46 protein-coding genes and 1 tRNA gene (1 of these 47 cut by a window edge) are annotated in these 42,804 nt (G+C 65.8%); 23 read left to right on the top strand and 24 right to left on the bottom strand.

Going from position 1 to position 42,804, the window contains the following annotated elements; all coding sequences use genetic code 11:
- Positions 1-271: 271 nt before the first annotated feature.
- The 8 genes from I2487_RS07820 to I2487_RS07785 all read right to left on the bottom strand — a co-directional run bounded on the left by I2487_RS07820 (position 272) and on the right by I2487_RS07785 (position 8,827).
- Positions 272-448: a hypothetical protein gene (locus tag I2487_RS07820; RefSeq protein ID WP_207173027.1), complete on the bottom strand. Its 177-nt coding sequence runs from the start codon at positions 446-448 to the stop codon at positions 272-274.
- 150 nt (positions 449-598) lie between these two features.
- Complete coding sequence (locus I2487_RS07815) at positions 599-1,603, bottom strand: sugar phosphate isomerase/epimerase family protein (RefSeq protein ID WP_207171189.1); 1,005 nt, start codon at positions 1,601-1,603, stop codon at positions 599-601.
- 5 nt (positions 1,604-1,608) lie between these two features.
- The gene (locus tag I2487_RS07810) at positions 1,609-2,859 is read right to left on the bottom strand and encodes a Gfo/Idh/MocA family protein (RefSeq protein ID WP_207171498.1); all 1,251 of its coding nucleotides are present in this window, start codon (positions 2,857-2,859) and stop codon (positions 1,609-1,611) included.
- Positions 2,860-3,052: 193 nt separating this feature from the next.
- Positions 3,053-4,024 carry an ABC transporter permease gene (locus tag I2487_RS07805; protein WP_207171190.1) on the bottom strand — a complete coding sequence of 324 codons (972 nt, stop codon included), beginning with the start codon at positions 4,022-4,024 and terminating at the stop codon, positions 3,053-3,055.
- Positions 4,021-5,538 carry a sugar ABC transporter ATP-binding protein gene (locus I2487_RS07800; protein ID WP_255546027.1) on the bottom strand — a complete coding sequence of 506 codons (1,518 nt, stop codon included), beginning with the start codon at positions 5,536-5,538 and terminating at the stop codon, positions 4,021-4,023. The genes I2487_RS07805 and I2487_RS07800 overlap by 4 nt, the downstream gene beginning before the upstream one ends.
- A complete protein-coding gene (locus I2487_RS07795; protein WP_207171191.1) occupies positions 5,535-6,719 on the bottom strand; it encodes a levoglucosan dehydrogenase in 1,185 nt (394 codons plus the stop codon). Before I2487_RS07795 ends, I2487_RS07800 begins: the two co-directional genes overlap by 4 nt.
- A 79-nt stretch (positions 6,720-6,798) precedes the next feature.
- Positions 6,799-7,962 carry a substrate-binding domain-containing protein gene (locus I2487_RS07790; RefSeq protein ID WP_207171192.1) on the bottom strand — a complete coding sequence of 388 codons (1,164 nt, stop codon included), beginning with the start codon at positions 7,960-7,962 and terminating at the stop codon, positions 6,799-6,801.
- Positions 7,963-7,993: 31 nt separating this feature from the next.
- Positions 7,994-8,827 carry a sugar phosphate isomerase/epimerase family protein gene (locus tag I2487_RS07785; RefSeq protein WP_207171193.1) on the bottom strand — a complete coding sequence of 278 codons (834 nt, stop codon included), beginning with the start codon at positions 8,825-8,827 and terminating at the stop codon, positions 7,994-7,996.
- A 132-nt stretch (positions 8,828-8,959) separates the two neighbouring features.
- On the opposite strand from I2487_RS07785, the gene I2487_RS07780 reads away from it, so the two are divergent.
- Positions 8,960-10,168: an ROK family protein gene (locus I2487_RS07780; RefSeq protein WP_207171194.1), complete on the top strand. Its 1,209-nt coding sequence runs from the start codon at positions 8,960-8,962 to the stop codon at positions 10,166-10,168.
- 374 nt (positions 10,169-10,542) lie between these two features.
- On the opposite strand, the gene I2487_RS15850 is transcribed toward I2487_RS07780, so the two are convergent.
- The 10 genes from I2487_RS15850 to I2487_RS07730 all read right to left on the bottom strand — a co-directional run bounded on the left by I2487_RS15850 (position 10,543) and on the right by I2487_RS07730 (position 19,574).
- On the bottom strand, positions 10,543-11,325 hold the full coding sequence (locus tag I2487_RS15850) for an IS3 family transposase (protein WP_518523707.1): 783 nt from the start codon (positions 11,323-11,325) through the stop codon (positions 10,543-10,545).
- A 307-nt stretch (positions 11,326-11,632) separates the two neighbouring features.
- Positions 11,633-11,848: a hypothetical protein gene (locus tag I2487_RS07770; RefSeq protein WP_207171196.1), complete on the bottom strand. Its 216-nt coding sequence runs from the start codon at positions 11,846-11,848 to the stop codon at positions 11,633-11,635.
- A 149-nt stretch (positions 11,849-11,997) separates the two neighbouring features.
- Entirely contained in the window at positions 11,998-12,540 is a 543-nt protein-coding gene (locus tag I2487_RS07765; protein ID WP_207171197.1) for a Na+/H+ antiporter subunit E, read from the bottom strand.
- The gene (locus I2487_RS07760) at positions 12,537-14,348 is read right to left on the bottom strand and encodes a complex I subunit 5 family protein (RefSeq protein WP_207171198.1); all 1,812 of its coding nucleotides are present in this window, start codon (positions 14,346-14,348) and stop codon (positions 12,537-12,539) included. Before I2487_RS07760 ends, I2487_RS07765 begins: the two co-directional genes overlap by 4 nt.
- Positions 14,348-15,907, bottom strand: a complete 1,560-nt coding sequence (locus tag I2487_RS07755; RefSeq protein WP_345941360.1) for a complex I subunit 5 family protein — start codon at positions 15,905-15,907, stop codon at positions 14,348-14,350. Before I2487_RS07755 ends, I2487_RS07760 begins: the two co-directional genes overlap by 1 nt.
- Positions 15,901-17,556, bottom strand: coding sequence for a complex I subunit 5 family protein (locus I2487_RS07750; protein WP_207171199.1), 1,656 nt, complete (start codon positions 17,554-17,556; stop codon positions 15,901-15,903). The genes I2487_RS07755 and I2487_RS07750 overlap by 7 nt, the downstream gene beginning before the upstream one ends.
- An 8-nt stretch (positions 17,557-17,564) precedes the next feature.
- Positions 17,565-17,993: an NADH-quinone oxidoreductase subunit K gene (locus tag I2487_RS07745; RefSeq protein WP_255546026.1), complete on the bottom strand. Its 429-nt coding sequence runs from the start codon at positions 17,991-17,993 to the stop codon at positions 17,565-17,567.
- Positions 17,990-18,934, bottom strand: coding sequence for a hydrogenase subunit MbhD domain-containing protein (locus I2487_RS07740; RefSeq protein ID WP_207171200.1), 945 nt, complete (start codon positions 18,932-18,934; stop codon positions 17,990-17,992). The genes I2487_RS07745 and I2487_RS07740 overlap by 4 nt, the downstream gene beginning before the upstream one ends.
- A complete protein-coding gene (locus I2487_RS07735) occupies positions 18,931-19,287 on the bottom strand; it encodes a monovalent cation/H(+) antiporter subunit G (protein WP_207171201.1) in 357 nt (118 codons plus the stop codon). Before I2487_RS07735 ends, I2487_RS07740 begins: the two co-directional genes overlap by 4 nt.
- Positions 19,284-19,574 carry a hypothetical protein gene (locus tag I2487_RS07730; RefSeq protein ID WP_207173026.1) on the bottom strand — a complete coding sequence of 97 codons (291 nt, stop codon included), beginning with the start codon at positions 19,572-19,574 and terminating at the stop codon, positions 19,284-19,286. Before I2487_RS07730 ends, I2487_RS07735 begins: the two co-directional genes overlap by 4 nt.
- A 250-nt stretch (positions 19,575-19,824) precedes the next feature.
- Between I2487_RS07730 and I2487_RS07725 the strand changes: the two genes are divergently transcribed.
- The 4 genes from I2487_RS07725 to I2487_RS07710 all read left to right on the top strand — a co-directional run bounded on the left by I2487_RS07725 (position 19,825) and on the right by I2487_RS07710 (position 23,993).
- Positions 19,825-20,754: a carbohydrate ABC transporter permease gene (locus I2487_RS07725; RefSeq protein ID WP_207171203.1), complete on the top strand. Its 930-nt coding sequence runs from the start codon at positions 19,825-19,827 to the stop codon at positions 20,752-20,754.
- A gap of 107 nt (positions 20,755-20,861) precedes the next feature.
- Positions 20,862-21,722, top strand: coding sequence for a carbohydrate ABC transporter permease (locus I2487_RS07720; protein ID WP_207171507.1), 861 nt, complete (start codon positions 20,862-20,864; stop codon positions 21,720-21,722).
- 97 nt (positions 21,723-21,819) lie between these two features.
- The gene (locus I2487_RS07715) at positions 21,820-23,139 is read left to right on the top strand and encodes an ABC transporter substrate-binding protein (protein WP_207171204.1); all 1,320 of its coding nucleotides are present in this window, start codon (positions 21,820-21,822) and stop codon (positions 23,137-23,139) included.
- Between the two features lie 98 nt (positions 23,140-23,237).
- Positions 23,238-23,993, top strand: coding sequence for a dienelactone hydrolase family protein (locus tag I2487_RS07710; protein WP_207171205.1), 756 nt, complete (start codon positions 23,238-23,240; stop codon positions 23,991-23,993).
- Between the two features lies 1 nt (position 23,994).
- On the opposite strand, the gene I2487_RS07705 is transcribed toward I2487_RS07710, so the two are convergent.
- Positions 23,995-24,759: a GntR family transcriptional regulator gene (locus I2487_RS07705; protein ID WP_207171206.1), complete on the bottom strand. Its 765-nt coding sequence runs from the start codon at positions 24,757-24,759 to the stop codon at positions 23,995-23,997.
- Positions 24,760-24,767: 8 nt separating this feature from the next.
- On the bottom strand, positions 24,768-26,111 hold the full coding sequence (locus I2487_RS07700; protein ID WP_207171207.1) for an aspartate aminotransferase family protein: 1,344 nt from the start codon (positions 26,109-26,111) through the stop codon (positions 24,768-24,770).
- A gap of 281 nt (positions 26,112-26,392) precedes the next feature.
- Here I2487_RS07700 and I2487_RS07695 point away from each other — a divergent pair, with 281 nt between their 5' ends.
- Positions 26,393-27,532 carry a phosphotransferase enzyme family protein gene (locus tag I2487_RS07695; protein ID WP_207171208.1) on the top strand — a complete coding sequence of 380 codons (1,140 nt, stop codon included), beginning with the start codon at positions 26,393-26,395 and terminating at the stop codon, positions 27,530-27,532.
- Positions 27,533-27,548: 16 nt separating this feature from the next.
- On the opposite strand, the gene I2487_RS07690 is transcribed toward I2487_RS07695, so the two are convergent.
- Complete coding sequence (locus tag I2487_RS07690) at positions 27,549-28,181, bottom strand: GntR family transcriptional regulator (RefSeq protein WP_207171209.1); 633 nt, start codon at positions 28,179-28,181, stop codon at positions 27,549-27,551.
- A 164-nt stretch (positions 28,182-28,345) separates the two neighbouring features.
- On the opposite strand from I2487_RS07690, the gene I2487_RS07685 reads away from it, so the two are divergent.
- From I2487_RS07685 to I2487_RS07645, 9 genes are all read left to right on the top strand, one after another.
- A complete protein-coding gene (locus I2487_RS07685; RefSeq protein WP_207171210.1) occupies positions 28,346-29,107 on the top strand; it encodes an HpcH/HpaI aldolase family protein in 762 nt (253 codons plus the stop codon).
- Positions 29,108-29,112: 5 nt separating this feature from the next.
- Positions 29,113-29,910 (top strand): carbon-nitrogen hydrolase family protein, encoded by a 798-nt coding sequence (locus I2487_RS07680; RefSeq protein ID WP_207171211.1) that lies wholly within the window; start codon positions 29,113-29,115, stop codon positions 29,908-29,910.
- Positions 29,911-29,915: 5 nt separating this feature from the next.
- Positions 29,916-31,028 carry a TRAP transporter substrate-binding protein DctP gene (gene dctP / locus I2487_RS07675; RefSeq protein ID WP_207171212.1) on the top strand — a complete coding sequence of 371 codons (1,113 nt, stop codon included), beginning with the start codon at positions 29,916-29,918 and terminating at the stop codon, positions 31,026-31,028.
- Between the two features lie 8 nt (positions 31,029-31,036).
- Complete coding sequence (locus I2487_RS07670) at positions 31,037-31,555, top strand: TRAP transporter small permease subunit (RefSeq protein ID WP_207171213.1); 519 nt, start codon at positions 31,037-31,039, stop codon at positions 31,553-31,555.
- A complete protein-coding gene (locus I2487_RS07665; protein WP_207171214.1) occupies positions 31,552-32,970 on the top strand; it encodes a TRAP transporter large permease in 1,419 nt (472 codons plus the stop codon). The genes I2487_RS07670 and I2487_RS07665 overlap by 4 nt, the downstream gene beginning before the upstream one ends.
- A gap of 123 nt (positions 32,971-33,093) precedes the next feature.
- The gene (locus I2487_RS07660) at positions 33,094-33,675 is read left to right on the top strand and encodes a dimethylamine monooxygenase subunit DmmA family protein (protein WP_207173025.1); all 582 of its coding nucleotides are present in this window, start codon (positions 33,094-33,096) and stop codon (positions 33,673-33,675) included.
- A complete protein-coding gene (locus I2487_RS07655) occupies positions 33,672-34,607 on the top strand; it encodes a PDR/VanB family oxidoreductase (RefSeq protein ID WP_207171216.1) in 936 nt (311 codons plus the stop codon). Before I2487_RS07660 ends, I2487_RS07655 begins: the two co-directional genes overlap by 4 nt.
- Positions 34,604-35,605, top strand: a complete 1,002-nt coding sequence (locus I2487_RS07650; RefSeq protein ID WP_207171217.1) for a heme-dependent oxidative N-demethylase subunit alpha family protein — start codon at positions 34,604-34,606, stop codon at positions 35,603-35,605. The genes I2487_RS07655 and I2487_RS07650 overlap by 4 nt, the downstream gene beginning before the upstream one ends.
- Before the next feature lie 9 nt (positions 35,606-35,614).
- Entirely contained in the window at positions 35,615-36,427 is an 813-nt protein-coding gene (locus I2487_RS07645; RefSeq protein WP_207171218.1) for a LysR family substrate-binding domain-containing protein, read from the top strand.
- Here I2487_RS07645 and thiE read toward each other — a convergent pair.
- The 3 genes from thiE to I2487_RS07630 all read right to left on the bottom strand — a co-directional run bounded on the left by thiE (position 36,324) and on the right by I2487_RS07630 (position 38,561).
- Positions 36,324-37,052 carry a thiamine phosphate synthase gene (gene thiE / locus I2487_RS07640; protein WP_207171219.1) on the bottom strand — a complete coding sequence of 243 codons (729 nt, stop codon included), beginning with the start codon at positions 37,050-37,052 and terminating at the stop codon, positions 36,324-36,326. The two genes, I2487_RS07645 and thiE, sit on opposite strands and share 104 nt — an antisense overlap.
- 169 nt (positions 37,053-37,221) lie before the next feature.
- On the bottom strand, positions 37,222-37,776 hold the full coding sequence (locus tag I2487_RS07635; RefSeq protein ID WP_207171220.1) for a type 1 glutamine amidotransferase domain-containing protein: 555 nt from the start codon (positions 37,774-37,776) through the stop codon (positions 37,222-37,224).
- Between the two features lie 173 nt (positions 37,777-37,949).
- The gene (locus I2487_RS07630) at positions 37,950-38,561 is read right to left on the bottom strand and encodes a malonic semialdehyde reductase (protein ID WP_207171221.1); all 612 of its coding nucleotides are present in this window, start codon (positions 38,559-38,561) and stop codon (positions 37,950-37,952) included.
- 106 nt (positions 38,562-38,667) lie between these two features.
- Between I2487_RS07630 and I2487_RS07625 the strand changes: the two genes are divergently transcribed.
- The 8 genes from I2487_RS07625 to I2487_RS07590 all read left to right on the top strand — a co-directional run.
- Positions 38,668-39,252: an RNA polymerase sigma factor gene (locus tag I2487_RS07625; protein WP_207171222.1), complete on the top strand. Its 585-nt coding sequence runs from the start codon at positions 38,668-38,670 to the stop codon at positions 39,250-39,252.
- Positions 39,249-39,758, top strand: coding sequence for a hypothetical protein (locus tag I2487_RS07620; RefSeq protein WP_207171223.1), 510 nt, complete (start codon positions 39,249-39,251; stop codon positions 39,756-39,758). The genes I2487_RS07625 and I2487_RS07620 overlap by 4 nt, the downstream gene beginning before the upstream one ends.
- Positions 39,759-39,780: 22 nt before the next feature.
- Positions 39,781-40,155 carry a hypothetical protein gene (locus I2487_RS07615; protein WP_207171224.1) on the top strand — a complete coding sequence of 125 codons (375 nt, stop codon included), beginning with the start codon at positions 39,781-39,783 and terminating at the stop codon, positions 40,153-40,155.
- Complete coding sequence (locus I2487_RS07610) at positions 40,145-40,600, top strand: Asp23/Gls24 family envelope stress response protein (protein WP_207171225.1); 456 nt, start codon at positions 40,145-40,147, stop codon at positions 40,598-40,600. Before I2487_RS07615 ends, I2487_RS07610 begins: the two co-directional genes overlap by 11 nt.
- A gap of 156 nt (positions 40,601-40,756) precedes the next feature.
- Positions 40,757-40,827: transfer RNA gene (locus I2487_RS07605), tRNA-Gly, on the top strand.
- Positions 40,828-40,829: 2 nt separating this feature from the next.
- Complete coding sequence (locus I2487_RS07600) at positions 40,830-42,062, top strand: FAD-dependent oxidoreductase (RefSeq protein ID WP_207171226.1); 1,233 nt, start codon at positions 40,830-40,832, stop codon at positions 42,060-42,062.
- Positions 42,063-42,166: 104 nt separating this feature from the next.
- A complete protein-coding gene (gene thiS / locus I2487_RS07595) occupies positions 42,167-42,421 on the top strand; it encodes a sulfur carrier protein ThiS (protein ID WP_255546024.1) in 255 nt (84 codons plus the stop codon).
- Between the two features lie 12 nt (positions 42,422-42,433).
- Positions 42,434-42,804, top strand: partial view of a thiazole synthase gene (locus tag I2487_RS07590; RefSeq protein WP_207171228.1) — the start only. Its footprint extends 439 nt past the window's final position; 371 of the gene's 810 nt are visible here — the first part of the coding sequence; the start codon lies at positions 42,434-42,436; the stop codon falls past the right edge of the window.

Below are 42,804 nucleotides of genomic sequence, written 5' to 3'. Positions count from 1 at the left end.
CCCGACTGCTCCTCCGGCGGATACTGAGTCCCCGACTGCTCCTCCGGCGGATACTGAGTCGGAGTCGCCTTCGCCGACCACGACTCCAACGCCAACCGAGTCTGAATCGCCCTCGCCGACCACGACTCCAACGCCGCCCGAGTCTGAATCACCCTCCCCGACCACGACTCCAACGCCGAACGAATCAGACTCACCCTCGGCAACGCCCACCGAGTCTCCCGGCGGGCCAGATTCCGTCACAGATTCTGATTCCCCCACGGGACCTGACGCCTCAGACGAGGATTCCACCGAGTCTGCGGCCCCGACCGGAGCAGATGCCGACGATGCCGAATCGGCCGCCGGCCGCTCGGATCTCCCCGCCACCGGACCGAGCGGACTGACCGGCGTGCTGGTCGGGCTCAGTGCGCTCCTGCTCCTGGGCGGTGCTGCGCTGCTGATCATCAGGCACCAGCGCTCTGAATCCAGCGAGTAGGCGGTCCCCGGACCTGAACCAGGCCCAGAACGCGAGCGGGCCCGATCCTGAAACCTGACGGATGCAAGGCGCCAGGTGTCAGGATCGGGCCCCGCTGCGTGTCCTGCTCCACGCCTCAGGCCAGTTTCAGGACGGGGAGGAGAACGCCGCATCGAAGGCGGCGTCCGAGGGTTCAAACGCATTGGCCCGAACAAACTCCAGGGCCTGGGGCGCCCCGATCAGCCGGTCCATGCCGGCGTCCTCCCACTCCACCGAGAGCGGACCGGTATAACCGATCGCGTTGAGCATCCGGAAGGCATCCTCCCAGGGCACGTCCCCGCGGCCGGTGGAGATGAAGTCCCAGCCGCGCCGCGGATCAGCCCAGGCCAGATGCGAGGACAGTCGGCCGTTGCGCCCATTGAGCCGCTTCTTCGTATCCTTGCAGTGCACGTGATAGATCCGGTCCTGGTAGTCCCAGAGGAACGCCACCGAATCCAGGTCCTGCCAGACCATATGGGAGGGATCCCAGTTCAGGCCGAACGCCTGCCGGTGCCCGATGGCCTCCAGCGCCCGCTGGGTCGTCCAGTAGTCATAGGCGATCTCCGAAGGGTGGACCTCGTGGGCGAACCGGACCCCCACCTCATCGAAGACGTCGAGGATCGGGTTCCATCGGTCGGCGAAATCCCGGTAGCCCGCCTCGACCAGCTCCTCGGAGACCGGAGGGAACATCGCCACGTACTTCCAGATGGCGGACCCGGTGAACCCGGTCACCGTCTTGACCCCCAGCCGGGCCGCGGCCCGCGCGGTGAACTTCATCTCCTCGGCCGCCCGCTGACGCACCCCCTCGGGATCCCCGTCGCCCCAGATGTGATCGGGCAGGATGTCGCGATGCCGCGCGTCGATCGGGTCGTCGCAGACAGCCTGGCCGCGAAGGTGATTGGCGATGGTGAAGACCTGCAGCCCGTTCTTCTCCAAGATGTCCAAGCGATTCTTCACATAGGCATCGTCCTCGGCCGCTCGTCGCGGGTCGAGATGATCCCCCCAGCAGGCGATCTCCAGGCCGTCATAGCCCCATTCCCCCGCAAGCCGGGCGACCTCCTCGAAGGGCAGGTCCGCCCATTGCCCGGTGAACAGCGTGACTGGTCGTGCCATGGTCTTCATCTCCGTTCCTGATCGTGGATCTCGGTCCATTGATGCGCGGCGCCGCTGGAGCGCTCGATCGCCTCCAGCACCCGCTGCACGTGGAGGCCGTCCTCGAACGAGGGCCGCGGATCCTCCCCGGCGGCGATCCCGCGCACCAGATCCACCACCTGGTGGGTGAATCCATGCTCGTAGCCCAGCCCGTGGCCGGGTGGCCACCAGGCCTCGAGATAGGGGTGCTCCGGTTCCGTGGCGAGGATCCGGGTGAACCCGGCGGTCCTCGCTGGCTGGGTCGCATCGTAGTAGTGCAGGACATTCATGTCCTCGAAGTCGAAGCTGACCGCGCCCCGAGATCCGGAAACCTCGATCCGCAGCGCGTTCTTGCGACCCCAGGCGAACCGAGATGCTTCCAGGATCACCGGGGCCCCCGAGCTGAGCCGGGCGGTGACCAGGGCGGCATCGTCCACTGTGACCGGGCCCCGCCCGACGGTTCCGGAGGCCTCCGCCGGGCTGCCCAACCCACCGCCGAGTTCACCCTCGCTGCCGCCGATCCCACCTGCGGCGACACCCACTGCAGCAGCCAACGGGCGTTCCGCGACGATGGTGTCGAGCATCCCGGAGACCCCGGCGAAGCGCTCACCGGTGAGGAAACAGGTCAGGTCCACGATATGGGCCCCGATGTCTCCCAACGCCCCTGAGCCGGCGCGGGTCTTGTCCAACCGCCAGGACAGCGGGGCGGACTCATCACCGAGCCAGTCCTGCAGGTACTGGGCCCGCACCTGGCGCACTTCGCCGATCCGGCCTTCAGCGATCAGCTCCCTGGCCAGCTTCAGCGCTGGCACTCGCCGGTAGGTGAAGCCGACCATGGCGTGGATACCGTGGGCTCTTGCTCGATGGGCGGCGTCGTTCATCCGCTGCGCCTCGGGCACCGAGTTGGCCATCGGCTTCTCCACCAGCACGTGCTTGCCCGCCGCCAGCGCCGCTTCGGCGATCTCCGCGTGGGTATCACCCGGGGTGCAGATGTCGATCAGATCCACATCCTTGCGCTCGAGCACCCGACGCCAGTCGGTGGCGGATTCGACCCAGCCCAGCCGCTGAGCGGCCTGTTTGCTCCGTTGCGCGTCGCGACCGACCAGGACACGCATCCGCGGTTCCATCGGAAGGTCGAAGTACCGTGCGGCGGACCGCCAGGCCTGCGAGTGGACCCGGCCCATGAAGGCGTGTCCGATCATGGCCACGCCCAGACGTGGCTTCTCTCCTTCAGCCATCATGGTGTGCTCAGGATTAGCTCGGACGAGTCCATGACTTGGCGGGGTTGGAGTTCCCCGGCTACCGAACGCCTGTGTCGGGAGGCGCGCCCGGCAATAGCCTGGACACGCCCTCCCAAGACTCGATCGCCATGGGTATGGAACTGCCTCATGTATCCAATGCCGGTGGTCCCACTACCTAGAGTGTTCATCCTCACTTCTTTCTGGACAGTGCTACTGCCGCAATAATGATGGCACCGCGGACCACTTGCTGCTGGGAGCTCTCGAGACCGGCCAGGATCAGACCGTTGTTGATGAGCCCCATAAAGAGTGATCCGAAGAGGGTTCCGATTATTGCGCCACGACCCCCGAAGAGACTCGTTCCTCCAAGAATGACGGCGGCAATCACAGTCAGTTCATCTCCCTGACCCCATTGGAAGCGCCCCGACTGAAGCCGCCCGGCGTACAACATTCCGGCCAGGCCCGCCGCGATGCCGGAGATGAGGAGAACGGAGAAGGTAGTCCTCGCTGTTCGGATACCGGTGTACTCGGCTGCCGTTCTGTTTCCGCCAGTGGCCTGGACTTGTCGTCCATACCGAGTCCGATTCATCACGATCCAGCCGATCCCGACCGCCATGCAGGTCCATATGAAAAGCCCGGGTATCGGCCCAAAGTCGCCGCCACCGAAGAGCAGCACGTAAGTCTGGTTGGTGATCGGTTGCGGTGCGGAGTTCGTTATCCACTGTGCCAACCCTGCTGCTAGTCCGAGCATGCCCAGTGTCACGAGAAAGGATGGGATTCTCAGCACGGCGACTAGGCCGCCGTTGATAGCACCGATGATCGCACCGGCCAGTAGACCCGCGAGAATGCCGGGAATGAGACCGTAGTTCATTATTGTCATGGCGGTGACTACGGAAGATAGTCCGGCCACAGAACCGACGCTGAGGTCGATTTGAGCGTTGGCGATCACGAAGGTCATCGCCACTGCCATCACTGAAATGGTGGCAGTCTGACGGATGATATTGAGGGTGTTTCCCACGCTGAGGAAACCGTTGTCGCCTAGCGTGACAGCGAACAGAATGAAGACGATGATGAACGCGATATAGATGATGTTGCTCCGCCAGTCGAGGCGGGAAAGAAACTTGTGGAGAGCGGATGATTCCCTCTCTGCGCTCTGGGTACTCATGCTGCTTCTCCTTGGATAATGAGCTGGAGCTGCTCTTCGCCCTCGATCTCGGACCGCTCGAGGGTTCGGAAGGTCTGACCGTCCCGCAGGATGACAACTCTGTCCGAAACCGCCAGCAGTTCGGGCAGCTCGGAAGATATAAATATGACGGCGTTGCCTTCGCCGGCATATGTTCGGACCATCTCTAGAATCTCCGTCTTGGTCCCGATGTCGACTCCGGAGGTCGGTTCGTCCATGACGAGAACCCGCGGCTTTGTGTTCATCCACTTGGCGATGACAACCTTCTGCTGGTTCCCGCCGGAGAGCTGACTGATCGGTGCGTCGACGTCGCTGACTTTGATTTCGTAGTCGTGCACTAGCTGGTCTGTCATTCGGCGAGTCTTTCGCGGGCTGAGGAGCGGGCCGCTCATGAGTTCGTGCATCATCGGCAGCGTCAGATTATCTGTCACCGAATGCTGCAGCACTAATCCTTGTTCTCTCCGGTCTTCAGGTATCAACGCAACCCCCTCTTTATGAGCCTGGCTAGGATTGCTGAAACCCACCTCGCGGCCGGAGATGCGTACCGTTCCGCTAGTGCTTCGGTCGATTCCCCCGAGTACACGGGCTAGTTCGGTTCGCCCGCTTCCCATAAGGCCCGCTAACCCCACGATCTCGCCAGCGCGGGTTTCTAGGCTCACGTCACTGAGGCCACTCCCACTGGAGAGGTGGTCCACCTGCAATAGAATGGGCGCATCGTAGTCGCGTTCCCGATCTTGGTAGACGAGCTGACTTCCTAGACCACGTCCGATGATGGCTTCGATAATTTGTGCGGAATCCACTTCCGACACCTTCTCAACCATTGCGACCCGTCCATCTCGCAATACCGTGATGCGGTCCGCTACTCGGCGGATTTCATCCATTCGATGGGAGATGTACACGATTGCGATACCCTGAGCAGTCAAGGTTTCGATTAAAGCAAATAGGTGATCGACCTCGTGCTTGGCCAGGCTGGCAGTGGGTTCGTCCATCACTAGAACCTTGGCGTTCTTGGCCAGCGCTTTGGCGATCTCGACTAATTGCCAGTACCCGGTTCCCAGGTTCCTGACCTCAGCACTCGGGTCCACGCTGACGCCCATGCGTTGAAAGATCCGTTCAGCTTCCTTCTCAGCAAGACGATCACTGACAAACCCGAACTTTCCGCGGAGCTCCCGATTCAGGAAGATATTCTGCGCCACGGTCATTGACGGCACCAGGCTAAATTCTTGAAACACCATGCCGATTCCGTAATTCTCGGCATCTTGGGTATCCCGGATCATCGCCAACTCCCCGCCGACCTCTATCTCACCGTCGGTGATTTGGTGGACACCTTGGAGTACCTTCATCAGGGTGGATTTACCGGCGCCGTTCTCTCCTGCTAGCGCATGTACCTCGCCATGACGAATCTCGAAATTTACTGACTTGAGTACCTCTACCGGACCGAATTTCTTGACGATGCTGCGCATCCGCACGGCAGGAGGAGTCATAATGTCACTCATGTGAGATTCTGACGTTCGTAGAGAGGAACGTTCTGCCACTGGCCGCTCGCGCCCGAGGCAAGAATCGCCTCATCCACGAGAGCAGTCTGGTATCCATCCGAGAAGTCAGGACGGATCGGTGCTTCACCTGTGATGGCCCTCATCAGCTCGTAAGCTTCGATAATTTTTGTCTCCCCGTACCCGATACCAAGGGCTGGGATGGGCCAAAGGGCCTCGCCGTAAGGCGTGTTGGGACCTGTATAGACAGTCCGAAACCCCCGGCGGTCAGCTGGTTCGTTCTTGAAGGCAACCTGTAGCTCGTCGCGCTTCTCGTAGTTGAAATACAAGGATCCTTCGGTGCCGTGAATTTCAAAAGTAATGAAGTTGTTTCGACCCCAGGCGTTCCGGGTTGCTTCCATGGAACCGACAGCTCCGTCTCTGAAGCGAAGTAAAGTCATAGCCTCGTCATCGACGTCCACGGCGCCACGCGGACCCCTTCCCGCTTCGCCAGCGCCCAAGGCGTCGAACCCGGACGTCTGAAGAGGTCGATCTTTGATGAAGTTCGAGACAACGGAGGTAACTTCTTCAATCTCCCCCACCAAGTACCGCGCCAGGTCCACCACGTGGGATCCGATGTCTCCAACCGCACCGGACCCGGCGATCTTCTTTTGAAAGCGCCAGCTTAGAGGGGAGTCTGGATCAGCGCTCCAGTCCTGGAGGTAGGTTCCGCGAAAGTTGAGAATCTCTCCGATAGCACCTTCATCGATGTATCGCTTGGCGAGTGCGACGGCGGGAGTGCGTCGGTAGTTGAAGGCTACCGCATTGACCACCCCTGCCTTCTCGACCGCTTCCAACATCTCTCTGGCCTCTTTGGCCGTCGGTGCGAGAGGTTTCTCGCAGATCACATGCTTGCCCGCTTCAGCCGCGGCGATGGCGATCTCAGCGTGCATGTTGTTCGGAGTGGCAATGTCGATCAGGTCGATCTCCGGATCGTTTATGGCCGCTTCCCAGTTGGTGGTGTGACTCTCCCAGGCGTAGCGCTCCGCTGCTGTGTGCGCCAGCTCGTCGGTCACGTCTACGATGAGTTTTTTAACCGGGCGCGCGGGTGCAGGCCAGAAGAACATCGGCATGGTTGCGTAGGCCATGGAGTGGGCCTTGCCCATGAACCCTCCACCGATTAGGGCAATATTGATATCTCGCATGAAGCGTCTCCAGAATCTTGTCAGTTGCACCACAACTGGGACTCCAATTGCGGTTGCGTGTGTGTCTCGAGTTAGACGATCAGTCCGCGTAGGCGTCTTCGACTGAAGCCGGGGGAGTTTCGTTGTATACCTGCTCCCAGGCTTCGAGGACATTGTCGTGGTCGACCGGGAGTGCACTCACGGCAACATAGGGCGGGACTTCTTCACCCAGCAGGCTCAGTGCACCGAGCCGTGCCTCAGCCACACCTTGATCGAAGGGAAGCTGCGCCCCCAGCCCGACCACCATCTCGTCACTGGCTAGTGCGATCGCGACATTGGTCCCAAGGTCCTGGGTGGCGATCTTAATATCGGTACGGCCCGTCTCCCGAGCAGCCGCCATGACGCCTTCGGCAGGGACGTCCCAGACTGCCCATATGCCCGCGAGGTCTGCGTTCTGGGTGAGCATTGCATTGGCGACAGCCTGAGCGTCACCGGCGAAGTCTGGTCCCGCAATGCCCTGTTCCTGAACCACTTCGATGTCCGGGAATTCATTTTCAAGGGTCGTCATAAAACCGTCATAGCGTTGCTGGGTTACGAAGAAGTCGGCTTCGTGGTAGATGACACCGATTTCACCTGAACCTCCGAGCTCCCGGGCCAGCAAGTACGCCGAGGTGACACCGTTGCCGTAGTTGTCTGAGGACACCACAGAAGCGTACTCATCACCGGCGGTGAATCCCTCAGGAACGTTGTCCATGAAAACCAGGGTGACGCCCTGCTCAGCAGCCTGGCGATATGCACCTGCGGTGGCAACTTCATCTGTTGGGATTGAAACGATGATGTCCGGTTCCTGTTGTAGGACCGTTTCGATGTCTGAGACCTGAGTCGAGGGGCTGAAGTCGGCGTCAGTCGTAGCAATCACGTCGATGCCGAGCCGTTCGAACTCCGCGGTGAGGCCCGCGATCTGGGCATTGCCCCAATCGTTGCCTCCGTAGTGCATGACGATGGCAGCAGTTAGTCCCATGTCCGCAACTTCCGCCTCCTGATCTGACGTCAGCTCCACTTCGGAGGCAGGAGAGGCCTCCTCACCGTTTGGGCCTTCGCTGAGGACCTCTCCAGTAATTTCCTCCAGCGCAGCATCGATCTCCGCGACCAGGTCGGAATCGAGTTCGACATCTTCGCGCTCGTTGGCGGGGGAGCATGCTGATGTGCCGAGGATGCCCACAACTGCGGTCAGCCCGAGGATTTTCTTCGTGTGTTCTAGCATGACTGTCTCTTTTCTGGTTGGAGAGATGGCCCTAATTAGGTGTCGCCATGAGAAGACTCTTATTCAGATAGTCGAGGTTCCGTCGAGCTGCAGCATTTGGGTCTCCTGAGTACCCGTCGAGTTCTACGGTGATCCAGTCTGAGTAATTCGCGTCGACTACGGCCTGGAGGACGGTCGCCAGATCGAGGTCTCCCTCTCCCAGGGGTTGGAACTCTTTGGTCTCGAAGTCAATGTCTTTCAGGTGCACGTAGGTCAGTCGGTCTTGGTATCGCTGGATCATTTCGCTGGGGTTACTTCCTCCCCCGGCCAGGTGTGCAATATCGGCGCAGAGACCGATCTTGGATTCGCTGAACAGCGCATCGATGTGCTCTGTGCTCTCGGCGAGGCTGCCCAGATGGGGATGATAGCTCGGGATCAAGCCGGCAACGCTGGCCTCCTCAGCCGACTTGTCGAGGAGGTCGGCCATCACGCGGTAGTCCTCATCCCTACGCCCTTGAGCGCGAATCGCGCCGCCACCGAATACGTAATGCCTGGCGCCTAGCTCAGCAGCCAGCGCTATGGAGCGCCGGAAACGGTGGGATTCGTCCTCGTGGGCATCCGGATAGATGAAGTGACCTCCGGAATACACCGCTACTAGTTCGAGTCCAGTGTTGCTCAAGGATGTATGCAACTGGGCAGGCTTGCCTGCGTAAGACATGAGATTCCCGTCAAAGACTTCTATTCCTTCGAAGCCGGCCTCGGCCACACGCTCCAACGTTGGTTCGAGCTCACCGGGAGTGAGGTAGAAGCCTGATGACATATCGGTCACGGCGCCGGGGGTCCCTACAACCCCGCCCCAAGCGTTTGCTACATAGGCGAATCTCATGTTGTTCCTCCACGATGCGGTAAGTGATTCCAGTCACAGACTACTGTTGGTGAAACTTAGCACTTCCGTCGGATGATCGTCAAAAGCGTGTCGGTCCTCGACATTTGTGCTGAGTTTGGATAAAAAACTGACATGTCCCCAGAAAGTCGTGCACTTACGTCTCGATCTCGCTCGATCCCCGTGCACTACGGGCCAGGAGAGCTCTTCCAGATGTTGCGTGACGGACGGGCTCGTACTCGCGCTGAACTTATGCGGGAAACTGGATTGGCGAGAACTTCAGTCTCCGAACGCCTCAATTCCCTCTTGGAAGCTCGGCTTCTCGTTCCGACCAGCGACGGTGCGTCGTCGGGAGGGCGCCCTCCCTCCCGTGTTGCCTTCAACGCGGCTTCGCGGGTAGTTATAGGGGTGGATCTGGGGGCAACACACGGTGCAGTTGGTCTGACCGATCTCAATGGGGAAATTCTGGCTCATCGACGAAAGGCTCTGGAGATATCCCGTGGCCCGGAACCCGTTTTGACATGGGTGTTAGATACCGCGAACAGTCTTCTAGACGAGCACGGCCGAAGTAACGAGGAAGTGTTGGGAATTGGCGTTGGTGTACCTGGGCCGGTGCAACATTCGACCGGGATGCCTATAAGGCCGCCCATCATGCCGGGGTGGGACGGTTTCGACATTCCGAAGTTCATGACACAGGAATTCTCGCAACCGGTTTTGGTTGACAACGATGTCAACATACTGGCACTGGGGGAAAAAGCCGCTGTATGGCCCTCCGTGGACGATCTATTGTTCATCAAAGTGGCCACGGGCATCGGAGCCGGGGTGATTGCAGGGGGGGTCTTGCAACGTGGGGCTCAGGGCTCCGCCGGAGACATCGGCCACGTTCAGGTCCCTCATGGTGTGGGGGAAATAGATCTAGAAACCATGGCAAGTGGACCAGCTATTGGTGCCATGCTGTCTCCAGACGGGGTGACACCACTGACCACGCAGCAAGTTATCGACCGCATTCGAATCGGCGATGCTGAGGCGATTGAGGCCGCGCGAGCGGCCGGGCGTTCTATAGGCGAAATTGTGTCCATCTGCGTCAGTGTCCTTAACCCAACGACTGTGGTTATTGGGGGCGTGATGGGTATTTCGGTGGAGGAGCTCATTGCTGGCATACGGGAAGTCGTTTACAGACGTGCGATTCCATTGGCAACCCAGCATCTTAATATCGTTCCCGCTAGGGGTGGGCAAGACGCGGGAATCCGCGGAGCGGCGCTGATGGTGGGAGAAGACCGGTTGTCCGCTTCGGCCATTGACGAGCTCGTATCTGGGGCAGCCCAACCACGCTCCGACCTGTGAAGCGTTCGGGATTCGTTCCGAGTCTCACGAAAAGGAACTGGAACACGCATCAGGCGCGTCAGCTTGACCTCGTAGGCCACCGTCACCGAACCAGGCAGGTTGTTGAGCGAGATGGGCGTTTGTCTCATGCTGGGTGTAGTGGAGGCTCCATAATGCCGCTTCGGCGGGTGCCGGAGCGGTGTGTTGATGGTAATAATGCTCTTCGAACTCCACCGGAGGCGCCAGTCCGCCTCTCCGTGCAGACGTCGGTGGTTGAACCAGGCCACGTATTCAGCCGTCGCGATTTCCAGGGCCCTTTGTTGCGGACCAGTTCGGCATTGAACAGGGAGCTGACGCCTCTGCCAGAGCATCGTCGTAGGCATCCTCGGTCGAACCTACTCAGGACACCGCGCTGGTCTAGGCCAAACGCTGGGTGTAGCGCATGGCGACATATTGGATTCCCTTGTCGCTGTGATGGACCAGCCCGCTGGTCCATCGGTCCTCCTGGGCACGGGGCCACAGACCCATCTCCAGAGCGTCCAACCCAGGTCAGTGCGGCGAAGTCGAGAGCTGCCAGCCCACCACCCGGCGGGAGAACACTGCGATGATGAATGCGGCGAAGGCCCACCTGGAGAAGGTCCGACAGTAGGTGGTATCCGCAACCCGAGCTGATCAGGAGCAGCAGCGGGGAGGGACCTCGGCACCAGATCTGGACGGTACTCCGGGCCCATGCTTGGCACCGTCGTGTGAGAGGTGTCGGTCCGATTGCTCCCGCGTAGACTCGCGGCTCTCATGAGGCGGAGCACCGTGCATCGGGCCACCCGGTGGCCCTGTCGGTGCAGCTCGGCATGGACCTTGTTGATTCCGCAGACCCAATAGTTCTCCGTGTGGACCTGGGTGATGGCCTCGGTCAGCGCTGCGCCGCTGATCGATCGGACTGAGGGTGGGCGGGTCTTCGGCGCGTAATTGGTGCTCGGGGCGATCTTGATGCCGGGTCTGGTGAAGACCTGGCCGATCGGCTCGAATCCGAAGTCTCCCCGGTGGGCGTCGATGTAGGCCACTATCTGGTGTGTGCGTTCGAGCCCCGCCGCAAAAAGCTGACGCGGAGCGCAGAATTGAGTCGGCTCGGCGCAATTCCCGGACTTCTCGATCCAGCTCAGTCGCCCGCTCGGCTTCATCGGTGGTGGTCCCGGGCCAGTGACCCCCGTCGACTTCGGCCAGCCTGACCCAGTTCCGCGAAGTCCCAGGATTCAGTCCGAGCTGCTAGGCCACCCTCGCTACGGCTTTGGTTTCATGGAGGGGTCTCGGCGCGACTCGACGGCCATCCTGGTCACTCGTTCACGTAGTTCGTCGGGGTACTTCTTCGGCGCTGCCATGACTCTCATCTTTCCGTGGAATGAAGGCCGCCACCAGACCCGCCACGTGACAACCCAAGAATCTCGGGGAGTGTCCGCAAGCCCGCAACGCCTAGTAAGCCACAAGGATCTACTCCGCATCGATTAGGGTAACGTGTCTGGCGCCGCGGCCCCCGAGCGCTTTGGCGCGGAGCAGCGCCAGCACCAGGGCAGCGCCGATCTCCACTGAGGCAAGCACCCAGCGGATGGCTGCGGTGTAGTCCGGCGCCTGCGGGATGGCGGAGAGGACGATGCCGATGGGCGCGAGGAAGAGCAGCCCGCTGATGAGATTCCCGCGGCGTGCCATGCTCAGGCTTCCTCCACTGTCGCTGCCCTGATCCTTGATCCACTCGAGGCTGCCCGAGGTCCCGAGACGTCCAACAGCTGCAGATCAGAACGCCCTCGACGACTCTGAACCTGCGTCCTCTGTCCCGACGTTCTCTGCCACCGGACTCATCACACCCTGAACGCGGCACCGACCCGGCGCTGCAGCCGAGCCCACTGCTCCGCCGGGTCCAGCTGCACAGAGAGCGTGTGCAGCTGCACCGCGGCAGGTGGCCGCACCGGCCCCGCGGCGGTGTTGTCCGCCGGCTCACCCTCGGCGCTGACCACTTGCTGCACCATGGACCCGGGCATCAGATTCATCATCGCCAGCGCGAGCTGGCGGGCATGGCCGGGTTCCAGTTCGAACGGAGCCACCACCACCTCGGGGTCGATGTCCACCGGATTCGCGAGCACCCTGCGGGCCACGTCGAGGCCGCCGCGCACCGACTGGCCCAGAAACCAGCCCAGCAGCACGACCCAGGACCCCACCTGGCGTGGCCATCGCCGCGAGGAGGTCCGCGCGGCGGGCGGCAGCAGCGCAAGGCTCATCATCGTGGCCAGCGCCACCGAGGTCAGCCCGTAGATCAGGTAGTCCGCGCCGGCGCCGGAGAGCGCCCACCAGAGCAGTCCCAGCACCGTGGCGCGCAGCACCCCGGACAGAATCCAGCTGCTCATGAGTTCCCCCCGAGAAGAAGCATCGTGGCCAGGACGACCCCGGTCAGCAGCACCACAAGGACCAGGCCGGTGGACTCCCAGCCGCCCAGACGGGCCTCTGCCCAAGAGACTCCTCGGCGTCCCCGCTGCGCGGCGGCGGAGGAGAGATCGTTCCAACGTCCGGCGGCGGAGCCGGTGAATCCGTGCGCGGCATCCAGCGCCGCGCCTCCGCCCGATCCGACCCGGCGCAGCAGCGACTCCTCCGCCAACAACAGGTCACCGGGCGCCACCACGGGCGTCTCCTGGGTGGTCAGGCGCGTCGGAAGCAGTCCGCGGCGGGCCGCGACCCAGACCATCGCCGCGAGGATGATCCCGAGCAGGATCGGCCAGGTCGCATCCCACAGGGTGCCCGGATCCCAGCTGGGCACCGCGACGCCCTCGGCCTGCACCGGCTCGGTGATCCATCGGGCGCCGATCACCCAGGGCACCACGATCCCGGCGGCGCAGACCCCCAGCCAGGAGACGAGCTCGCCGTCGGCCCGCCGACGCGGGTCACGCTCGGTCGAGGAGATCACCGCGGCGAAGCGCAGCAGCAGCAGCGTGGAGCCGGTGGCCACCAGCGGCAGGAGCTGATCCAGTCCCACCCCGAGGACCTCGATCCCGCTCACGGCCTCTTTGGACACGTACTTGCCGAACGCCCCGGAGGTCAGCGGAGCTCCCGCCACCGCCAGGCCTGCGCCGAGCATCCCGAGCAGCACCAGGATCCCGGTCCGGCCCCGGGCGTAGTGCTTGACCACCGGGACGCCCAGGAACAGCGCCCCCTTGGCGAGGCCATGGTGGACCGCATAGATGACCGCCGCCGCCGAGGCCGCGCCGCGCAGCTCCGGAACCAGCAGCCCCACCGCGACCAGCGCGGTGATGAACCCCATCTGCGAGATGGTCGAGTAGGCCAGGATCACCTTGGGATCGTGCTGCACCACCCCGACCAGAACGGCGGCGAAGGCACCGATCAGCGCCAGGGTCAGCAGCACCGCTCCTGCGGTCTCCCCTTCGGGCAGGAAGCGCAGCCAGCCGACCAGTCCGGCCTTGACCATCGCCCCGGAGAGCACCGCCGAGGCTGCCGGCGGCGCGGCCGGATGGGCCAGCGGCAGCCAGACATGCAGCGGAACGGTCCCGGCCTTGACCCCGAACCCGAAGAACAACAGACCCTGGATCAGGCCGGTGTGCGCGGTGCCTGCCGCCTCCGCAGCATCGGTGAGCAGGAAGCCGCCGCCGGAGGCCACCAGGATCAGCGCGGCCAGGATCGCGGTCTCCGAGAGCACCGACATCACCAGGTAGACCCGGGTGGCGCGCCGAGCGGCCGGAGTCCGGTAATGGATCACCAGGCCGGCCGCGGAGAAGCTCATCAGCGCGAAGCCCAGATAGAAGCTCGCGGCGTCGGCGGCGAGATAGGTGCCGATGTTGCCGGTGAAGCTGAGCAGCAGGAAGGCCGAGAGCGCGCCCGAGCCACGCTCGGTGTCGCGCAGCTTGATCCAGCTGATCGCCAGCAGTGCGGCCCCGTAGAGCAGCGCGGCGATCAGCAACAGCGGTCTGGCATAGAGGTCCACGGCGAAGTGCGCGCCGAACAGCATCCACGGCACCTCCAGCGCTGCCGTGGCGGAGCCGGGATTCCCCAGCAGCGCCAGCAGCACCGCCGGAACCACGGCCACGGGGGCGAACAGGGTCAGCCGGCGTCGAACCGTGAACTTCCTGAGCGGACGCAGCAGCCCGGCCAGGCCGAGCGCGAACACGAGCGCCAGCGGGGTCAGCAGCGAGAGCGCGATCAGCATCAGCCCAGCACCCCCTCGGCGATGAACCGGGCCACCTGCAGCGGAGCGAAGGCCAGGGATGCGGCGATCCCGACGAGCAAGGTGAGCCCGGCGGTGATCAGCGCCGGGACCAACAGGCTCTTGGGCTCTCGCACCCGCAGCGGATCAGCGGCCTCGGAGCCGGCCTCGCCGCCGACCAGCGTCTCCGGGTCCACGTCCTGCGGGTCGGCGAACCACAGCGCATAGACCACGGGCAGGAAGTAGGCGGCGTTGAGCAGCGAGGATCCCATCAGCACCCACAGCACCCAGGGGTGTTCCGAGGCGAGCGCCCCGGTGCCCAGCTGCCATTTGGAGATGAACCCAGCAGTCGGCGGAAGCCCGATCATGCCGAAGGCGCCCACCGTGAACGCCGCCGAGGTCAGCGGCATCCGCCGGCCCGCCCCGCGGAGCTGGCTCACCGTATGGGCGCGGATCACCTCGGCGAAGAGTCCCGCGCAGAAGAACAGCGTCACCTTCATGATCCCCTGGTGCACCAGGTGCACGATGCCGCCGGTGGTGGCGAGCACATTGACCATCGCCACCCCGAGCACCACGTAGCTGACCTGGGAGATCGTGGAATAGGCGAGTCGCTTCTTGATCTCCTGCTGGCGCAGCGCCTGATACGAGCCGTAGAGGATGGTGAAGGCCGCGAGGATCAGCAGCGGCGTCAGCACCCCGAGCTGCGCGGCGGCCTCGACCCCGAAGACGTCGTGGAGCACCCGCACGATACCGAACACTCCAGCTTTGACCACCGCGACGGCGTGCAGCAGCGCCGAGACCGGGGCCGGGGCCACCATGGCCAGGGGCAGCCAGCCATGCAGCGGGAACAGCGCAGCCTTGACCCCGAGCCCGCCCACCAGCAGCGCGAAGATCAGCAGCGCGGGGACCGGGTTCGACGCGACCAGCTCCGTGACACCCTCGGCGCCGCCCTCGGCGAAGTCCACCGGACCCACGTACATGGTCAGCCAGACCACGCCGATGAGCACCGCGAGGCCGCCGCCCAGGGCATAGCGCAGGTAGATCCGGGCCGCCCGCAGCGACGCCGGGGTGCCCCAGTGTGCCACCAGCGGATAGGTCACCACGGTGAGCAGCTCGTAGAACACCAGAAACGTGATCAGGTTTCCGGAGAAGGAGATGCCCACGGTGGCGGTGACGCAGAGGCTGAAGAACCCGAAGAAGCGGCTCTTGTTCTCGGCTCCGCGCAGGTACCCCAGCGCGTAGATGGTGGTCAGCAGCCACAGCAGCGAGGAGAGCCCGGCGAAGAACAGGGCCAGCGGGTCCACTCGCAGCACCAGATCGATGCCAGGGAGGAAAGGGGCGGAGAACTCGGGTCGGGCGCCGTCGGCCACCACCGCCGGGACCAGGGCGATGATCAGCAGCACCTTGGCCACCGCGGCGGTGAGGTTGATTCCGGCGCGCAGCTTCACGCTGTTCTCGGGCAGCGGGAAGATCGCGACGGCGGCGGTCAGCGAGAGCAGCACCATCACCAGCGGGATCGCGGGGAGGAGCTCTCCGGGAATCTGTTCCAGCCAGGTCACCACGGGGCGCCCACCTCCAGGACTCCGGTGAGCCAGACGCCGAGGAAGCCGGTGAGCACGGTGAGCAGGCCCAGCACGAAGGGCGCCAGCTGTGCCTTCCCGGTCAGGGTCTTGTCCGAAGGGTCGGAGTGGGTCTTTGCCTGCGGCAGGCTCAGCGCGGTCTGGTCGTCCTCGCTCATCACCAGCAGCGGGGCCACGGCCTTGAGCAGGTAGGCGGCGCTGAACAGCGTCCCGACCACCAGCACCACCAGGATCCAATAGTGTCCAGCGGCGACGGCGGAGGTGGCCAGCAGCCACTTGCCGGAGAAGCCCAGCGAGAGCGGCAGCCCGATCAGGCCCACGGCGCTGAGCCCCATGCTCATCACCAGCATCGGGTGCGCTCGGCCGGCCCCGCGCAGCTCCGCGATCTCATCGGTGCCGTAGAGGTCCTTCAGATGCCCGGCGGAGAGGAACAGGCTGGCCTTGGCCAGCCCATGGCCCAGCGCGAGCGCCACGGTCCCGCTCAGCGCCCCCGCCAGCACGGCGCCGTCCTCCAAAGCGGTGCCGGGCTGGCCCTCCAGCGCGTTGGTCTCCGGGTCCAGCAGCAGCGGCAGCAGCAGGAACCAGTACCCGACCTGGGCCACGGTGGAATAGGCGATCAGCGGCTTGAGACGGCTCTGCCGCAGCGCCATCACCGAACCCAGCAGGATCGCGGCGGTGCCCATCCCGGCGAGCACCCAGGCCAGGATCTGAAGCTCCGGCAACGGACCGGCGACCCACAGCCAGGCGCGCAGCAGCACGAACAGCGCGGCCTTGATGACCAGCGCGGAGAGCAGCGGGGAGACCGCGCTGGGCGCCGAGGAGTGTGCCGGAATCAGCCATCGGTGCAGCGGCACCAGCGCCACCTTCAGCGCGAGCCCGAGACTGATCAGGCACAGCGCCAGCACGACGGCGGCGAGGTCGGCCTCGCCCTGCGCGGCGAGTTCGGAGATGGCCTTACCTGAGTCGATGATGTCCAGGGTGCCTGTCACCGAGTAGATCAGTGCGACCCCGATCAGGAACAGCAGCGAGCCCAGCACCGCGATGAAGAGGTAGCGCAGCGCCGCGGCCCAGGCCTCGCGGCCGCCCAGGGCCACCAGGGCCACGGCGGTGAGCCCCACGAGCTCCAGGCCGACATAGGTGTTGAACATGTCCCCGGAGACGAAGACCGCGTTGAGCCCTGACCAGCAGCCCAGCCACAGCGGCCAGAACCCGGCGTGGCCGGACTTCCAGGCGGCGGGAGACTCCTGGGGCAGGGCCCCCCGGTGATCTCCGCCGGTCGCCCCCGCGGGCTCCACGGCCTGAGCGGCCAGCCGCTTGCCGGTGGCGGCGGGACGCGCGGCGGCGTAGCAGCTGACCACGGCGCCGATGATCGCGGTCATCGCCAGGAACAGGGCCGAGAGCCCGTCGGCGCGCAGCGTGATCCCCAGCGGAGACTCGAAGCCGCCCAGGGCGAGCTCCAGCGTCTCCCCGGAGGTGACCCGGACCAGGATCGGGGTGCTCAGACCGAGCACCGCCGCCGAGGTGAGAACGCCCAGGACCCGGCGGGCCGCCGAGCCCAGCAGCACGCTCAGCGCGCTGGCCAGCAGCGGAATCAGCACCACGGCACCCAGGCAGAACAGGGTCAGGCTCATCGGGGCGTTCACTGCTCGGCCTCCGGGTCCTGCGCGGTGCCGCCGGACTCGGCGTCGTCGCGGCGCCCGCTGGCCTGGAAGCCTTCGATCCGGCGGATCAGCACCGCACCCAGCCCGGTGAAGGCCACCGTGATCACCAGCCCGGTGATCACCAGTGCCGAGAGCACCGGGTCGATCCCGGGCCCTGAGCCGGCGGCGTCGGCGGATTCCGCCGAGCGCGCGGCCAGGGCGAGGATGATCATCAGGGACCCGATCCCGGTCACGTTGAGCGCGATCAGCCGGGCGACCAGATCCCGGGTGAGCAGCATCCGCACCATCCCGATCACGGCCACCGCGGTGCCCAGGAGCAGATACCACTGCACCTGGGTCAGCTCGAGCCCGAGGAGGCCAGCCTCGACGGACGCACCCAGGGCCCCGGCGGAGGAATCGAGCATCATGCGCTGACCTCGCGCTGCATCGGATTCTCCAGGCACAGATAGATGGCGTAGAGCCCGGCCGCGATCCCCAGGGTCAGCAGGATCTCGATGCCCAGCAGCACCGGGAAGGAGAAGGGCGCGCTCAGATGTGCCAGGGCGGCGAGGATGAAGGTGAGGACGCCGGCCACCAGCGCCGGGCGCAGCCAGCGCAGCGTGAGCTTCTCCAGCGGCACATGGGCGCTGCGCAGCAGGATCAGGACCGCGCAGAGCACCGCCCCGGACTGGAATGCGCCGCCGGAGTCGGTGCTGCCGGCGAAGAGCAGCCACAGCCCGGCCAGGAACAAAACCGGGGCGAACACCCGGATCAACCAGTGCAGACTCGCCGGGATCATGGGCTGAGCACCCAGCGCGGCGGAGAGCCCGGCGCGAGGCCCGAGATCATCGCGTCCCAGGGCGAGCACCGCGACGGCGGTGAGCATCAGCACCGCAGATTCCAGCAAGGTGTCATAGAACCTGAAGACCAGCAGCACCCCGGTGATCTCATGTTCCACGCCCGTGCGCTCCATGGCGGCGGTCACTGCGGCATCCCAGGCGGGCAGCGAGGCTTCGGCGCGCAGCCAGACGGCCGCGGTGATCAGGATCAGGGTCACCGCGCTGAGCGTGCCCACCGCTGGTCGCAGCCACGGCCACCGCGGGGCGGAGCCGGCATCGGGGGAGGGCTGGGCGGGGGAGCGCACGGAGACCCAGACCAGGAGTGCGGCGAGGATTCCGCCGCCGATCCCGGCCTCCGCCAGTGCCACATCCACGCTGCCCAGCCGCAGCCACGCCAACGTGGTCAGCACGCCCAGGCCGAGCAGGCCCATGGACTGCGCCAACCGGGAAGGGGGAAGCACCGTGCACAGCACCGAGGCGAGCAGCCCCACGCCGAGCACCAGGTCGGCCGCCGGCACCCCGCCGGTCACGAGAGAGTCTCCGGAGTGTCTGAGGAGTCTCGGGTCGGTCGTGTCCCCGGGTCCTCCTGGCGCTCGGGGGAATGCTCGGCGGCGTCCAGTCCGCCCAGCACATGCGCCGAGATCGATGCCGCAGCCAGGGCCAACACCCAGGCCAGCGCCAACACCGCGGCACCGGTCCAGCTGCCCAACAGCAGCGCGACCCCGGCGAGCACCAGGCCCAGGCCCAGATTGTCGGCCTTGGTGAGGGCATGCAGTCGGCTTCGCAGATCGGGGAAGCGGATCAGCCCCAGAGTGCCCACGGTGAAGAAGAAGGCGCCAGCGAGGATCAGCGTCAGCCCCAGCAGCGCGGGCAGCTGGCTCATGCCGTCGCCTCCGCGCCGGCGGGCGGGATGCGCCGGGGCAGTCCGGCGCGCACCGCGGCCGCCACGGCAGCCGTACCGGTGAGCACCAGCGTCACATCCAGGTACCGGGAACCGTCCTCGGAGAGAGCGGCGAGCACCGCAGCCAGCGCGGCACCGGTGGTGCCGGTGAGCAGGACCACCAGCAGCCAGTTCCCCGCCAGGCCGCGGCGGGCGAACACGACCAGAGCCAGGACGTAGTTGGCGAGCAGCACTGCGAAGACGCCGAGCAGCACCACGTCGATCATCACCGCTCCTCATATCTCAGGAATGCGTCCGGGGTCGGGGCCGCGCCGACCAGCCGCGCAGACCATCCGCGCGGACCGCAACAATCAGGCCCAGCCACCAGCCTAGCGATCTGATTCCGGCGGCCAAGACATACACTGTGCCTCTGTGACCTGTCTCTCAATCGGGGCGGGTTCATGCGGAGTTCACGTGCTGTCATCCCTGACTTCAGTGGCGTGGCTAACATGAGGTCAGTAAAGACTGGAAGGAAGCTGGATGAGCTCTGCTGTGCAGACTGAGCAGGAACGGTCGCGGGTTCGCGCGCACCGACGACGGCAATCGAAGAACTGGTCCCTGTTTCTGCTCTTTGCAGGGCCGAACATCCTGCTGATCCTCGCGTTCATCTACTACCCGCTGTTCTCCAACATGTACTACTCCACCCTGGACTGGCGGCTGGGCTCATCCACCGCCACCCAGATCGGGCTGGAGAACTACGCCGCCTTCTTCACCTCCGACTCCGGGCTGGAGGTCTGGCGGGTCACGGCCATCTTCACCGCCGGCGCGGTGCTGGGATCCATGATCCTGGGGCTGTTGATCGCGCTGGTGCTGAACAAGAAGATCCCCGGCAAGACCGCGGCCCGCACCGCCGTGTTCTCCCCCTATGTGCTCTCCGGGGTCGGGGTGGCGATGGTCTGGAACTTCATCTTCGACCCGACCCGCGGCGGGCTCTCCCACATCCTGGGGTTCTTCGGGATCAGCTCCCCGGAGTGGTACCTCAACGAGGACTGGTCGCTGTTCATGGTGATCATCGTCTACGTCTGGAAGAACCTGGGCTACTGCGCGGTGGTCTTCCTCGCCGGGCTGCAGTCCATCCCGAAGGACCTGATCGAGGCCGCGACCATCGACCGGGCCGGTCCGATCCGCCGCTTCGTCTCGGTCACCCTGCCGCTGCTGACCCCCACGGTGTTCTTCCTGCTGGTCACCAACATCCTCTTCTCGATGACCAATGCCTTCGACATCCTGCGCACCATGACCCCGACCGGCCATGGCACCAACACCATCATCTTTGAGATCTACCTGCAGTCCTTCGGCGCCTATCAGCGAGCCGGCTACTCCGCGGCCATCGCCGTGGTGCTCTTCTTCACCCTGTTCTTCATCACCGCTGTCCAGCTGCGCTTCGTCGAGCGGAAGGTGCACTACTCATGAGCCTGACCCGATCGCGAACCCCCAAGGACGAGGCACAGCGCCGCGGCATCGCCCCGGAACAGAGGGACCCGAAGAAGCAGAAGCTGTCCAAGGCCGAGCGCAAGCAGATGCGTCGCGGCGGCTGGCTGGACGCCTTCAGCCGACAGAACCTCGCCGACACCATCCTCACCGGATACCTGCCGATCTTCGTGGCACTGATCGTGATCGTGCTGCCGCTGGCCTGGATGGTCTCCTCCAGCTTCAAGCCGCCGAGCGAGATCGTCACGCTGAACCCCACGCTGCTTCCGCAGGACCCCACCGTGGACAACTTCGGCAATGTGGTGGATCGAGTACCGCTGCTGACCATGTTCGGCAACAGCATCTACGTCACGGTGGTGGGCTCCAGCATCAAGGTCCTGCTGGCCGTGACCACCGCCTACGCGCTGGTCTTCATCAAGGTGCCCGGACGCAACTTCATCTTCCTGGGCATCCTGGTCGCCCTGATGGTCCCGCCCGAGGTCTCGATGTTGCCGAACTACCTCACCATCACCGGCCTCGGCGGCCGCGACACCCTCTGGGGGATCATCCTGCCCGGACTGGGCACCGCCTTCGGCACGTTCCTGCTGCGTCAGCACTTCATGGCCCTGCCCAAGGAGATGTTCGAGGCCGCCGAGCTCGACGGCGCGGGGCACTTCCGCAAGCTCTTCCAGATCGCGGCACCGGTCTCCATCCCGGCTATCGCCACCGTGGGGCTGGTCACCGTGGTCAACGAGTGGAACAGCTTCCTGTGGCCGCTGGTCATCACCGGCAGCGCCGAGAAGATGACCCTGCCGGTGGGCCTGAACCTGCTGCAGTCGGTGGAGACCCAGGCGGGCAGCTACGGGATCCTGATGGCCGGCGCGGTCATCGTGATCGCCCCGATGCTCATCATCTTCGCCGCGCTGCAGAAGTACATCGTCGCCGGACTGACACAGGGCTCCGTGAAATGACCCCAGCCCCGAAGCACCCCGTCGGCCCGTGGCGTGCCCCTCAGACCCCCCTTTATCGACTCCGCATCATTCACCGCACCACAAGGAGCATCCACTGATGAAAAAGATCAACAGCAGGACGACGACGGGCGTGGCAGCCCTCAGCATCGCGGTCTTGGCGCTGAGCGCCTGCGGCCCCGACACCTCAGGTGAGGAAGAAGAGGCCGGCGAGGGCGTGGACTGGGCCGAGGTGGAACCGGCCGAGGAGATCGTCTTCTGGTCCAACCACCCTGGCGGGTCGGTGGATCAGGAGGAGGAGCTGATCGCTGCCTTCGAGGAGGAGTCCGGGATCTCGGTCACCCTGGAGAACTCCGGGGCCACCTATGAGGAGACCTCCCAGGGGTTCCAGACCTCCCAGGGCACCGGCGCGACCCCCGACGTCGTCGTCCTCTCGGACGCGACCTGGTTCCCCAACTACCTCAATGACTCGCTGATGGCGGTCGATGAGGTGCTGGAGGCTGCAGAGGTCGACACCGGCGGCTATGTGGAGGCCCTCTATGAGGACTACAACTACGAGGACTCCCACTACGGCGTGCCGTATGCCCGGTCCACCCCGATCTTCTACTACAACGCCGATCACTATGAAGAGGCCGGCATCGACGCTCCCCCCGAGACCTGGGAAGAGGTCGGTGAGGTCTCCCAGCAGCTGATGGAGGCCGAGACCGCGAGCTCTGCGTTCTCCTTCCCGCCCCAGGAGGAGTACCCCGCCTGGTGGATGCAGAACCTGATCTGGGGCTACGGCGGATCCTGGTCTGACGAATGGGACTTCTCCCCGGTCGCCTCCGAGCAGACCGTGGAAGCCATCGAGTTCGCACAGGAGGCCACCGACGACTGGGCCTCGGTCTCCTCCGGAGACCCGGCCGATGACTTCGGCTCCGGGGCGACCAGCCAGATCGTGCAGTCCACCGGCTCGCTCGGCGGCATCCTGGACACCGCCGACTTCGAGGTCGGCGTGGCCTTCCTCCCGGGCGGTCCCGAGGCCGAGGGCGAGACCCCCACCGGCGGTGCAGGTCTGATGATCTCCGCCGACTCCGAGCCCGAGGAGCAGCTGGCCGCGGCCATGTTCATCGGCTTCATGACCAACACCGAGAACACTGCGATGTTCTCCGAGGCCACCGGGTACATGCCGGTCCAGCAGGACGCGGACATGTCCGCCGTCTACGAGGAGACCCCGCAGTTCCAGGTCGCCGTGGAGCAGCTGGAGCGGGCGCGCTCGCAGGACAACGCCCGGGTCTTCCTCCCCGGCGGTGACCTGGAACTCTCGCAGACACTGCAGGAGATCCTCACCAACGACGTGGACGTGGCCGAAGAGATGGAGTCCGTTCAGTCCTCCCTGGAGGAGCTCTACGAGCGTGATCTGGCGTCTGAACTGGAGTAGACACCCCGGCACGTGAAGACCAGAGCTGCCGCTCGGCCCATCGGGTCGGGCGGCAGCTTTGGTGTTGCTCGGAGCCGGACGTTGGTTAGAGTCAGACCATGAGTGAACAGACCCCGCACCAGAACACCACCTTCTCGCTCACCGGCACCGGCACCGACAACGGCACCGACTCCGGCGGCCGGACCGGGGGCCAGGCCGGCGATCAGACCGGTCACGGCTACCTGGCGCTGCCTGAGAGCGGCGCCGGGCCCGGGGTGATCGTGATCCAGGAATGGTGGGGACTCACCGACCACATCAAGGACGTCACCGACCGGCTGGCCGCCTCCGGCTTCGTCGCCCTGGCCCCGGACCTCTACGGCGGCTCGATCACCCACGACGGGGACGAGGCCGGCGAGATGATGTCGAAGCTTCCCGCCGAGGAGGGCGCCCGGCTGCTCGCCGGCGCCACCGATCACCTGCTGGGGCTGGATGCGGTCACCTCGGCCACGGTCGGGGCCATCGGCTTCTGCATGGGTGGCGGGTTCGTGCTGGCCATGGCCGCCCAGCAGGGCGAGAAGGTCTCCGCCGCCGTGCCGTTCTACGGAGTCGGTCAGGGTGTCCCGGAGAGCTACGCCGGGATCACCGCCGCCGTGCAGGGCCACTACGCCGAACACGACGCGAGCTACCCGGTGGAAGAGGCCCGCGAGCAGGAGGAGCAGATCCGCGCCGAGTCCGGCGCGGAAGTCAGCTACTTCTACTACGACGCCGGCCACGCCTTCCACAACGACACCAACGCCATCGGCACCTATGATCCGGACCGGGCGCAGCTCGCCTGGGGCCGCGCGGTGGAGTTCCTCGGGGAGAAGGTGGCCTGAGTCACTGCTGGGAGCGCTTCCAGTTGGTACCGACCTTCTGCATATGCAATCGGGTGCGATCCGCACGAAAGAAGTCGTGGGCGTACTCCACGGGGGCGTCTTGTTGGTCGTAGGTGATCCGATGGATCTCCAACAGCCCGGCCCCCTCGGGGATACCCAGCACTCCTGCCTGTTCCGTGGTCGCCGTCGTCGCCTCCACGGTCTCTTCGGCCCGGTCCACCACCAGCCCATGGTCCCGAGTCAACAATGCGTAGAGGGAGCTGGTGAGATCAGCGGCCAGCAGTCCGGGGAACCGGCGTGCCGGCAGCACCGAGGTGTCCAACGACCAGGTGGCCGCCCCGGCTCGGCGCACTCGCACGATGCGGAGGACCGGGGCCGTCCCGGGCAGCTGCAACGCACGCTGTTCTTCGGCGAAGGGCTGCGAGAGTTCGGCCCGGAGGACCTGAGTCTCGACGGTGAGCCCCTGGTGGCGGACCATGTCGGGGACTCCCTGAACCGTGTTCAGGTGACGTTGGATCTTGCCGTCGTCGGCGAAGACTCCTCCGGACTGGCCGATCGCCCGCCGGACCTGATGCTCGGCTTCAAGCCGGTCCAGCGCCCGGCGCAGCGCGCTGCGCGGCACCTGGAGCTGCTCCGCAAGGCCACGCTCGGTGCCCAGGCGCTCACCGGGACGGAAGCGACCGTCTCGCAGCAGCCTGAGCAGCTGGAGATAGACCACCTCTGTGGCTGCCGGAACCTCGGGGGATCGGCTCGGTTCGGCAGACAAGGGTGGACTCAGCTCAGAGCCTTGAGCGAGGCGTCCAGCGCCTCCGCGGCCCAGTCGATGTCGGTGTGGGTGAAGGGCAGCGGGGGGCGCAGCTTCAGTACATTGCCGTGCGGTCCGGCCACCGAGGTCAGGACGCCGCGCTGGCGCAGCTCCTCGAGCAGGTTCAGCGCGAGCTCGCGATCCGGTTCCTTGGACGAGCGGTCTTTGACCAGCTCGAAGCCGATGAAGAGTCCTGCACCCCGAACATCTCCTACTGAGTCGTGGGCGTCGCCGAGCTGGGTAAACCGTGTGAGAGCTGCAGCTCCGAGTTCCTTGGCGTGCTCCTGCAGTCCCTCGGCACGGATCACGTCCAACACGGCCTGGGCGGCCGCCATGGACACCGGATTGCCCCCGAAGGTGTTGAAGTAGGGCACGGTGTCGCTGAACGAGGCCAGGACATCGGCCTTGGCGAACAGGCCCGAGACCGGGATCCCATTGCCCATAGGCTTGCCGGTGGTGATGATGTCTGGTGTCACTCCATGCGCTGCGAAGCCCCAGAACTGGTCCCCGGTGCGAGCGAAGCCTGGCTGAACCTCGTCGGCGATGAACACCCCACCGGCGGAGTGCACCGCCTCGACGGCTTCCTTGAGGTAGCTGCCTGGAAGCACACCGTCGGAGGAGAATATCGAGTCTGCGATGAAGCCGGCGAACGTCACCCCCTTGGACTCCATATCGGCGATCGCGGCGCGAATCTTCTCCGCGAACCACACACCGATCTCCGCAACCCCGGTCCGGTACCTGTCCGGGGCCGGGAGCAGCCAGACGTGTTCACCGATGGGCTGCCCGCTGCCCAGGGCGGGAGAGACCGACGAGCTGAGCTCGGAGTTGCCGTGATACGCCTCGGTGGTAGCGATCAGTCCGGTGCCGCCGGTATGGGCCTTGGCGATTCGCAGCGCCAGGTCGTTGGCCTCTGAGCCGGTGCACATGTACATGGCTTTGAAGTCCCCGGGGGTCAGGTACTGAGGCAGCGTGGCCAGGAGGTCATCGGTGTAGTCGAGGATCCGCTCGTGCAGGTACCGGGTATGGGTGTTCAGTTGCAGCATCTGGGAGTGGACGGCTTCGGCCACCGCAGGATGGGCGTGCCCGATCGAGGCGACGTTGTTGTACATGTCCAGGTACTTCTGCCCCTCAGCGTCCCAGAGATACTGGGCCTCGCCGCGGACCAGGTGGACCGGCTTGCGGTAGAAGAGTCGGTAGGAACCACCCAGGACGTCATTCCGCCGTTCGGTTAGTCGACGGGTCTGTGGATCCAGGTCCGCGGCATGCTCAGCGCGAAAGCTGTTGTTGTCCATGATGGTGGAACGCAGGGCCATGAGAGTCCTTCAAGTTGAGACCGATACGGAAGGCACCCAGCCCTCCGATTCGTCGTGGTGTCTCCATCGTCTCAGTCCGTCCCGGTGCCGACCCCGCCGGCAGGTTTCGGCGGTGTTACAGACCCCCGGCGTTGGTGAATGGTTCGTTACGTGCAGCGGGCTGCATGAAGAGCCTGTTAAACCTCTCCCGAAATCCTGTTCCTGCCGTGCTTCTTCAGGTGACGGCGTGGCACAGTGAGGCAGGCACCCAGCCCTCCTCGCCCGCATTCGAGGAGAATCTCTTGCAGAAGAACACCACCATCACATCCCCCGCCGCGCCCCAGGCTCCCACCGCACCGCCGGAGCCCGTCGTGAACCAGGCAGTCGCCGTCGAGCCGTTCACCGTCTTCGCCACGCTGAGCCGAGGTGAGCCAGCCCCGCAGTGGCTGAGCCGTGAGGTCACCAGTGCCTGGGGACTCGACCCAAGCCGGACTCAGCTCGCCCTGATTGCCGTCTCTGAGAATGCGACCTTCCGGGTCGATGTCGACGCCCGCCCACATGCTGTGCTCCGGGTCCATCGCCCCGGATACGTGGATCCCGCCCAGATTCGGTCCGAGCTGCAGTGGGTGAGGGCCCTGGGTGCAGACGTAGACATCAGCGTCCCTGAGGTGGTCCCACGGGTCGACGGCGCGCTGCTGCACACCTTCAGCCGGGACTCAGTCGATGGCGCCCCGGCGGGGGAGGCCCCGTGGCATATGGTGGCGTTCGCCTTCGTCCAGGGCGCGGTGCTCGAGGACATCATAGATGTCCTGCCCGATCCGTCCTCCTACTATCGACGCATAGGCCGAGCCACCGCGGAGTTCCACGGCCACGCGGAGAACTGGCAGCCACCCTCGGGATTCGACCGCTTCCAGTGGAGGGTCCAGGACATGATCGGGCGCTCCAGCCGATGGGGTGATTGGCGAGCCGCACCGATGCAGGCCCAGCAACATCAGGCCCTGCACGCTGCAGAGGCGGCAGCTGTGAGGGAGGTGCAGCTCAGTGCGCCCAGGCGCCGGGGGTGGGGTCTGATTCACGCGGACCTGAGGCCTTCGAACATCATGATGCACCACGATCGGCTCACCGTGATCGACTTCGACGACTGTGGCTACGGCTGGTTCCTCTACGACTTCGCCGCTGCGCTGTCCTTCATCGAACACGAGCCCTACGCCAGACGGATCGCGCATGAATGGATCATCGGATACCGAAGCGTCCGCGAGCTCACCGCCGATGATGTCCGCTTCGCCTGCGCGCTGAGCATGCTTCGTCGGCTGACGATGCTGGGCTGGACCACCACGCATCGCCGTGACGCCCTGCCTCCCGAGATCTGGGATGCACAGCTGCCGGGGGCCGTGGAAGTTGCGCAGCGTTACCTGGAGTCCCCCACCTGGCTGCTGGACTGACCCGAGACCGTTCAGGTCAGCCCGTGAAGGCTTCGATGATCTCTGGGATCTCCCGCAGGTGCCGGCGGAGCACCTCGACGGCTCGGTCAGCGTCGTGGTCCTGCAATGCTGCGAGCAGCTCGCGGTGCTCCTTCTCGATCAGCTCCAGGCGCTCGGTGGCCTCAACAAGGGTGCGCACGGCCAGCCGGGTGTGCCGCGGGCCCAGGGATTCATACATCTCTGCGAGCACCGAGTTGCCTTGGTGGCGAACCAGGTTCAGGTGCAGGATCTGGTCCATCTGGGCGAAGCTGCGCCACTGCTCCTGACGCCCGGCCTCCTCCATGTCGTCGAGCAGCTGGGCCATACCCGGAGGCGGGCCTTTATGGCGTCGACAGATCTTCGTGATCGCGTCGGACTCGACGACGAATCGAGCCTGGTAGATCTCTCGCAGTTCACGCGAGGTCATCACCCGCACCTGGGCGCCCCGGCGGGGCACGAGGTCGACGTACTTTTCGGCCTGGAGTCGATGTAGGGCCTCTCGCACCGGAGTTCTTGAGGTGCCAACCTCGCGGGCGAGCGTCACCTCATCGAGGAACTGCCCCTCGGCGACGTCGCCGGACAGGATCGCAGAGGCGATCCAGGAATAGGCCCGGTCCCGGGCACTGGGCAAGGTTTTTGAGGAACCTGTGTCGTTTCTCTTGTGTGATGGCACACACTCAGTCTAACGTAGTTCCACATGTTGCACTCTCTTTGTATACAAGCAACACACAAGAAACATGCACGTGGTGTATTAGAGCTTCAGGCCCACGAGAACCCCACTGCGGAAGGAACCGGATGAATCGACACACACAGGAGGCTGGACTTCACGGGGTCTGGCTCTCCGAACCATCAGCCTCCACGGTGGAGGTGGCCGCGCTAGCCGGATACGACACGGTCGTGCTCGACGTCGAGCACGGCTCATTTGATCTTGCGGCACTCAACTGGCTGCTCCCCTTCATCCGAGCCAAGGGCATGGAGGTGATCGTCAAGGTCCTGGGCCCTCAGCGTGAGGCCGTTCAGCAGGCTCTTGATCTTGGTGCCAATGCCGTGGCCATTCCGCACGTGGAGTCCGTGGCACATGCCGAGCAGGTCTGCGGCTACGCCAAGTTCCCACCACTGGGTGATCGCTCCTTCGCCGGCGGCAGAGTCTCGAACTACCGCGGCTTCGATGACGCCTGGGTCGCTGAGCAGGACGCCGGCACCCGGTGCTATCCCATGATCGAAGACGCCTCAGCCTTCGCGGACATCGAGCAGATCCTGGCGCTGGACTCGGTGGATGGGATCTTCATCGGACCCTCGGACCTTTCGCTGAGGCGCGACCGCGGTGCCTACACCGCCGGCGAGGGCGACTTGGCCGATATCGCCCACCTGGCCGATGCCGCGAATGCGGCGGGCAAGCCGTGGATCCTCCCCGCCTGGAGCCCGGTAGAACAGAAGCTGGCAGCAGAGAAGAACGCGCATCTGATCATCGCCACCATGCAGTACGGTGCCCTGCTGGCGGGGCTCTCCGGCGCCAGCGCGGCGCTGCAGGAGATCCAGGCCGAGGCCGGAAAGTGAGCGCCATGTTGAAGACAGCCATCGCCCAGTTCACACCTGGTGCGGACAAAGACGCGAACCTCGCTTCCATGGAGGTGATGATTCGCCGAGCCGCCGACCAGGGCGCTGAGCTGATCGTCCTTCCGGAGTACGCGGTCTTCACCGTTCCCACGATGGACGACCGCTTCGTCGACAGCGCGGAATCACTGGACGGACCGGCAGTCACGCAGCTCCGGGAGATCTCTCGACAGCTGAGTGTCACTCTGGTCGCAGGGATCAATGAGACCGCCCAGGACGGACGGATCTACAACACCCTGGTGGGCATCCAGGAGGGCGAGATCGCCGCGGTCTATCGCAAGACCCACCTCTACGACGCCTTCGGCTATAAGGAGTCGGACCGGGTGCTCGCCGGTGCGCTGGAGGCTCCTCAGCTGATGTCTGTGGGTGGATTCACGGTGGGAATGCAGACCTGTTACGACCTGCGCTTCCCGGAGGTGACCAGGACTCTGGTGGACGCCGGGGCAGACGTCGTAGCGCTGCCCGCAGAGTGGGTCCCCGGCCCGCTCAAGGAGTTCCATTGGAACACCTTGATCCGGGCTCGTGCGATCGAGAACACCATCTACGTGTTGGCTGCGGGTCAGGCCGCGCCCACCGGTGCTGGAAACAGCGCCATCCTCGACCCGATGGGCAACACGCTCGCAGGCGTCGGGGAATCCGAAGACCTTGCGCTGGCGGAGCTCTCACACCAGCGCCTGGAAGCTGTCCGTCTGTCCAATCCCGCACTGTCCCTGCGCCGCTATCGCGTCGCACCGATGAATGGATGAGTCACATGAAAATCACACGTAAAGGCACACGTCTCAGCTCCAGCGTCCTGTGGCGCAGCGCCGCGGTCGGCGCGGTCGGCATCCTGGGGCTCTCCGCCTGCGGCGGAGGCGACGGGGGTGGGGAGGCCTCGACGGAGGAGACCTTCACGCTGACCTACACGACCTACTCCAACGACACCTCCGATCAGTCGCTCACGGTGCAGCGGTGGGCCGAAGAGGTCGAGGAGCTCACCGAGGGTGGTGTCACGGTCGACTTCCACTATTCCGAGAGCCTCGTGGGGGCGGAAGAGTCCCTGCAGGCCACGATCGACGGTCGCGCGGACATGGCTCAGGTCGGTTCGCTCTACGCCGCATCGGATCTGCCGATGTACACCGTCTCCGAGCTGCCCTTCGAGACCGATAATCCCGAAGCCCAGATGGTCGCTCTGGATCAGCTCTACCAGCAGAACGAGGCCTACCGCGGGGACTTCGAGCAACAGGGCGTGCAGCAGCTCTTCCCGCTGCCGATCGGCATCGCCGTGGTGGGACTCAACGAGGTGGCGGAGACCCCCGATGACCTTTCGGGTCTGAGCATCCGCTCTGGTGGGGTGGTCTCCGAAGCCATGATCAGCGTGGGGGCCAATCCGGTGAGCATGACCGCTCCCGACGTGTATGAGTCCATGGAGCGAGGCGTCATCGACGGCTACACCTCTCTGGGCATCGCGAATCTCTCGACCTTTGGGCTTTCGGAGAGCACCCCACATGTCTTGGAGCCGGGGATCGGCTCGTACGCCTCCTCGGTCGTGGTGGTCAATGCCGAGCTGGTCGAATCCATGCCTGAGGCCTATCAGGAGGCACTGCGGACCGCGAGCGAGAACGCAGTGGGCTACGGGTTGGATGAACTCGACACTCTGGGCAACCAGGCCTGTGAGGAGCTGCAGAACTCCGGCACCGAGTTCTCCAGCTTCACCGAGGAAGACGTGACGGCGTGGCAGGAAGAAGCCGGAATCGCCGAAGCCTGGGTCTCCGATCAGGGCGGGGATGCAGAATCCGTGCTCGAGGACTACCGCCAGTTCATCGACGAGACCGCGGAGAGCTCCGACTACTCGGACCCGCTGGTCGCCTGCATGGGCGAGTGACGTAGTCGATGAGCGCCTCACTGCCACGCCCCGCTCGTTGGGTGGCCTCTGCCTTCAGCGTCATCGCCGGTCTCTGCCTGCTGGCTCTCGTGCTGCTGACAGTCGCTGACGTCGTCAGCCGCAACGTCCAGGGTCGGTCCATCCTGGGCACAGTGGAGATCTCCACGGTGCTGTTGGTGGCCGTCGCCTTCCTGGGGCTCGGCGCTGCCGAGATCACAGGCAAGCACGTGTCAGTGAGCCTCATCGAAGCGCGACTACCGCGCATGGGTCGGCTGATGTTTTCGGTGCTGCGCATTCTGCTGCTGGCGGCCGTCGGCTCCCTGCTGATCCTCGGGCTGACCGAGGTGTACCTCGGCGCGGTGCAGCGAGGGGAGACCACCAATGGTGTTCTCGGCCTTGCCACCGCGCCGTGGAAGCTGATCCTGGTGATCTCGTTCCTCGTGTTCTTCGTCCTCGCACTCTGGAGAGAAGTTCACCAGTTCCTCGCGCTGCGCGGATCCCGTTCCGAGAGTGGAGTCACGGCATGACAACCGAAACGATCGTGGCACTGATCGTCGTCCTGATCGCCTTCCTCGGCATGCTGGCGATCCGCCTCCACGTGGGGCTTTCGCTGATGATTGCCGGCGCGCTGGGCATCGTGATGCTGCTCAGCACCGATGGGGCACTCAGCACGGTGGCGAATCAGCCATACTCCACCTCGGCCAGCTACACGTTGACCGTGATTCCGCTGTTCATCCTGATGGGAGTCTTTGCGGTCAATGCAAGGCTCGCCGAGGCTGGGTTTGACGCGGCCTCCCGGACGCTGGTGAAAGTCCCCGGCGGACCTGCCCTGGCATCATTGACTGGGTCTGGATTCTTCGCAGCCGTGACTGGGTCGAGCGTCGCCACCGTGGCGACGATGGCGCGGGTCTCCACAGACGCGATCCTCAAGGCCGGGTACGGGATCCGTCTTGCCGCAGGTGTGGTGTGCGCCGGCGGCACCCTGGGCGTGTTGATTCCACCGTCGATCATTCTGGTGCTCTACGCGGTGGTCACTGGCGTCAGCATCGGACCGATGCTCCTTGCCGGCATCGGGCCGGGTCTGTTGACGATTCTGGCCTACGCGGTCACCATCGTGCTGCTCGTGCTCATCGGTCGTCGCAAACAGGTCCGGACCAAGGAGACCGTCTCAGCCTCTTCGGCTCCGGTCCAGGATCTTGACGACGACCCTGTCCCGGTCACGAACCCGGGTGCCATGGGGGGAGCCCCGGCTTCCCCGGCAGCACGTCAGGACAAGCCGCGGTTCGACGTCGTGGGGTTGCTGTTCCTCGCGGTCATCTTCCTGGTCTCGATCGGCACCATCTACATGGGTGTCGCCACGCCCACCGAAGCGGCCTCCTTCGGGGCCATGGCGGCTCTGCTGATCCTGCTGATCCGGACGCGGCCACCGATGTGGCTGAGTGTGATCCGGCAATCACTCACCGAAGCAGTGGGGCTGACCGCGATGACCTTCCTGCTGATGGTCGGGGCAGGTGTTTTCACCTACTTCTTGGCCTTCTCCGGAGTCAGCAGAGCATTGGTGGACACGGTGGTGGACGCGGACATGTCGCCCTACGTGGTCCTGATCTGCTGCTTGCTGCTCCTGATCCCGCTCGGCATGTTCCTGGACGGGGTGTCGATGATCCTCATCGCGGCCCCGTTGCTGCACCCCATCCTCAGCGCCTACGGCTTCGAGGAGATCTGGATCGGCATCCTGGTGGTCAAGGTGGCAGAGATGGCCCTGATCACTCCGCCGGTGGGCATGAACGCCTTCGTGTATTCCGGGTCGGTGCCCGAGGCGGGACTGGGCAGGATCTTCCGCGGCATCGCCCCGTTCATCATCGCTGATGTGGTGGTGGTCGCGGTGCTGATCATGATCCCGGAAATCGTGACGTTCTTGCCGGAGTATTCGGCCGCCGAGTAATGGGCGCCGGGTCGCCGTTCTCGTCCCTCACCAGCTTTCGAGGCACTCTACGCCTCCGTATAGCCGCGGGGGCAAGGTATCGTGTCGGCTACGGCAAAGACTCTCTCTCACCTGGGAGGACCGATGGCGCCGGTGCTAGACCCGACGAGCGTTCCCGCCTGGGCGCGTGTGCCCGGCGCGCAGCCGGTGGATCCGGCCGCCGCCTCCTGCACGATCCTCAGCTATGGGGTGAGGTCGCTCGCCGCAGGGTGGAGCAGCGAGCTGACCGACCTGGGCATCGGACACCGCATCCTCGTGCTGGCCCCCGGAGACCAGGCCCGAGAGCAGCGCCTGCTCACCGAGGAGCTTCAGCGCGCCGTCGTTGGCTGGCGGCTGATGCTCGTGGGGCCGCTGGCCGACGTCCTGCGGGCCCGTGCGCGGGCGCTGGAGGCCGGGCTGCTCGCCGCGGAGATCATCGTGAGCACCACCGAGGTGGAGCGGATCCCCGTGGTCTGCGTTCATTGCCGGGCCCTGACACTCGCGACGACGCTGGCGGCGACGCTGGCGGCGACGCTGGCCGCCAGGCCGAGGACGCAGCTGCTCACCTGTGACGGCTGCTCGGCGACCCTGGCCGTCCAGGACCATCTCTCGCCGCTCGCAGGCGGCTTCCTGGGCGTCAGACATGACGCGGAGCAGCCGGTCGACGCTCGCGCAGGTCTGGCATGAGCAACTTTGTTCTGGAGGTCACCGAGGTGGTCGAGGCCGCCCCGCGGGTCCGCACGCTGACGCTGGCGCGCCCCGATCGCGGATGGCTGCCCTCCTTCACGCCGGGAAGTCACCTGGTCCTGGAATGTGGGCCCTCGATCAACGCTTATTCGCTGCAGGGGGACTCCCAGATGCCCGAGGCCTACCGGATCTCGGTGCTGCGCACCGGGACCGAGGCCGGCGGCTCGAGCTGGCTCCATGAGCGGCGCCCGGGGGACACGGTCCTGGCCCGAGGGCCGCGTTCGCTGTTCCCGCCGATGCACAAGGCCAGCAAGCATCTGCTGATCGCCGCGGGCATCGGTGTCACCCCGATCCTCTCGCACCTGCGCGCAGCAGTCCGCTGGGGCCAACCGGTGGAGGTGCGCTACCTGCACCGGCCCGGTCACGCGGTTCACCTCCGGGAGCTGGGCGACCTTGCCGGGGATGCGCTGCGCAGCTTCACCGACCGGGGCGCATTCCGCGCCGAGCTCCAGTCCAGCCTGCAGCGCCAGCCCATCGGCACCCAGCTGTATTGCTGCGGGCCAGAGGGCTTCATGGACGCGGTCCGCGACGCGGCCGCCCAACGCGGCTGGCCGCTGGAACGGGTGCACACCGAACGCTTCAACACCGAGGCGCTGGACCCGGGAGTCTCCTTCGACGTGGCGCTCAGCGTCTCGCAGCAGACGATCACGGTGCCGCCCGGTCAGAGCCTCCTGGAGGCGCTCGAGGACCAGGGGATCGCGGTGCCCAACCTCTGCCGGCAGGGTTTCTGCGGGGAATGCCGCATCCAGGTCACCGCCGGGGTCCCGCTGCACCGCGACCACTACCTGCAGGCGCAGGAACGGGCCGCGAATGATTCACTCATGTGCTGCGTCTCGCGAGCCGTGTCCGACCGGCTCGAGGTCCCGCTGTGAGCACGCAACCGAATCTCAGCGACTACGTCCGCGCCTTCCCCTTCCCCTTCGCCCAGGACACCTACCGGTACTCCATCAACCTGGGGCCCGCGGGTCAGCCCATACACACCCCAGCGGGCCAGTGGGGAGACAGTGTGGTGCACATCGATGGCCGATACTCCGAGGAACTTGCGCAGCGGCGGGACATCCTGCGCCGGGACCCCTCACGGAGGCAGGTGCTGGCGCATATGCGACCCGCCGCCTGGGACGCCATGCTGACCCTGATGCAGGAGCTCAGCCTCGCCTCTCCGGAGACCATGAGCCTGCACCGTGAAGCCGCGGGGAGGTTCCGCTGGATCAACCGCCGAGCCGGGATCGATCAGCGCTTCACCTACGGGGATCCCCACACGCTGCCGCAGGAGCCGCTGGCGTTCATCGGTGACCAGGTCCAGGAGGACATCGTCTTGTTGGATCAGCGAGAGGGCCAGCTCTTCGTGGATGCGGGACTGGTCTGCTTCGCCTCGAACTGGTCCTTCGGCTTCAACCTGGGCATGAGCTTCCTCCAGGTCCACGGGCCGGTGCCACGGATCCACGACACCGGCATCGCCGTCCGCGCCGAGAAGTTCGCCATGCGTCTGCAGCCGGGGGAGCCGTATCGCCGGACCAACTGGTCGCTGAGCGTCGGTGGGCGGCTGGATCAGTCCACCGAGACCTACCCCGAGTGGGGACCCGCCCGCGGCCGGATCCTCGACCTCGAGGATGCCGCCTTCAGTGCCGAGGTGCACCTGCGGGTGGAGGTCCAACACCTGGTGCGGCTGGCTGAATCCGGCTGCGTCATGTTCCTGATCCGCACCTACCAGCTGCCCCTTGAGGTCATCGCACAGGTGGAGCCCTGGCGGGACAGGCTGACGGCGGTGCTCGCCGAGCTGCCCGAGGACATGGCCGACTATAAGGGCTTCCTCGGCTACCGGGACCGCGCGGTGGACTGGCTGAGCAGCCGAGCACCCGCTGCTCCGTAGACTGGCCCGATGAGACTGGGAGCCATACCGGGTGCGACGCCGGACAAATGGGTGACGCGCTGGCGCGAGCGCTACCCCGACTTCGCGCTGAGCGTGGACCGCTTCGACGAGGCCGGCCAGCTGGAGCGGCTGCGTGCCGGGACCGTGGACGTCGGCTACATCCGATTTCGCGAGGACACGCAGGCTCCCACCGGTGAGGACCTGCACCGGGTCTGGCTCTATCGCGAGGCCCCGGTGGTCTGCGCCTCCCGCGATCACTGGGTGGCCGCCGCCGAGACCTCAGTGACCTGGGAGGAGATCGCCGCGGAGCCGTTCTTCGACCCGGCAGAGATGCTCCAGGACGCCCAGTCAGCGGACCCGGAGCAGACCACCGCCGCCGAGGACGTCCACACGCCCAAACAGGGAACCGATCTCGCGGTGGGGGAGCGGATGGCCCTGGAGGTCGTCGCCTCCGGAGCCGGACTCGTGGTCCTGCCGAACTCGGTGGCCCGGATGTTCGCCCGCCGGGACATCGTGATCCGCGAGATCGAGGGCATTCCCGGCTACGACGTGGGCCTGGCCTGGCTCCGCGAGGTCGACTCTCCGGTGATCCAGGAGTTCATCGGGGTGGCGCGCGGCCGGAAGCCCGGCAGCGGTCGCAGCGAGATCAGCAGCGGCGTCGAGTCCAAGGCCACGTCCAAGTCGGGCGCGAAGCCCGAGTCGAAGCAGAAGCCGAACCCTAAGCGGGCAGCTGCTGGCGCAGCGCCCGGGCGCTCGCGGCCGGGTCAGAAGCCTGGGTCACGGCGCGGACAACCACCACGCGGTCGGCGCCGGCCGCGGTGACCTCGCCGATGTTCGTCTCATCGATCCCGCCGATCGCGAAGAAGACCTTCGAGCTTTCCAGCCTCGCCGCCTGGGCGGGCAGCTCGAGTCCGACGGCGGCGCGGCCCGGCTTCGTCGGGGTCTCCCAGATCGGCCCGGTGCAGTAGTAGTCCAGACCGATGTCGGAATCGGCCTCCTGGACCTGCCCGATGCTCTGGCAGGAACGGCCGATGACCACATCATCGCCCAGGACCATCCTGGCCTCTTCCGTGGTCAGGTCATCCTGGCCGACGTGGAAGACGTCGACCCCGGTGATCAGCGCGACGTCGGCACGGTCATTTGCCGCGGAGAGCCCGCCGTATTCATTGGCGACCTGGCGCAGCAGGGTCAGCGCGGCGATCTCGGTCTGCACCGCCACACCCTTGTCGCGGATCTGAATGATGTCCACGCCGCCGGTGTAGGAGGCGACGAAGAACTCGCGCAGCGCGTCGAAGTCCAGCTCGTCCACCGGCCCGGCCTCCGGGCGGGTGATGAAGCGCTGCAGATCGGTGCAGACGTAGAGCCGGGCCGAGACCAGGCGCTCACGGCGCAGGTGGCCCATGTGGGAGGGGTGCGGAGAGTGTGCCATGGCCTCAGTGTCGTTCATGTCTCCACAGTAGGGCACCCCTGAGGGCTGTGCATCGACTCGGCTCGGAGATCGCGGGGCAGGCCAGCGCTCACGGCTGCGGCCAGGACCCGTGTCAGGTCCTGGCCGCAGCGCATGTTCGCCTTCGGCTCATCGGCCGAGGCTCAGTGTTCAAGCCTGGGTGATGTGTTCAGGCCTGGGCGACCAGGGTCAGGAACGCCTGGTTGAAGTCATCGAGATCATCAGGGGTCCGCGAGGTGACCAGACCGTTGCTGACCACCGCGGACTCGTCCACCCATTCGGCGCCGGCATTGGTGAGGTCAGTCTTCAGGGATGGGTAGCTCGTGACCCGGCGGCCCTTGACCTGCTGGATGTCGGTGAGGATCCAGGAACCGTGGCAGATCGCGGCCACGGGCTTCTCGGCGGCGAAGAACGCGGAGACGAAGGTCTTGGCGTCCTCGTCGATGCGCAGGCTGTCGGCGTTCAGGGTGCCGCCGGGCAGCACCAGCCCGTCGTAGTCGCCTGCCGAGGCGGAGCTCAGCTGGACGTCGACGTCGAAGTGGTCCGAGTGGTTCCAGTCCCCCTCCATCGCCTGCAGGGACTTCTGGTTGGGGGAGATGATCTTGGCGGTCCCGCCGGCGGCCTTGATGGCGGCGATGGGCTCGGTGAGCTCCGGCAGCTCGACGCCGTCGGTGACCAGCAGTGCGATGGTCTTGCCGGTGATCTGTGGTGAATTCTCAGCCATGATGATGCTCCTTGGAATCGGTGGTCAGGTCCATGAGGGCCTTCTGCACCTGTCGAATCTAACGCTTGGCGCTGGTCGGTGCCAACGCGCCTCCTGCATGCGAGCTGAAGGCCTCGCGCGCTCCCGTGAGCCTTTCCGCTGGCGGGAAGACCCGGCCCTGGCGTGGAGAGGCGTCAGAGGACCTGCGAGATTTCAGGGAAGTCGAACCGCTCGCCGCGCGGGTACTGGGCCTCGTCCTCGGCGCTGGGGCCGTGGCCCACGTTGAGCACCATCAAGGTCTTCCAACCCGTGTCTGCGTGGACCTCGGCGTCGACCCCGGGGGCGTCGAGACCGGCCATCGGGCCGACGTCGAGTCCCAGGGCGCGCAGTGCCACGATGAAGTACCCGGCCTGCAGGAAGGCGTTGTCGCGGCCCATCTTCTCGCGGAACTCGAGGCGCCCGGCGAACTTCTCCCGCAGCCCCTCGGCCTGGGGGTAGAGCGTGGGCATGTGCTCATGCCAGTTCGGGTCATAGGCCAGGACCACGCTCAGCGGCGCCGCAGAGGTCTTCTTGCCGTTGTCACCCTTGAAGTGCTCGACGACGGCGTCGCGCCGTTCTCCGGGGTTCAGCACGGTCAGGCGCATCGGCTGGCAGTTCATGGAGGTCGGAGCCCAGCGGGCGTCCTGGTAGGCCTGTTGGATCAGCTCCAGGTCGACCGCGCCCTCAGAGAAGAGGTGCGTGGTGTGTCGGCCTTCGAAGAGCTGATGCATGGTCTCGCGGTCCACTGCTGCGGTCGCCGTGGGCATGGGGGACTCCTCGTCTGGATGCGCCTGAAGATGCCGGTTGCGGCACCATAAGCGTCAACGCCGAAGGCTGCGGAGTTCTTCCCCGGAGCCTGTGTACTATGAGCCCATGTCACGCCAGACCGCCGGCGCCGGGGCACCTCCCTCCGGTCCCGACGAGGTCACGCTTGTCGCTCGCGCCCAGGATGGTGACCTGCTGGCATTCGAGCAGCTTGTGGACCGATACGAATCCCGACTGCTCGGATTGTGCATCCGCATGCTGGGCAACCGCGCGGATGCCGAGGACATCGTCCAGGACACCTTCCTGGTCACCTGGCGGCGGCTGGAGTCGCTGCAGAACCCTGCCGCCTTCAAGGCCTGGATCTTCCGGCTGGCCAGCAACGCGTGTCTGGATCTCCTTCGACGCCGTGAGGTGCGCGGAACTGACGCTGTTGATCCTGCCGACATGGTGGAAGAATCAGGACCAGGGCCCTCGGTGGAGGACCGGGCCGAGACCTCCGCCGCGGTTCAGGAGCTTGAGCAGGTCCTCGGCACGCTGTCCCCGGAGCAGAGAATCAGCTGGCTGCTCTACGAGATCGAGGGCCAGTCCTACGCCGAGGTCGCGGAGGTGCTCGGAGTGACCGAAGGAAGCGTGCGAGGACGGATCCATCGTGCACGCCTGGCCATCGTCGAGGGAATGAAAGGATGGGCATGACACAGCCGCCCTCAGACCCCCGCGAGCCTGCTGATCAGGACGTCTTTGACGAGATCACCGAGGCGCAGGCGCTGGAGAGCTATGACCGGCTGCGCAACGTGGTCGATGACTACCGCCGCACCGAGACCTCCGCGGGTGAACAGGTCAGCGGCCTCAAAGCCCGCATCATGAGCATCGTCGAGGACGAGGCGGCCCGCGGACCCAGCACCGCGCTCTACTCCTCCTCGGGACTTCCCTACGTCATGACCACCGCCTCACTGCGCGCGCAGGTCAGGGCGGCCGTGGATGAGGAGCCCGGCCTGCGCGCCCGCAGGGTCAAGGTCACCTCCGAGAGTGTGCCGGGCCAGCCGCTTGACCTGCGGGTGACCCTCACGATGGCGCTGGGAGAGTCGCTGGCCGAGTTCGCACCGCGCCTGCGGGCTCGGATCGCTGAACGCATGGAGCTGATCATCGGTGTGCGGGCCGGTCACGTGGACCTGGTGGTGGAGGATGTCCACGATGAGTGACGCTCCGAGGGACGATCCCGCCATGAGTGAGGTACCCGGCGATGACGCCCTGCACGGCGGCGCGGCTCGGGGTCAACGAGCCGCACTCGAGGCCGCCGTCGTGGAGTCCGTCTCCGCGGCCCCGGGCGTGGCGCGACTGGTGCCGAGCTTCCGTCAGGTCCTCACCGCGGCGGCGCAGCGGCTGCTCAATGCCGAGACCACCCCGGCGACCGGGGTCGACATCGTGCAAGAGGCAGCCGGCGTCGTCGTCTACGTCGATCTGTACATCGACGGAAGCCGTCCGGCGGGCCTCGTGGTCGACGACGTCCACGCCGCGGTCCAGACCCTGATGATCAGCCACGCGGGGGCCCCGGTGCAGGTCAAGATCCGCGTCATGGGTGTGACCGATGCCCACTGAAGGTTCAGCGGCGGCCCCGGGGCCCCAGCCCGAGGCGGCGCTGAGCCCCCTGGTGACGGATCGCGGGAGCACCACCGTCGAGGAGATCGTGGTGCGCAAGCTCGCCGGCCTCGCGGCCCGTCGGGTCAGCGGGGTCCATGCCCTGGGAAGTGCCGCTCGCCGCTCCTTCGAGGCGATCTCCGAGCGGATCCCCGGCTCCCGGACTCAGGCGGGCGGCGGGGTCGCAGTGGAGAAGGGTGACCGGCAGGCGGCCGTGGATCTGATCGTCATCGTGGAGTTCGGGGCGCCGATCGTGGAGGTCGCCCGAAACATCCGCCGCGAGGTGGTCCGCGCCGTGGAACAGGGCACCGGCCTTCAGGTCCTCGAGGTCAACATCCTGGTCGCCGACGTCCACATTCCCGGTGACGAAGAACCGCCCCGGGACGCCGATCGGGCACTGCGCTAGACACACTCGGCCAGCCCCTGCGCGACCGGCCCTGCGCATCCGCTTGTCCACTGACAGACGAGTGGGCGCAGCCAGTCCGGCGGGTGCAGGGCAGGGTTGCGCGCATGAGCCCTGAGCACCTGGTAATCTCGAACCCTGGCCGCAACCGGCCGGAATGCGGGCGTAGCTTAATGGCAAAGCTTCTGCTTCCCAAGCAGACGACGCGGGTTCGATTCCCGTCGCCCGCTCTGTGAACACCAGGGCGAACACCGCAGTCGTCGGCGCCGGCGTGATCGGGCTTCTGACCGCCTGGCAGCTGCGTCTGACCGGCCATGACGTCACCGTCATCGCACCGTCCATCGCCCAGGACGCCTCCTACGCCGCCGCCGGGATGCTGGCCCCGATCAGCGAGGTCCAATACGGCCAGGAGGATCTCTGGCCCATCATGACCGCCTCCCGCGCCGAGTACCCCCAGTTCCTCGCCACGCTCTCCCGCGCCACCGATGTGCCCACCGGATACCGCGAGAACGGCACGCTGCTCATCGCCGCTGACCGCTCCGACCGGGACGCGGTCGCCGAGCTCGCGGTGGTCCAGCGCGAGCACGGCATGGAGGTCACCGCACTGACCAGCTCCGCGCTGCGCCGCCGCGAGCCGGGCCTCGCGCCCGGGCTCTCCAAGGGCTGGGACGTCCCCAGTGATCACCAGATCGACCCGCGCCAACTCGTGGCCGCCACCCAGGCCGCGCTGGAGGCCGAGCTGGATCCGAGTCAGTTCCCCGGCGCCGGGGCCCCCGCCCGCTGGCTCACCGGCACGGTGACCGCCATCGACGAGTCAGCCGCCGCAGCTCCCGCAGCGACCGACGCATCAGACGCCGCGGCTTCGCGCTTCACCCTCACCACCGACGACGGCGCGGCGCACCCGTTCGGCGCGGTGCTCCTGGTGCCTGGACTCGGATACTCCGAGATCACCGGCCTCACCGAGGACTGCCCGCTGGAGCTGCGCCCGATCCTCGGCGACGTGCTGCGCCTGCAGGTCAACCCGGCGCAGCTCATGCGCGGGGAGTCCCACCTCCTAGAGGCCACCGTCCGGGCGAAGGTCAACGGCCGCTCGGTCTACCTGGTCCCGCGCGCCGACGGGGGACTGGTCATCGGAGCCTCCACCCGCGAAGACAGCCTCACCGGCACCCACGCCGGATCCGTCCAGGAGCTGCTCACCGACGCCGTCACCGTGCTGCCCGCGGTCAAGGACATGGAGCTGACCGAGATCACCACCCGCGCCCGCCCCGGCACCCCGGACGAGCGTCCCTTCCTCGGGGAGCTGCGACCCGGGCTGGTGGTCTCCACCGGGTACTCCCGCCACGGGATCCTGCTCGCCCCGCTCGCCGCCCGGCTCGGCGCCGCCCTCTTGGATCCGGGACCCGAGATCAGCGCAGCGGACCAGCAGCTCCTGAGCCGCATGCGGCTCACCCGGCACCGGGGCTGACTCACTAGACTGGACAACGCCCGCGTCGCACCGGCGGCGCGTCCTGGATCGGACCAGGAACACACCCGGCTCGCGCCGTGTTGTGCCAAGACCACCCGCACCTGATGACATGGAGAACCATGCTCACCGTCCGCATCAATGAAGAACCCGTGACGCTGCCCGAGGATGCCACCGTGGTGGACGCCGTCGCCGCGACCACCGGGCGCAGCCTCAACCCCGACGGCACCCCGGCCGACGGCGGCAGGCTCGGCGTCGCCGTCGCACTCGACGCCGCCGTCGTCCCGCGCAGCCGCTGGTCCGCGACCCCCCTGACCGGGGGCGAAGACCTCGAGATCGTCACCGCCGTCCAGGGCGGCTGAGAAGAGAGTCCTATGAACACACCACTGCGCGCCGAAGACCTTCCCGCCCTGCAGGTCGGAGACTACACGCTGGCCAACCGACTGATCATGGGCACCGGCGGCATCACCGACCTCGAGGCGCTTGAACGCGCCCTGCTGGCCTCGGGCACCACGCTGACCACCGTGGCGATGCGCCGGTACAGCCCCGAGACCAAGACCTCGGTGTTCTCGATGTTGGAGCGGCTCGGCATCGACATCCTGCCCAACACCGCAGGCTGCTACACGGTCAAGGACACGGTGCTCACCGCCGAGCTGGCCCGCGAGGCGCTGGAGACGAATCTGATCAAGGTCGAGGTCATCGCCGATGAGCACACCCTGCTCCCGGATGTGATCGAGACCCTCGA

The sequence above is a fragment of the Nesterenkonia sp. E16_10 genome (assembly GCF_017347085.1).
Lineage (GTDB): Bacteria > Actinomycetota > Actinomycetes > Actinomycetales > Micrococcaceae > Nesterenkonia.
This window is presented reverse-complemented; position numbering and strand designations above follow the sequence as displayed.

Coding starts and splice junctions, on each gene's coding strand:
- I2487_RS07815 (WP_207171189.1), bottom strand. CDS start 1,603: ATGGCACGACCAGTCACGCTGTTCACCGGGCAATGGGCGGACCTGCCC.
- I2487_RS07810 (WP_207171498.1), bottom strand. CDS start 2,859: ATGGCTGAAGGAGAGAAGCCACGTCTGGGCGTGGCCATGATCGGACAC.
- I2487_RS07805 (WP_207171190.1), bottom strand. CDS start 4,024: ATGAGTACCCAGAGCGCAGAGAGGGAATCATCCGCTCTCCACAAGTTT.
- I2487_RS07800 (WP_255546027.1), bottom strand. CDS start 5,538: ATGAGTGACATTATGACTCCTCCTGCCGTGCGGATGCGCAGCATCGTC.
- I2487_RS07795 (WP_207171191.1), bottom strand. CDS start 6,719: ATGCGAGATATCAATATTGCCCTAATCGGTGGAGGGTTCATGGGCAAG.
- I2487_RS07790 (WP_207171192.1), bottom strand. CDS start 7,962: ATGCTAGAACACACGAAGAAAATCCTCGGGCTGACCGCAGTTGTGGGC.
- I2487_RS07785 (WP_207171193.1), bottom strand. CDS start 8,827: ATGAGATTCGCCTATGTAGCAAACGCTTGGGGCGGGGTTGTAGGGACC.
- I2487_RS07780 (WP_207171194.1), top strand. CDS start 8,960: ATGTCCCCAGAAAGTCGTGCACTTACGTCTCGATCTCGCTCGATCCCC.
- I2487_RS15850 (WP_518523707.1), bottom strand. CDS start 11,325: ATGAAGCCGAGCGGGCGACTGAGCTGGATCGAGAAGTCCGGGAATTGC.
- I2487_RS07770 (WP_207171196.1), bottom strand. CDS start 11,848: ATGGCACGCCGCGGGAATCTCATCAGCGGGCTGCTCTTCCTCGCGCCC.
- I2487_RS07765 (WP_207171197.1), bottom strand. CDS start 12,540: ATGAGCAGCTGGATTCTGTCCGGGGTGCTGCGCGCCACGGTGCTGGGA.
- I2487_RS07760 (WP_207171198.1), bottom strand. CDS start 14,348: ATGCTGATCGCGCTCTCGCTGCTGACCCCGCTGGCGCTCGTGTTCGCG.
- I2487_RS07750 (WP_207171199.1), bottom strand. CDS start 17,556: ATGAGCCTGACCCTGTTCTGCCTGGGTGCCGTGGTGCTGATTCCGCTG.
- I2487_RS07745 (WP_255546026.1), bottom strand. CDS start 17,993: ATGATGCTCGATTCCTCCGCCGGGGCCCTGGGTGCGTCCGTCGAGGCT.
- I2487_RS07735 (WP_207171201.1), bottom strand. CDS start 19,287: ATGAGCCAGCTGCCCGCGCTGCTGGGGCTGACGCTGATCCTCGCTGGC.
- I2487_RS07725 (WP_207171203.1), top strand. CDS start 19,825: ATGAGCTCTGCTGTGCAGACTGAGCAGGAACGGTCGCGGGTTCGCGCG.
- I2487_RS07720 (WP_207171507.1), top strand. CDS start 20,862: ATGCGTCGCGGCGGCTGGCTGGACGCCTTCAGCCGACAGAACCTCGCC.
- I2487_RS07715 (WP_207171204.1), top strand. CDS start 21,820: ATGAAAAAGATCAACAGCAGGACGACGACGGGCGTGGCAGCCCTCAGC.
- I2487_RS07710 (WP_207171205.1), top strand. CDS start 23,238: ATGAGTGAACAGACCCCGCACCAGAACACCACCTTCTCGCTCACCGGC.
- I2487_RS07700 (WP_207171207.1), bottom strand. CDS start 26,111: ATGGCCCTGCGTTCCACCATCATGGACAACAACAGCTTTCGCGCTGAG.
- I2487_RS07685 (WP_207171210.1), top strand. CDS start 28,346: ATGAATCGACACACACAGGAGGCTGGACTTCACGGGGTCTGGCTCTCC.
- I2487_RS07680 (WP_207171211.1), top strand. CDS start 29,113: ATGTTGAAGACAGCCATCGCCCAGTTCACACCTGGTGCGGACAAAGAC.
- dctP (WP_207171212.1), top strand. CDS start 29,916: ATGAAAATCACACGTAAAGGCACACGTCTCAGCTCCAGCGTCCTGTGG.
- I2487_RS07670 (WP_207171213.1), top strand. CDS start 31,037: ATGAGCGCCTCACTGCCACGCCCCGCTCGTTGGGTGGCCTCTGCCTTC.
- I2487_RS07665 (WP_207171214.1), top strand. CDS start 31,552: ATGACAACCGAAACGATCGTGGCACTGATCGTCGTCCTGATCGCCTTC.
- I2487_RS07660 (WP_207173025.1), top strand. CDS start 33,094: ATGGCGCCGGTGCTAGACCCGACGAGCGTTCCCGCCTGGGCGCGTGTG.
- I2487_RS07655 (WP_207171216.1), top strand. CDS start 33,672: ATGAGCAACTTTGTTCTGGAGGTCACCGAGGTGGTCGAGGCCGCCCCG.
- I2487_RS07645 (WP_207171218.1), top strand. CDS start 35,615: ATGAGACTGGGAGCCATACCGGGTGCGACGCCGGACAAATGGGTGACG.
- thiE (WP_207171219.1), bottom strand. CDS start 37,052: ATGAACGACACTGAGGCCATGGCACACTCTCCGCACCCCTCCCACATG.
- I2487_RS07635 (WP_207171220.1), bottom strand. CDS start 37,776: ATGGCTGAGAATTCACCACAGATCACCGGCAAGACCATCGCACTGCTG.
- I2487_RS07630 (WP_207171221.1), bottom strand. CDS start 38,561: ATGCCCACGGCGACCGCAGCAGTGGACCGCGAGACCATGCATCAGCTC.
- I2487_RS07625 (WP_207171222.1), top strand. CDS start 38,668: ATGTCACGCCAGACCGCCGGCGCCGGGGCACCTCCCTCCGGTCCCGAC.
- I2487_RS07620 (WP_207171223.1), top strand. CDS start 39,249: ATGACACAGCCGCCCTCAGACCCCCGCGAGCCTGCTGATCAGGACGTC.
- I2487_RS07615 (WP_207171224.1), top strand. CDS start 39,781: ATGAGTGAGGTACCCGGCGATGACGCCCTGCACGGCGGCGCGGCTCGG.
- I2487_RS07610 (WP_207171225.1), top strand. CDS start 40,145: ATGCCCACTGAAGGTTCAGCGGCGGCCCCGGGGCCCCAGCCCGAGGCG.
- thiS (WP_255546024.1), top strand. CDS start 42,167: ATGACATGGAGAACCATGCTCACCGTCCGCATCAATGAAGAACCCGTG.